Here is a 56,747-nt window from a genome sequence, read left to right on the forward strand (position 1 = left end):
GATTTTTCAGTTCGATGATGACGTCATCAATGACTCTTGGCCGGAGCAGGTCACGGTTCAGTGCTTCTGAGTTCGATCACATCCAGCGGTTCTAAACGTCCTTTGATCAGGACCGTTCCCCAAGATGTGCTGGTCACATGAGCTGGCAAGGCCTCGAGCAGGCACTGGGTTTCACCCGATACCAGGATCCTCACCATGCCTTCATGACGATCCTTCTCCAGGCCTTCCAGTCGAGACGCGCAGTTCACGGTGTCGCCAATCACGGCGTATTCCAATCGATTGCTGCTGCCGAGAGATCCAGTGAGAACGGGTCCGGAATGGATCCCGATCCGCATGCGCAACGCTGGCTGACCTTCTTTGGCCAGATCTTCATTCAGTTTTGAAATCTGTTCCTGAATTGCCAAAGCAGCTGTGACTGCATGGCATGCATCCATGGTTGGCCCCTTGGAGACAGGTGCGCCGAAGACGGCAAGCATGCCGTCACCGGTGAATTTGTTGACGATTCCGCCGCGACTTGTGACTGCATCGACGCCGATGCACATGCCACGGTTCAGCCATTGCATCAACTCAGAAGGGGTCAGCTGTTCGCTCACACTCGTGAAGCTGCAGGTGTCGCTGAACAGCACCGTGACCTGCTGCTCCCTACCCGTGAAACGCCCGTCTTTGATCAGATCTTCGCGTTGATCCCAGAGTTGTTGGGCAACAGCGGGAGAGCTGGTCTGGCCAAGCAGGCGCCGCATGTCTTGCTGGTGACGTTGGCTCTGCACCCCGCGCCTCAGGATGCCGCTACCGCTGATCAGCACAAGTCCGGAGAGGGGCATGGTCAGCCCGATCCAGATGCCGCTCAGCGTCAGCCCAAACACTGTTCCAATCAGGAGGATGACCGCGGCTGTGAGCAACATCAAGCTGCGGCGGATTCTCGCGGGCCGTTCGGCGATCAGCACACCCAGCAGCACCATCGCTAAAACAAGCAGCGATCGCTGCCAGCCCTGAATGGTGACGATTTCCGGTGTACGGCTCTGGAGTAGTCGCTGAAGAGCTTCCAGGCGCTGAGCATGCAGCTCGACCCCAGGAACTGCAAAAAACTCAGAGCTGCTGACGAAGCGGCTGTGGGGGATTTCAAACAGATCACGAAGGGAAGGAGCCACGCTGCCGACCAGCACCACTCGACCGTTGATCTTTTCCCGAGGCACCTCGCCATTCAGCAGAGTGGTTAAATCCAGAGAGGGATAGCGTCCTGGTGGATAAACAGGAAGCATGGCCTGATAGCCAGCTGCATCGACCCCCTGATAACCGCCGGATTGCTCTTTTAGCCAATGGTGCTCGTTGAGTTGTTCGAGCTGTCTGTCCAGGTCTCTGGTTTGGCTGGCTGTTTCCAGCAGTCGCAGTGGCAGTGATCGAAGAGCCTCCTCCTGACCGCCCACGTGAATGAGATCACGTCTCACAACCCGGTCAGCATCCATGACCAGGTCATTGAAGGCCTGTTGCCTGGCTGGTGCTCCAGGGATTGCTGTGATGCCATCGACTTCATTGCGAATCGAGATCAGGCGCGGATTGCGCTGAATCTCGTCCTGAAGACAGGGCTTGGCCTGATCGCGATACAGGTCAAGGCCGATGACGCTGGCTCCAAGGGCGTCGAGCTGTTTCAGAGCTCTGCAGAGAAGGGTGTCGTCGAGGGGCCAGCCGTAGAGCTTGATGTCGGCTTCGTTAATCCCTACCACAGTGATTGGCCAGTTCAGGTCTTTGGCTTGACCATCATTGGCTCGGTTGCGCAGGTTGATGGCCAGGTCATAGACGAGCAGGTTGGCAGTCTCGACCAAGGGCGAATGCTGAAGGCCAACCAACAGCCCAATAGCTAAGGCATAGGGAACGACCTGGCGAATCGGGCGTGGCCAGTTCATTGCTCCTGACTGGAAAGACTGAACAGTCTTTGCATGCGAGCGATCAATGCCCGACGTCTGGACTCAGCACGTTGCTGCTTGTTCGCTTGGAGTTGCTGCCGTCGTGCGGCCATGATCGAGCCCATGGTTTCAAGAATCTCCGGTTGTTCTTCGATCAGTGGCAGAAGGTGTTTTCGCTCGATCTCGATCAAGACGCATTCGCTCTTGCAAATCACACTCGCTGAACGTGCTTCACCTGTGCAGAGCGCCATCTCTCCGAAGGCATCACTTGCCTGAAGATCGGCGACGTGCCGACCTGGGTGTCTTGTGGAGCTATTGGCGTTCGCTTGAAACACTTCCAGTGTTCCGCGGACTACGAGAAACAGACTGTCTCCATGCTCTCCCTGCCTGACGACCGATTCACCAGGCGCAAAGGTCTCGCAGCCTGCTAGAGCCGCCAGCATTTCAAGCTGATGGTGATTGAGGTGACCAAAGATCTCAGTTGAGGACAGGAGGTTTTGCTTGTGCTCCGACGTAATGTCGTTGGATGGCAACTTGGCTGGGCTGGGCTTGGTGCGAACGTCTCGGATTGGGTAGGGAATCGACTGATCAATGCGGTGGAGTGCATACCAGATCTGCTCAAGCACAGAGCTTCTCAACTGGCGTAATTCCAGTGCGGTGGTTTGCCAGGTGAGCAGGCTGTAGGTGATAGAACTGTCGGCGAAGGATGACACCCACACCTTGGGAGTGGGGTGACGCAGCACCTTGCGGTTGTCGTGAAGAGTGTGTTGCAGCAGCTCAATGGCTTGGCGTGGAGGCAAGCTGTAATCCAATCCGAGCTCGATCATCTGACCCACGGGTTCTTCAGGCTTGAAACGGCGCAGACCTTCCACAGCAATACGGCTGTTCGGAACCACGGTGATTGAGCCGTCTAGTCCACGCACTCGGGTCGTCATCAAACGGAGGGAGGTGACAATTCCGGTTGTAGTGCCCAGATCAATCCAGTCACCCTCTTCAAACGGTGAGTCAACTTGTAGGGAGATTCCCGCGAATAGATTCTTGAGCGTCTCTTGAGCGGCAAGACCGATGACGGCGGTGACAACGGCTGAAGTTGCTGCCAGTCCGACGAGATTGACGCGGAAATCTCTGTGAATCACCACCATCACCACGGCTGTGATCACGGCAAGGGTGAGCAGGTCCCGCAGGATCTTGGCGGTGGGTTTCCACCAGCCCAATTCCGCTGGAATCTGCAGGATTCCCCAGGTCAGGATGCGGATCAGGCTCAGAGCCCACAGCAAGGTGATGGCTGCTGCAAGTGAGTTCTGCAGCACTGTCGCCCCGCCATCGCTGACGATTTCAGCCAGTTTGCTGAGCAGCGGGATGCCGATCGCTGCAATCAAAGGCAGTCGCAAGGGAGGCGGGCTGAGCTTCTGGCGTTGGCAAATCCGATGGATCGTCAGCAGTGCCACGATGACCAGAACGCTCAGAGTCAGAGTCATGGCGCTCAGTTCTGCAGGTAGGTGCTCTGGCGCAAACTGATCTCCAGATGGTCCATGAGTCGTCGTGCTTCGGCGATCTTGAGCTGGTTAGCTCGGATGGACCGCTCACTGGCGATACGCAGTCGTTCCAGCAGAGATTCCGGGTTGTGTTCCATCGCCATCAGCACCTCAGCGTTGGTGTCGCCACGAACCACGTGATCCACCTGGTATGCACCGCCTGGTGCCAGACGAATGTGCACCGCGTCGGTGGTGCCGAACAAGTTGTGCAGGTTGCCCATCACTTCCTGATAGGCCCCGCCCAGAAACATCCCGATCAGATAGGGCTCTTCCGAATGGAGGGAATGCAGCTCCAGCAGTTGCTTGCTGCGCCCATCGGCAATGAAGCGGTTGAGGCGCCCATCGGAATCGCAGGTGAGATCAGCAAAGTGGCCGAGCTCAGTCGGTTTTTCCCCCAGCCGGTGGATTGGCATCAGAGGGAAGAGCTGCTGAATCGCCCAGGTGTCGGGGGCAGAGCGAAAGATTGACAGGTTCGCGTAGTAAGTGAGAGCAAGGACAGCCGGTAAGGCCTGAAGTTCTTCGGGGAGCACAGCGTCTTCAGGGAGCCTTTCCACCAGAGCTTTGGCACAGGCCCAGGTGAGCTGCTCCGCCTGGCTGCGCTCGGTGAGGCTCAGATAGCCGAGTCTGAATGCGGCTAAGGCATCGTCTTTGAATTTGAGAGCATCATTCCAGGCTTCCTGCAGTCGAGACACATCTGCACTGCCGTCATTTGGGAGTGTCTTGATCCCTTCCAAAGTGTCGTGCAGGTTGCCCACTATCAGAGACTCTTGCTCGGAGCGCGACGGTGTGGAGTGCGGTACTCCGCCGGTTCCGAGAACGTTGAAGACCAGGACCGAGAAATGGCTGGCGATGGCCCGGCCGCTCTCGCTCACCAGAGTCGGGACGGCTACGCCGTGGGGTTCACAGCCTTCCTTGACTGTGGCCACCACGTCGTTGGCGTAGTTCTGAAGCGAGTAATTGGTCGAGGCGGCCGTTGCTGTGCGACTGCCGTCGTAATCAATACCCAGTCCTCCTCCCACATCCAGATATCCCATCGGAGCGCCGAGTTTGTGCAGCTCCACATAGATACGTGATGCCTCCTGCAGCGCGTCCTTCACGACACCGATGTCGTTGATTTGGCTGCCGACATGGAAGTGGAGTAATCGCAGCTCTGCAAGCAGACCTGCCTCGCGTAGAGCTTCGACAGTGGCGAGGATCTCAGGAACCGGTAACCCGAATTTGGCCTTATCACCAACCGAGCTACCCCAGCGGCCAGTGCTTCGGCTGGACAGCCGAGCGCGGATCCCGATCAGAGGTGCAGCCCCGAGTTCCCGGCTAGCGTCAATGATCCGTTGCACTTCATCGGCTTGCTCGATCACGACCACTGGCCGCCTGCCAAGGCGCCTGGCCAGGATCGCCGTTTCGATGTAGCGCTGATCCTTGTAGCCATTGCAGATCAGCAAGGCTTCGGGATCGTCAATCAGCGAGAGGGCAATAAGCAGTTCTGCCTTGCTGCCAGCTTCGAGACCGAAGTGCCAGCGCTTGCCGCAGGTCACCAGCTCCTCCACAACATGGCATTGCTGGTTGCATTTCACAGGGAACACGCCCTGGTAACGACCGCTGTAGTCGTATCGAGTGATCGCTCGCTCGAAGGCGGCATGCAGGCTTTCCAGCCGGTCTTCGAGGATGTCATCAAACCTGATCAGTAGTGGCAGGTTGAGATTGCGGCCTTGCAGGCCTTTCACCAGCTCCACCAAATCCAGGCTGCCGCCACGCTCTCCACGTGGTTGCACGCTCATATGGCCGCGCAGATTGATGGAGAAGTAAGGATGTCCCCAACGTTCGAGTCCATAGAGCTCGGAACTGTCCTGAATATTCCAGGAAGTGATCGCCGCTGATCGTCCCTCTGTCTCCTCACGTCCTGGTTGGTTGGCGTCGGAGAGCACCATGCGTGGGAAAGCGCAACGATTAATAGAGCAAATCTAAGGAGCCTGCCTCAGTGCAGCAGAAACCGGCAGGTGCCTGTCTTGCTTGCCAAGGGGGCAGCTGAGCGCAGAAGATGGCAGGCTTCTTGCTTTTGAATCTTCATGGCCACCGAACGCACGTTCATCGCCATTAAGCCCGATGGTGTCCAACGCGGACTGGTGGGTGAAATCCTCGGACGCTTCGAGAGCAAGGGTTTCAAGTTGGTTGGCTTGAAGCAGATCACCCCAAGCCGCGATCTGGCTGAGCAGCACTACGGAGTGCATAAGGAGCGTCCCTTCTTTGCCGGCCTGGTTGATTTCATCACTTCAGGTCCTGTGGTGGCCATGGTTTGGGAAGGCGATGGCGTGATCGCCAGTGCTCGCAAGCTCATTGGTGCGACAAAGCCTTTAGAAGCCGAGCCAGGCACCATCCGTGGGGACCTTGCCGTGAACATCGGCAGAAATGTGATTCACGGTTCTGATGCAGCTGAAACGGCTCAATTTGAAATCGGTCTGTGGTTCCAACCTTCCGAGCTCAATGAATGGTCCCCGTCCGACCAGAGTTGGCGTGTTGAGGCTTGATTGGTAAGCCATCGATTCGGATCACACAAGCCCTGGGGCAAAATCCTAGGGTTTTTTATTTCTAAGTTGCTGTGTGAATGTAATCCTTTCGATTTCCTGATTCAGGAAAAAAGCTGGATGATCGAATCCGCAAGAAAAAAACCGCCTTGCGTTAGCAAAGCGGTCCGTTGTTGAAAGCGACTTAGATATATTGTCAGATTAATCAAATGGAAGGTTGAAGATCTGTGCTGTTTAGCATTGGATTTGTTTGAGATCCGGGAATGGATGGATTGGTCGTAACCGGGTTGATCTGGTCATTGACTGGTTGAAGATTGCTGCTCATCAGGATTGGATTAGTCTCTAATCCTGCAATCGATGGGTTGATCTCAGCGTGATTGAACTCCTCGACCTTTGTGAATGTCTCAAGAGCAGGATTGGAATTCGGGTTCAGATTTTGTTGATCTTCTTGGCTAAGCAGGAAATCATTTTTGTTGATGATTCTTGAGCTCAGATTGTGTTGGCTGAAGTTGGCAGCCTGAACATCCTTGAAGATCACCAAGGCAATCTTATCGTTGTCTTGTTGGTTGAATCCATCGGAATCAAAGTACAGGGTGCTGTCATTTCCTTCTTGCGCGAAGCTTAAAAAGCCATCTTCAAAAATAGATTGTCGATTGAAGCCGATCCCATGGCCGATCAGGATGTCATCGCAGTCGATGCTGTCGCCGTTTTCACCGGTGATGAAGTCCACAAACATCAGCGGGTCGCTTGCATTCATCTGCGGATCCGATGCCTCGGAGGAGTTCAGACTGTTCAGCTTTGGCTCTTGATCCACGTTGGTGGTGTTGTCAGCCAGGGCTGGTTTGAACTGGTTGGTTTCTGCTTTGGGGCCCGTCTCAGCAACTGGGCTGTTGAGGTCCTGAACCGTCAGTTCCTCAATGGGACCCACCCGCTCTTTAGATTCTTTCGCTTGGAGCAGGCTTGTGAAGTAGTTGCGGGTTAGTCGCAGCTTGTCGGAGCCAGCACCGGAGATGTAGGTGATTCCAGTGCCGCCGTCGACGGTTAATTCATCATCTTGAGCACCAGTGTCCACAAGCAATTGCTTGGTCTCAAGGCCAGTGATTCTGACGTTGTCGAAGCCTTCGCCAGTTCGCACCGTGCTGTTGAGCGCATTGCCCTTGATCTCGACGCTGTCGTCACCAGGTCCAACATCCAGGGTGCTGTTGCGCATGGCCCAGGCCGTGGTGCTGTTGCCCAGCGCATTCGCATCAAGGCGCACGACATCGTTACCGGTTTCGGTTTCGAGCACTGAATGGTCGAGACCGATGGCTTCGGCGTAACCGCAGTGATTGGTGGCGCTGGCTTTGATGTGCACCTTGTCGTTATCGGCGCCGGTATTGATCTGAGAATCCAGGGCGCCATAGGCGGCGATGGTGTCAGTGGTGTTGCCGCGAGCGATGGCATTGATGCGCAGTTTGTCTCTGCCTTGGCCGGAGCTAAAAGAGCTGTTGTCCATGCCGTAGGCGGGATCAAAGGCGCCTGCGCGGGTCACAGCACGCAGATCAATGCTGTCGTGGCCAGCACCAGCATCCAGAGTGCTGTTGCGCATGGCCCAGGCATTGGTGCTGTTGCCGCAGGCACGGGCATGAATGCGCACGACATCGTCACCGGTTTCGGTTTCGAGCACTGAATGGTCGAGACCGATGGCTTCGGCGTAACCACGGCGATTGCTGGCGGAGGCTCGGATCTGCACCTTGTCGTTATCGGCGCCGGTATTGATCTGAGAATCCAGGGCGCCATAGGCGGCGATGGTGTCAGTGGTGTTGCCGCGAGCGATGGCATTGATGCGCAGTTTGTCTCTGCCTTGGCCGGAGCTAAAAGAGCTGTTGTCCATGCCGTAGGCGGGATCAAAGGCGCCTGCACGGGTCACAGCACGCAGATCAACTTTGTCGTGACCAGGCCCAACATCCAGGGTGCTGTTGCGCATGGCCCAGGCATTGGTGCTCATGCCGCGGGCATGGGCATGAATGCGCACGACATCGTCACCGGTTTCGGTTTCGAGCACTGAATTGTCGAGACCGATGGCTTCGGCGTAACCACGGCGATTGCTGGCGGAGGCTCGGATCTGCACCTTGTCGTTATCGGCGCCGGTATTGATCTGAGAATCCAGGGCGCCATAGGCGGCGATGGTGTCAGTGGTGTTGCCGCGAGCGATGGCATTGATGCGCAGTTTGTCTCTGCCTTGGCCGGAGCTAAAAGAGCTGTTGTCCATGCCGTAGGCGGGATCAAAGGCGCCTGCACGGGTCACAGCACGCAGATCAACTTTGTCGTGACCAGGCCCAACATCCAGGGTGCTGTTGCGCATGGCCCAGGCATTGGTGCTCATGCCGCGGGCATGGGCATGAATGCGCACGGAATCATTGCCTGCTGCGGTTGCAACGGTGGAATTGTTGAGTCCAGTCGCTTCGGCGTAGCCACCTCGATTGATGGCACCAGCGCGAATGTCAATGCGATCGTTGTTGTTTCCAGAGAGAATTGTCCGTCCGTCCACAGTGGTGACGGAAACGGAAGGTCGGGGGCCGCGGTTGCGTTGGAAGGCACGTGCGATGAAGTTCATGATTAAAGATTTGAGAGGAGCCTTTGCTCTCGAGCTGACTCACCTTCAGCGCAAAGTTCTTCCGATCCTGTGATGTGAATCAGGCCTGATTCACGGCCTGCTCAATGATTGTTGTGATCTGGATCACGGCCTGAAGGTCTGGCTCAGAAGTGCATGCAGCTCAAGGCTCTCAGCAGTTCTTCGTTCAACTTGGATGGTGTCCTCTTGAGGATTGCTCCGGTTAACAGGTCTGCGCTGACGGCGGCCAGCTATGGACCAGCCATCGGGCTCTCTCCAAGCAATGGCCCTTCCGCGCTGGAGTGGCGGGTCGAGGGCTGATGGCCTGTCGATTCACCTGAATCTGCATACCCTCGGGACAATCTCCCGAGGTTTTTTTGAACGCCGAATCGTTACTGCTACTTCAGGCTCTTGAAGGGGTTGTTGATCAGGCGTTTGCTGATGTGCAGCCTTGCACTTTTGCTCCAGGGGTCAGCCTGATACAGGAGGGTGAGACTCCGGATGGCCTGCTTCTGATCTCATCAGGTGTGGTCCAGGCCAGTTGGGAGGGACTGTCGGCGCTGGAGGGCCCGCTGCTCGGCCCTGGCAGCGTGCTCGGAGATATCTCCTTTCTGTTGGGTGGTGTAGCCCGGGCCAGTGTGAAGGCACGTGAGCCGGTTGAGGCTCTGCGTCTCTCGCAGTTCGCTCTCCATGCCCTGATGGAGTCGAACCCTGCGCAGGGGATGCGTGTCTTCAAGGCTTTGGCCGCCATCAATGCCCAGCGTTTGCTCTCGCAGACCCACTCTCATGGCCTTGACGGGGTGGCAGGACTTGGCGCCCCCTCTCTGATGCCGCCGGAGTTGGCGGCTGCGGTGCTCCGCTTCAAGCAGTGTGCCGCTGCGGTGGAAGCCGATTTTCGCCGTAGTGATCCCGATGCTGGACTGCGCAGGGATCTGGCCGCAGCATTTGACACCCTGGTTCGCCTGACTGGCAGTCTTTTTCCAGCGCTTTCGGGGGAGACCCCGGCACCTGACAGCCCAGCTCTTCAGGCTCTGCGCATCGAATTGCTTCCCTATCTGTTGCTGACCCGTTCGGCGGAGAGGATGTATCGCAAGCCCCGTGGTTATGCGGGCGATTTCCTCACGATTGCCTGGATGTATGCCGATGAGCCTGGCGGTGCTGGAGATTTAGGCACACTGCTTGATCGCTGTTTCCTGAATCAGCCTGCGGCCAGGGCAGTACGCAATCGCCGTGGCTTGTTGCGGGAGGAGCTGCAACGCGCTCTGACACTCACCGATCATCGGCCGTTACGGGTCACAAGTCTGGCGTGTGGTCCGGCCGCCGAGATCTTTGACATTCTTCTGCAGGATTCCGATCTCGCTGATCAGGTGCAGTTCACATTGGTCGATGTTGACCAGCAGGCCCTTGATTATGTGCGCGAGCGTTTGGTTCGTGAGGGACTTGAGACAGTGGTGCGGCTTGAACGGCGTAATCTTCTGCATCTCTGCATTGGACGCCAGAAGCTGGATCTTGAGCCTCAGCACCTGATCTATTCCATCGGTTTGATTGATTATTTCGATGATCGGATTGTTACCCGTCTGCAGGCATGGATTCACTCTTGTCTGGAACCCGGCGGGCGTTCGATTCTGGGAAACTTTCACATTGATAATCCCACGCGTGGGCTGATGGATCACCTCCTTGACTGGCGTCTGATTCATCGCGATCAGCCAGCCATGGTGAAGCTGGCGGAGTCGGCTGGCTTCCCAGTCGGTCTCACTCAGTGCAGGTTTGAGGAAGCCGGCGTCAATCTGTTTTCGATTGCGACCCGCGAGCACTGATGCTATTGATTTTTTAAAGTTTTTACGAAAGATGTTTTGCATGGCAAGCATTTTATTTGCATGCGTGCTTTGTTCCCGGTCTGAGCATTTATTGCTATAAGCCTAAATCGATGTTTTTTGATTTTGAGGCTGCATTCTTTTTGGCGAAAAAATTACAGCATTGATATGCTTGTCCAATACTCAATGAATGTTGGAAAGTTCATTGCTTAAAGCAGTAATTTTTGAATTTGTGTGGCTCTTCTTCTTGCCTTTGCGAGTTCATTGGTTGATTCCCACAAAGGCGTGGAGGTGCGTTGTTGAATGCCTCTGGTGAATAGGTGTAATCAGAGCATTTTGGCTGTTGATATGATGGCTGTAATGTTCAGGGCTTTCCGCACAGTATGGCTGAAAGATCAAATGAATGGGCGAGTAACTTGCGCAAGCAAAATTGGGACGATGAGCGACTCCAGCTCCTGTCCAAAGAAGGTCCCGATCATCAAACTTTTATGAAATGGCGTTCACCACGCTCTGGCATATCTAATCCTGAAAACCTTACGAATCAGTTTTGGGCTTATGCGATACGTTACGGAGGTAGTTCATGGCAATTGAACCAGGATTTGGGAGGACCAGATGAATTTGAAGCGGGTCCTTGCTTCTCTTTTCGGCGATATGGCCAAGCCAAGGTAATTCTCGATGACGGAAGACGGGTTCTTATTGGGGGTGCACATGAAGATTTTTATGACCCTGGCTTTTGGATCTATAACGATGTAGTTGTGATTGAAGGCGATCAAGTTACCATTTACGGATATCCAGTAAATATCTTTCCACCTACCGACTATGCATCAGCAACGTTAGTTGGAAATGAAATCTGGATTATCGGTCATTTGGGTTACCGGGAACATCGAAGCGAGGCTCCCACAAATGTATTTATCCTCAATACCGATGACTGGAGTATTCGTGTTGCTGAATGTGATGGCGACGACCCCGGTTCAATCTGGGGACACTGTGCTGAATTATCAAGTAATGGCAAGCAACTTCTCATTAGTTCTGGTGAATGCCATCGTAAATTAGTAGGCCTTCCAGACCAGTCTTTGATCAATCCTAGCTTGTATGTGTTGAATCTGGAAAATTTCAGTTGGTTTATGTTTTCAAGAGAGTCGAAATGCCGTCAATGGCAAGTTAGTGGTATTGGCGAAAGCGCGTTGAGTCGATCATTCGATCTAACTCCTGAAAGTGTTCCGAACGATAATATGCTTAAAAATCTCCTTGTCCCTGGCCAAAGAGACCTTGACTTTCGTATTGCCTGCGATCCTGGTGAGGATCATTTCCTGACACTTACGGTTCAGGGCTTGGGTCATCCTGTGAGGGTAAGTCTTCAGGGCGAGATAGAAAGTTTCGTGAAATTTTATGATTTGGATCAACTTCTCAAGGACTTGCTGGAATTGATGGAGCTCAATTACGGCATTGGTCCGCTTAAGTTGGAGCCAATGGAGAGAGAGAGAGAGTCATTGCTTGATAACATTTTGAATTTTGACAGCCATTGAGACGACTTGGCTATTATTGGCGCCCAACTTATGCGTAGTAGGCATGTTTATGCGGCTGATGTGTTTAGTATCTATTCTTTGGCTGCGTTTGTATTGTCATTATTCTGGTTTTGGAGTGATGTAATTGTAAGCTACATGTCTCAAGACAGTTGATCTTTTCCTCGTTAGTCGATACAGCTTTTCAGTTGGGTGATGTGAATCGATCCCATCGAAAGTTCGGTAGAAGTTTTGCAAGATCCTTCTTCGGTTGACTCTCGGCGACAAGATCGGCGATCAGTTCTGAAGTGGCACCAGCCATGAGAACGCCGTTGCGATGGTGGCCGCAGGCCAGCAGAAGCCCTGGAATCGGACTGTTGCCCAGCAGCGGACTTTCATCAGGTGTGCAGGGACGGAACCCCCACCAGCGTTCCATGGGAGGCCAGTTCTCAGCTTCGGGTAACAGGGCGGCAATTCCTTGCTTAAGGGTGGTTTGCCCTTGTGGAGTGAGTCCTTCTCTGAAGCTGGCATTGCGTTCGCTGGTGGCGCCGACCACCACCAGCCCATCCTCGCGCGGCACGAGATAAATCCCCGGGCCGAAGATCACACGCCGGAGGGCACCACGCGGACTCTGCAGCGACAGCATCTGACCTTTCACCGGGAACACCGGCAGCTGTGCCAACAACTGTCCGCTCCAGGCACCGCTGCAGAGCACAGCCCGTTCGCAGCGAAGGGTTGCTTCCCTTCCCTCCGAATCCCTCGTTCGCACTCCGCTCAGATGATCATTGGCCGTGAACAGTTCCAACACCTCAACTCCCTCCTGGAACTGCACACCGCGATCCACGCAGGCGCTCTCCAGAGCTCGCATGAGCTGACGTCTGTTGTCGATCTGGCCGTCCTGGGCGAACAACAATCCAGCGCTCCAGGCTGAGTTGATGCCTGGTAGTTCCTGCACCAGCTGTTCACGGTTCAGGGGCTCGCCGAATGGCGCTGTCGGGTAAGCGTCTCGTTCGTTCTCGCTGTGGAAGGGCACCACGATCCCTGTGGAACGAAGCCCGCATGGAAGACCACTGTCGGCCTCAATCTGGGCGACCCAGCTGGGTATGCGGCTCAGACTGAGTTGGCCGAGCTGCAGCAGTGCTCCTTCGAGGCCTTCGGCATGGGGCGCCAGCATCCCGGCAGCAACGAAACCTGCTGCTTCGCTGCGGCGTCTGCTCAGCACCGTCACTGGGATTCCACGGCGTGCCAGTTGATGGGCGACGGCCAGTCCCATCAGGCCTCCACCAAGGATGAGCACCGGTTCAGGGGCTGAGCTGTCTGAGGCGGTCATGACCGAATGTCTAACCTTTCCATAAGATCAAGCCTTCCTCGATCAGCTCAACGGATGTCGGCACCTGCAGCGACTGAACAGGCCTGGGAAGCTGTGATCGGACTAGAAACCCATGTGCAGCTGGGGACCGACAGCAAAATTTTTACGGCTGCTTCCACCACCTTCGGGGATGACCCCAACACGCATATCGATCCAGTGGTCTGCGGTTTGCCAGGAACCCTGCCGGTGCTGAACCAGAAGGTGCTCGAATATGCGGTGAAGGCCTCGATGGGCCTGAACCTGAATGTTGCCGAGCACTGCAAGTTCGATCGCAAGCAGTATTTCTATCCCGATCTGCCGAAGAATTACCAAATCACTCAATACGACGAGCCGATCGCGGAAGAGGGTTGGATTGAGGTGGAGGTGGCTGAAAAGGGCAAGGACACCTATCTCAAAAAGATCGGCATCGAGCGCCTTCACATGGAGGAAGATGCGGGCAAACTTGTGCACGCGGGCAGCGATCGTCTGGCTGGATCCACCCATTCGCTTGTCGATTACAACCGAGCTGGAGTGGCGCTCGCCGAAATCGTCAGTAAGCCCGATCTGCGCACGGGCCGGGAAGCGGCTGAATACGCGTCGGAGATTCGCCGGATTGTGCGTTACATCGGAGTTGGCGACGGCAACATGCAGGAAGGGTCGTTGCGCTGCGACGTGAACATCTCCGTCCGCCGTGGGCCGGATGCCCCTTTCGGCACCAAGGTGGAGATCAAGAACATGAACTCCTTCTCCGCAATTCAGAAGGCCTGCGAATACGAGATCAAGCGCCAGATCAAGGCTTATGAGAGCGGCGAACCGATCGTTCAGGAGACCCGCCTCTGGGATGAGGGCAAGCAGCTCACCAAGAGCATGCGCAGCAAAGAAGGGGCCAGCGATTACCGCTATTTCCCCGATCCTGATCTTGGCCCGGTCGAGGTGAGCGTTGAACAGCGTGAGGCTTGGAGAGCAGAGCTCCCCGAGTTGCCAGCCGCCAAGCGTCACCGCTACGCCGATGATCTGGGTCTGTCTCAGTACGACGCCCGCGTTCTCACCGATGAGCGTCCGATGGCGGATTACTTCGAGGCCGTTGTCGCTGCGGGAGCTGACCCCAAATTGGCCGCCAACTGGATCACGGGTGATATCGCTGCCCATGTAAACAGCAATCGTCTGAGTTACACAGAACTTCCTTTTCGTCCTGATCAGCTGGCGGAGATGGTGAAGCTGATCGACGGCGGCAAGATCAGCGGCAAGATCGCCAAGGAAATTCTCCCTGAACTGCTGGAAAAGGGCGGTTCACCCAAGGCGATCGTGGACGAACGCGGTCTGGGGATGATCAGCGACCCTGCGGCGATCACGGCAATTGTTGAGGAGCTCCTCATCGCTCATCCCGATGAAGTGGAGGCGTTCCGTGGTGGCAAGACCAAGCTTCAGGGCTTTTTTGTCGGCCAGCTGATGAAAAAGACCGGTGGCAAGGCTGATCCCAAGCTCGCCAACCAGATCCTCAGTCAGAAACTCAAGGGCTGAGCCTGGGTCGATAGACCTGGCAGCGATCCATTCCCTTGATCGCCTGTTCACCGAGATGGTCCGTGGCGATCTCAGTTCCAGCAAGCAGTGCGGTTTGCTCGTCCATCAGGATTGGCGTCCTGAGCTTTCTGGTCAGTGATTCCAGGCGGCTGGCCAGATTGACCGTGTCACCGATCACGGTGAAGTCCATGCGTTGTGGACTGCCGATCTGGCCAACCACCGCTTCCCCGCTGGCCAGACCGATTCCACAGCTGAGCGGATCAAGGCCTCTCTCGGTCCAATCCTGATTCAGCTGTTCAAGGGCTTCGCGCATGGCCCCGGCACACCGAACGGCCTGCCTGGCTTCCATCTCAGTCCCCCGACTAACGGGTGAGCCAAATACGGCCATGACGCAATCGCCGATGAACTTGTCGACCGTGCCTCCATGCAGGGTGATTACCTCCACCATCCGGCCCAGGTAGAGATTCAGTTGGTGGATCAGTTCTTCGCTGCGACCTTGCTGGGAACGTTCCCGTGTCAGAGCCGTGAAACCCTCAAGGTCACTGAACAGGACTGTCACGTTGAGGGTCTTGCCCCTGAGAATGCCTTCGGCGCTGTCGCGGTCCTTGAGGATTTCCTGGACGACGCTCGGGGATACATAGCGCTCAAAGGTCTGGCGGAGCCGTCGGCGCTCCTGCTCCTCACGCCAGAACGTGCTGACGGCGAGTGCCGCAGCCAGGCCAACAACCCCGGCGCTTGGTGCCAGTAAAGGCAGAACGGTCTGGCGTTGCACCAGCGTGCTGATGCTGATCAGCAGGAGTCCGATCAGGCCGAGTGAGCAGCTGGCCAGCCGCCAGCGCAGGGTCAGTCGCCGCGTGGCCAGATAGGCAATCAGCCAACTGCAGGCAGCGCTCAACAGAGCTTTCTGCCAGGGATGCTGAGGCCATTGCCGCAGGCCGCTGCCATCGAGGTCGTTGGCGGTTGCTGTTGCTAGGAGTTCGACTCCCGACAGGGTGCCAAAGGGAGTGGACTGGCCGCTCTGGTTGTCTTCCAGGGTTGGACCGATCAGCACCAGGCTGTCATGGAGCATGGGTCGCAGCGGGTGATTGTGCCAGCGCTCTGGGTCGAGAACCTCCCAGGCTGATAGTCGGGTGATGGTTCCCTCCGGGCCATACAGCCGCAGTGAACGATCCGCCTGATCCAGCGGTGGCTCGAGCCCGGCGATCTTCAGCAGAGCGGAGGGGAGGGATTGCTGCAGCTGGAAGCCGTAGGGCCGCAGCACTCGTCGTCCATAGGCTTCTGGATGTGGCCCGATGCTGCCGTCTTCGGCGTTGAGCATGTTGGTGAGGCCCAGATGGTGCAGGCCGCCAAGGGCATCCAGCAAGGTTGATGCGGGGGGTTCGAGGGAAAGACCACCAGCCCCCTGGCGATCAACCGGTTCCATCATCTCGGCGGCCAGAGCCACGGCGGAACCGTGTCGTTTCAGCGTTTGCGCGAAGCGGGCATCATCCTCAGGGCCATACATGCTTGGCCCCGCAAACAGCACATTGATCGCCACACCACGACTGCCAGCGGCGATGACCCGTTCAATCAACTGTCCGTAGGTCGCTCTTGGCCATGGCCAGCGGTCCAGCCCTTCACTCCAGGGGGCGGAGTCCGCATCCTCCAGAACCCAGCGTGCCTGCTGCAAAGAAGCATCATCCACGGCGATGACCACCACCCCTGCTGGAGGACTGCTGGGGCCTGCCCACAGTGTGATCTGATCACTGATGTCTTTTGACCAGCTGCGCCACAGAGTGGGTGGCCAGCCGCTGAGGCCACCGCAGAGCAGGCCGAATAGTGTGATCGCGATGCCTCTTCTGGCCGTGCCGGAGATGGTTGTCATCCGCTCTGGTGCATGGAGTTGGGATGATTAGGTCATCAGAAGAAACGAACCGGGCTGGGCACGCTCGGCAGGTTGGGTGTGATTCGGATCTGGCTTCCCGGCACGCTGGGGATGCGCAAACCAGGCACATTCAGATTCAGATAACGCCTGAGATTCGCTAATCCCGGCAATGGGGCTGTGTAGCCGATGAAAAGGGGACCATCAAGAATCCTCTGGTAGTCGCCGGCCGCCAGTTGCAGCAGTCCGATCACCACTCCCGCAGGGCTGAGTCGAAGGCGTTGGCCTGCTTCAACGGTGACGGCCTCCTGCTTCCCGCTGTTATCCGTGACTTCAACAGAGCCTTCCAGGACAGCCAGATCTGTACTGCCGTCATCACTAACTTTCAGAACGTAATTGGTGCCGCGAACGCTCAATCGACTTGAGGCTGTACAGCCGTCCTGACGGCCTGAGATCAGAATCTGGCCCTTGTTCAGAAGAAAACAACTGCTCCCGAGCTTCACCAGGGATTGGCGATTGATTCGACCGACAGCTCCACCGCTGAAGGCAATCTGGCCGCGGCTCAGCCCAGTGCTGATGACCTGCGGCGACTGGGCTGTTTCATCGACGCTGGCTTTTTGATCGTCGATGAAAAGTTGATCTCCATCCAGGATTTCTTGAATGGTGGCCTTTTCGGAGCTGGCAATAACCGGAGCAGTGCCAACCAGTGTGATGGTCAGGCAGGAACTGAATGCGACGATCTGGCGGAAGAAGCTCATCGGTTCGTGCGATCTGATCTGATCAATCGAATCCTGACATCGTCCGCCCTGGGTCACTCTGAGCCAGCTTCAATCCGTTGAATGGACTGCTGTTGGCACCTCAACGGATCGTGTTCGGCGTTCAAAACTCAAGGCATTCACTAAGACATTCAGCGTTGCCCGCTATTGATGACTGAAAGCCTTGCCTTGATCTGTCTTTCCCAGCAGATCGATGCTGAGCGGTTATCCAGCACCAGGTCGGCCTTTGCGCATTTCTGGCTCAACGGCCATTGGGCTTCCATTCTTGCTTTCGCTTCGGCCGTACTCAGACCGTCGCGCTGCTTCAGCCGCTCAAGCTGCTGTGTCGGCAGGCAGTGAACCAACCAGACCTCGGAGACGAGCTCGGTGAGATCCGCTTCAAACAGAAGTGGAATCATCAACACGATGGTTGAAGTTTCTGGATGCTTCGCCAGTTCAAGTTCGAAGCGCGCACGGACCACTGGATGGATGATCTGCTCGAGCCATCGTCTCTCTTCTTGGTTGTTGAAGACGATCCTGCCCAGCTCGCGGCGATTGATGTTGCGTTGATCTGCGCTCGGCTTGATGTCGCAATCAGGTGCAGCTTCAACCTGTCGTCCATAACGGCTCAGCACTGCCTCCGAGGCCTGAGTTCCAGGCTTAAGCGCTTCATGGGAGTAGAGATCTGCATCCAGAACCGCGATCCCAAGATCTTTCAGATAGCGGGCGACACTGCTTTTGCCGCTGGCAATCCCACCGGTGAGACCGATGCGGTGCTGCGCTCCTTGCCAGCGGGATGTTGCACTCACGCTTCGGTGCTCGATGAGTCTCTCCACTCTGTAACTCCCGCTTGGTTCACAGCGGCGCATGGCCGTTTTGAATAAGCCCTATGGATCGCTTGTTCAGTCCATCAATGGCGCAATCTTCCAGCTGGTCGCTGATTGAAGGCGGTAGTACTGCTCCCAGTGGCTTTCAGGCCGCAGGCATTACAGCTGGTCTCAAGGAATCCGGAAAGCCGGATCTGGCTCTGCTGCTGGCGCCGCCTGGTGCCGTCTGTGCCGGCACCTTCACAACCTCTGTGGTGCGTGCGGCCTGCGTGGATCTCTGTGTTGAGCGCCTGCAGACCACGGGTGGTCAGTCCAGAGCTGTCTTGATCAATTCCGGACAAGCCAATGCCTGCACCGGAGACCGTGGTCTGATCGACAGCCAGCGCGCCACTCAGGTGCTGGCAGACCGGCTGGGCCTACCGAGTGATCAGGTGCTGATCTGCTCCACCGGTGTGATCGGGGTGCCGATCCCCATGCAGGTGTTGCTGTCTGGTCTGGATCCGCTTGTGGAGGCTTTGGCCGTTGATGGCGGATCGGCAGCTGCAAGCGCAATCCTCACCACGGATCTGGTGGACAAGCAGATCGCTGTTGAGGCGCAGATTGCAGGCCGCACCGTGCGCATTGGCGGGATGGCCAAGGGTTCGGGAATGATTCACCCGGATATGGCCACCATGCTCGGCTATCTCACCTGTGATGCCGGAGTACCAGCAGAGGTTTGGCAGGCCATGGTTCGTCGCGCTGTTCAGCGCTCGTTCAATGCCATCACCGTGGACGGCGACACCAGCACCAACGACACGTTTCTGGCCTTTGCCGCGGGTGAACCCTTACCTGATGATCAGTTTGAACTGGTTGAGCAGGGGGTGACCCTGGTTGCTCAACACCTGGCGCGTGCGATCGCTCGTGATGGTGAGGGTGCGACCTGCCTGATTGAGGTGTTGGTGGAGGGTGCCGCTTCAGAAGCCGACGCCTTACGGATGGCCCGGACCGTGTGTGGATCGTCGCTGGTGAAAACGGCCGTGCATGGCCGTGATCCCAACTGGGGCAGGATTGTGGCGGCGGCTGGGCGCTCGGGAGTGGCCTTTGATGCGCAGTCGGTTTCGCTTTGGATGGGGGAGCATCAATTAATGGAGAACGGTCAGCCGCTTGGCTCTGATCGAATGGCTGTGTCGACCTATCTGCGAGAGCGGGCTTCCGGCCGTTACCTACACGATGACGTTGTGGTGATTCATTTGCTGATCGGTTCTGGCCCGGGCCAAGGTCGTGCCTGGGGGTGTGATCTTTCTGATCAATACGTGCGCATCAACGCCGATTACACAACTTGATCAATCAAGGGAGGTGATGCAGCGCCGTCGATCAGACGCGAAGATGGGCTGCACCGACTGTTCGGTGTTGTCCGTATTGCCATAGCGATGACCACGACCACCTCTGATCAGAAGCGGTCCCGGCGACCTCGTTACTGGGTTGGCCCTTTGGTGGCTGGCGCTTGCTTTGCCCTTGGTTATGGGATCACGCAGCGGGTGGTGCTGATGCGGCAGGCCTGGGAAAAGCCACAGCAGGCAACCTTCCGTCAGAACAGTTTTCCTGGAGAAAGCTTGGATGGTTTAAGACGACGCTATGGCGCTGACCAACCGTTGATGGGGGACGTGGCCGCGAAGGAGGTTCTTGATGCCGAGCAGCGCAAGGCCAATGAACAAGCCGAGGCCATCGCTAAGACGGCGAAGCAGGGTGAGCAAGCGCAGCAGGCAGCAGTGTCAGAGGCTTGGGCGGTTCAAGATGATCCAGTGTCTACGGCTGCACCAGTGGCAGCACCCGCTCTGGACTTCGGCGAGCAGGAGGGTTCCGAGGGCGCTCAGCCAGCTGCCGTCTTGACTCCCAACTCTGAGCCGGTTGTGCCAGAGCCGGGGGCTTCCGCAGACCCTGCTATCGAGCCTTCGGTTCCAGTTGCGCCGAAACCGACACCTGCCGCTGTTGCCACGCCTGAGCCTGCGCTCACTCCAACCCAGCCAGCCATTGATGAGTCGCTCATCTTCAAAGCACCACCTGCCACTCCACCAGCTGCTCCACCGGCTCCCTGAGTCGGGTCGCAACCCTGTCGGCGTATCTGCCACAGTTTCTGCATCGCTAGTCAGGCCATGACTCCTCCGGACGCCCTGTTGAGAGCGGCGATGAATCGTCTGATCGCCAGAGTGGGTGAAGGCGTGGCCGATGCAGCTGCTGGAGTGGCTGTCGCTGTTCAGGATGCGCCTGAGCGTATTCGGCAGGAATGGGATCTTTTTCAGGAAGAAGTGAAGGCGGAAGCCGAACGTTTGCAACAAGAGGAGCAGCCCCCCTCTGCTCCTGCGGCTGATCGCAGCGGCATAGAGCATGAGCCCCTGCAGCAGCGGATCGATCGGCTGCGGGCGAAGGTTGCGGATTTGAGCACGCGGCTGGAGGAACAGTCTTGAGCCGTTGGCTTGCACGACCTCTTCCTTGGCGCAGGGGTCTCAGAGCCCTGCGCATTTGGCGCACCGTTCTGGTGCTGTTGTTCCTGCTTTGGTGGGATAGCTGTCGCTGGACGTATCCGGGCGGGGTTTCGCCCGAGCGTCGTCAGACCCGTCAGCAGAACCGTGCCCGCTGGCTCACCAGGGAATTGCTCCAACTCGGGTCGGCGTTTATCAAGCTCGGTCAACTGCTGTCGGCGCGTCCTGATGTGCTGCCTGCGGGCTGGGTCGCTGAGCTGGCCGATCTGCAGGACAAAGTTCCTGCTTTCCCGTTTGATCAGGCCCAGGCCGTGTTGGAAGCAGAGCTGGGTGCTCGCTGTGCGGAGATCATTGACCTCGATGAGAACCCGCTTGCGGCTGCATCATTGGCTCAGGTGCATCGAGCAAGCCTGCGCAGTGGTCGTCAGGTGGTGCTCAAGATTCAACGCCCCGGCCTTGAGTCGCTGTTCCGGCTTGACCTGGAGGTAATGCAGCAGGTGGCATCTGTGCTGCAGCGTCATCCTCAATGGGGCCGCGGTCGTGACTGGGTGGCAATCGCTCAGGAATGCCGGCGTGTGTTATTGCGTGAGCTGGATTTTCGGCTGGAAGCCCAGCACGCTGCCCGTTTTCGTCAGCAGTTTCTGGATGATCCCCGCATTCGTGTACCCGGTGTGATCTGGGAACTGAGTACCCGTCAAGTGCTCTGCCTCGATTACTTGCCGGGCATCAAGATCAACAACCGTCCTGAATTGCTCGCAGCCGGCATTGATCCGGGTGAGGTCGCTGAGATCGGTGCCGCCAGCTACTTGCAGCAGCTGGTGCGTTTCGGCTTTTTCCATGCTGATCCTCATCCCGGAAATCTGGCGGTTGCCAGTGATGGAGCCCTGATTTACTACGACTTCGGAATGATGGGGCAGCTTTCTGAGCGGTTGAGACGACGTCTGGGTTCCATGGTTCGGGCAGCTGCGTCCCGCGATGCAACGGCTCTGGTGGAGGAGATGCAGGTGGCTGGTGTCATTGCCGCAGATGTGGATCTCGGGCCTGTGCGACGTCTAGTTCGTTTGATGCTGCGGGATGCACTCACCCCTCCTTTCAGTGCTTCGGTGATCGACAAATTGTCGGGAGATCTCTATGAGCTGGTTTATGGCCAACCGTTTCGGCTGCCGGTCGAGCTGATCTTCGTGATGCGAGCGTTGTCGACCTTTGAGGGCGTGGGACGCAGCCTCGATCCCGGCTTTAGCCTGGTGGGGATTGCCAAGCCTTATCTACTGCCACTCATGACTTCCAGTGGATCCGGTTCCAATGATTTGTTCAATGAACTTGGCCGTCAGGTGGGTGCCCTGAGTTCCCGGGCCGTGGGGATTCCCCGTCGTTTGGATGAAAGTCTTGAGCGCCTGGAACAGGGGGATCTGCAGTTGCAGATCCGCATGGGTGAATCGGATCGTCAGTTCCGCCGTATGGTCACCGCTCAGCATTCCGTCGGCCAGTCGGTGCTTCTGGGAGGCCTGGCTTTGGCGGCGGCTATTTTGGGCGCCAGCGTTCGCCCACTCTGGGCTCTGCTGCCTCTCGGTGCAGCTGTGCCGGTCGGGATGGGTTGGCTCAAACTGCAGGTGAAGTTACGCAAGGATGCCCGCATGGAATCCTTGTCGTCATCAAAAAGCTAAATCGCTTTAATGGCCGAGTCATTGTTGCCTTGGAGTGATGCTTCAACAGGTTCGTGTTTTGACGAATAAGGCTTCAGCTTTCCTCGCTGGTGATCATCCACTTTTGCTGAAGTTTCGGAGATCAGTGTGTTGATTCTTTGGGTGGATACTTCGCTTTGGATTGATTGATCTTTCGTCAAAACATTCGCTTTAACAGAATAACAATGCCATTGAGTCAGGGATGCCTTGTACTGGATGGCATTTTTGTTGAGCGCTGATTCTTGGATCAGGCTTGGCCTCGGGGGCCCTGGCCGACGGCACCGGCGTAAGTAGCCTGGCTGCCCAGTTCGTCCTCGATGCGCAGAAGCTGGTTGTACTTGGCAACGCGCTCACTGCGGCTTAGAGAGCCGGTTTTGATCTGACCAGCCCTGGTTGCGACAGAAAGATCGGCGATGGTGGTGTCCTCCGTTTCACCACTTCGGTGGCTGATCACGCTGGTGTACCCAGAACGACCAGCGAGATCGATGGCCTGAAGCGTCTCGGTAAGAGAGCCAATCTGGTTGACCTTGATCAGAATCGAGTTGGCCGTGCCGATGTTGATGCCTTGTTGCAGGCGCTTGGTGTTGGTCACGAACAGGTCGTCACCCACAAGTTGCACTTTGCCGCCGAGGCGCTCGGTCAGCAATTTCCATCCCTCCCAGTCGTCTTCGGCAAGGCCGTCCTCGATCGAAACGATTGGGAACTTCTCAACCAACTGTTCAAGTTGGCCGACCATTTGAGCGCTGTCGTAGCTGCCGCCATCAAAGGCATAGCGACCATTCTCGAAGAATTCAGTACTGGCCACATCCAGGGCCAGGGCGATCTGGTCACCAGGTTTGTAGCCGGCCTTTTCAATCGCTTCTACCAGAATCTCACCGGCTTCCACATTGCCCAGATCAGGGGCGAAGCCTCCTTCATCACCCACGGAGGTGCTCATGCCTTTGTCCTTAAGCAGTCCCTTCAGGATGTGGAACACCTCGGTGCCCATGCGCAGCGCCTCACGGAAGCTTGGTGCGCCATGGGGAACCAGCATGAATTCCTGGAAATCCAGGCTGTTGGCGGCGTGCGCGCCACCGTTGATCACGTTCATCAACGGCACCGGCAACAGGGTGGCCATCGGTCCGCCCAGATAGCGGTAGAGCGGAATGCCCAGACCATTGGCGGCTGCACGGGCATTGGCCATGCTCACCGCCAGGATTGCGTTGGCGCCGAGGCTGGACTTGTTGTCACTGCCGTCGAGTTCCAGCATCGCTGCGTCCACTGCTGCCTGATCCAGGGCGGAGAGTCCACAGAGGGCGGGGGCAATGCGTTCCTCGATGTGATTCACGGCCTGAATGACGCCCTTGCCCATGTAGCGATCGCCGCCATCGCGCAGCTCGTGGGCTTCGTGGGCACCGGTACTGGCGCCACTGGGCACGATGGCCCGACCACTGGCGCCACCCTCCAGCAAGACCTCGGCCTCTACCGTTGGATTGCCCCGGGAGTCGAGCACCTCACGGGCCACGATGGTGTCGATGACGAGGTCGAGAGAATCGAACACGTGAAGCGGATCAAAGACCTGGCGATCCTATGGGTCCCCCTGCATCGCTGATTCCCCATCTCTGCCAACAGGCCTCGATGCCTGCACGTCCACTTCCACTGATCTGGTGGATGCACCATGCTGGTATCAGCGATTGACCCGGATCATGCGCATGCTGCACACCATGCTTCGGGTTGGTGATCTTGAGAGATCTCTCGCTTTCTATACCGATGTCCTCGGCATGCAGCTGCTTCGTCGCAAGGACTATGCCTCCGGTCGCTTCACACTGGCCTTTCTTGGTTATGGCGACGAAAAGGACCACACCGTGCTTGAGCTCACTCACAACTGGGATACAGAGCACTACGACCTGGGTGATGGATATGGCCACATCGCCCTCGGGGTGCAGGACATCCAAGCCACGTGTTCGGGGATCGCTGAGCGAGGTGGAAGACTCGTGCGTGCTCCGGGACCGATGAAACATGGCAGCACGGTGATCGCTTTCCTGGAGGATCCCGATGGCTACAAGGTGGAGCTGATTGAGCTCTCCTCTCGATCGACTGCCGCTTGAGGGGATCCGCCCGCGATGACATCCGATTTCGGCGTAACTCCTCAACCTCCAGCCAGTCTCACGGTGGAGCCAGACCGTTTCAGCGACGACGCTTGGGAGCTTTTGCTCTCCGCCCAGGATGGAGCCCGTCGTTGGCGTCACGGCGACTTGGATGTGGAGCATCTGCTCCAGGCACTGTTCAGTGATCCACGCTTCAAGGCGGACGTGGGCGCATTGCCGCTGCCTCAGGACCAGTTGCTTGATCAGCTCGAGGGCTTTCTGGAGGAGCAGCCCATGGCCAGAGGTGATGAGCTGTTTGTGGGTGAAGACCTTGAGACCTTGCTCGAGGCGGCCGACAGGGTGCGTGGCCTCTGGGGATCCAGGTTGATCGAGGTTTCGCATCTGCTGATCGCCATCGGTCGGGACCCACGCATCGGTGCCGAACTGCTGTCCCGTTTTGGGTTGCCGGCCGATCGACTGGAGGCAGAGTTGAGGCGACCGACCGCATCGGCTGCTTCTGCTCCACCCAGTCCTCCTGCACCCGTTATTCGTTCAGCAGCACCCACCCCTGTTGTTCCAATCGCTCAGCCCTTGAACGAGCCTGTTCAGTCCGGGCTTGGGTCGTCGGAACCTGTCGTTGATCCGGTGCTTGATCTTGCCAATGAGCCTGACCCCAAGGCTCTGGATCGTTATGGCCGCGACCTTACTGCCGCCGCGGCTCAGGGGCTCCTAGATCCTGTGGTCGGCCGCGATGGCGAGATCCGTAGCTTGATCAAGGTGCTTTCGCGTCGGGGCAAAAACAATCCGGTTCTGATCGGAGCTCCTGGTGTGGGTAAGACGGCCATCGCCGAGCTGCTGGCCCAGCGCATCGTTGCCGGTGAAGTCCCGGAATCGCTTCAGGGATTGCGACTTGTGGCACTAGATGTGGGTGCCCTGATCGCTGGCGCCAAATTTCGGGGGCAGTTCGAGGAACGCTTGCGAGAGGTGCTTCAGGAGGTGAGTGATCCCGAGGCCGGAGTCGTGCTGTTCATCGATGAACTGCATACCGTGGTTAACAGCGACCGCTCCAGCGCCGACGCAGGCAGCCTGCTGAAGCCGGCTCTGGCCAGGGGAGATTTGCGTTGTATTGCCGCAACCACGCCAGAGGATTACCGCCGCACAGTTGAGAAGGATCCAGCTCTGAACCGTCGCTTCCAGCAGGTGCAGATCTCCGAGCCATCGATCGACCACAGCGTTGAGATCCTGCGGGGAGTGAAGGAGCGCTACGAGCTTCATCACGGTGTAACGATTACCGACGCCGCGGTAACGGCTGCAGCACGCCTTGCCGACCGCTATATCAGTGATCGATGTCTGCCTGATAAGGCCATCGATCTGATCGATGAAGCGGCGGCACAACTCAAGATGGATGTCACGTCCAAGCCCCAGGTGGTGGAGGACGCTGAAATGGATCTGCGACGTGTAGAACTGGCGGTGCTTGCGGCAGAGCAGGCTCCTGAATCGGAGCGCGTGCAGCTTCAGCGCCAGCGACTCGAGGCCTCTTCCCAGCTCACTCAACTGCGTGAGCGCTGGCAGGCAGAGCGGGAACAGCTGCAGGAACTGCGCCAACTGCTGCAGGAAGATGAGGATCTACGCCATGCCATAGCTGAAGCAGAGCGACAGGGTGATCTTGAAGAAGCTGCCCGGCTCCAGTACGACCAGCTGCATCGTCTTCAGCAGCGCCGCAGTGACCTGGAGGAGGCGCTCAACCAGGCGCAGCAAGACGGAACAGCACTGCTACGAGAGCAGGTGGAAGCCGCGGATATTGCCGATGTGGTAGCGCGATGGACAGGCATTCCCATCCAGCGTCTGTTGGCGGGTGAACGCCAGAAACTGCTAGAGCTTGACCAGCGCCTTGCGGAGCGGGTGATCGGTCAGTCCGATGCCGTGGGGGCTGTGGCTGCGGCGATTCGCAGGGCCCGAGCAGGCATGAAGGATCCGCGACGCCCTGTGGGGTCATTTCTGTTTCTGGGGCCGACAGGTGTCGGCAAAACCGAACTGGCCAAGGCTCTGGCAGGACAGCTGTTCGATGAGGAAGAGTCGATGGTGCGCCTCGACATGAGTGAGTTCATGGAGCGCAATGCGGTGGCTCGCTTACTCGGTGCCCCCCCTGGCTATGTCGGTTATGAGGAGGGAGGGCAGCTGACCGAAGCGGTACGTCGTCGTCCATATGCGTTACTTCTCCTGGATGAGGTGGAGAAGGCTCACCCCGATGTGTTCAATGTGCTCCTGCAGGTGCTGGATGACGGCCGCCTCAGCGATTCGCAGGGGCGCACGGTTGATTTCCGACACACTGTGGTTGTGATGACCAGCAATCTGGCCAGCCGCGCCATTCTCGAATCAGCACGTCAGGACAGGGAAGCGGGAACATCGGTTGATCAATCCTCCTTGGATGGTGCTGTGGACGAGGCTTTGGGGCGCCATTTTCGACCTGAATTCCTGAACCGCATCGATGAAGTGATCCGGTTTCAGCCTCTCGGACTTGATGATCTGCGCAGAATTGTGCGCCTGCAGCTGGCTGATTTAGCGGCGCTGCTGAGAGAACAGGGGCTGGAGCTGCGCGTTGAGGAAGGTGTGATTGAAGCGATCGTGAGCCTCGGTTATGAGCCGGAATATGGAGCAAGGCCATTGCGAAGGGTGCTGCGACGTCAACTGGAGAATCCCCTGGCGACTGAACTGCTGGAGGACCGTTTCAGCGGGGCTCAGGCGGTGCGTGTGCAGGCTGGATCGACACCAAACGATCCCTTCCTCTTTGAACCGGAATAACGACTCATGAAGGCGTCCGGTACGATGTTTCATTGCTGTCACGTGCCCCCAGAGCCGGCGTCAGCACCGGCCCAGACGCCTTTTTGATCCGTCATCAGTGACCAGCCCCACTTCCGAGGACACAACCGCAGCGACGACGCCCCCCTCATCAGGCCCTGAACAGCCTGAAAAAAAGGGTGGTTTTTTGCAGGCCACCTTTGAGGAGTTGAAGCTTGTGGTCTGGCCTAGCCGACAACAGCTGTTCAGCGAATCCATCGCGGTGATCCTGATGGTGAGCCTCTCGGCTGCGGCCATTGCCGCTCTGAGTCGCTTCTACGGCTGGGCTGCGTCCCAGGTGTTCCGTTGACTCCTGCTCCGGTCTGATCCGGTGCATTTCCCCAGTTCATCCTTCGTTCCTGCCCTGCCTCGTGTCTGATCTCGATCCAATCCAGTCGGACTCCAGTGAGGTGCTTGACCTTCCGGCACCGAACGACGGAGAAGAGGGCACTCTTGAAAGTCCCACAATCCGCACAGGTGTTGCCCGCTGGTATGCGGTGCAGGTGGCATCCAGTTGCGAGAAAAAGGTGAAGGCCACGCTGGAGCAGCGGGCTGTGACTCTCGGTGTGAGCAATCGCATTCTTGAGATTGAAATTCCCGAAACGCCTGCGGTGAAAATCAAGAAAGATGGCAGCCGCCAATCCACCGAGGAGAAGGTGTTTCCCGGATATGTGCTTGTGCGCATGGTGCTGGACGAAGACACGATGATGGCCGTGCGCAGCACCCCAAACGTCATCAACTTTGTTGGTGCGGAAGACCGCCGAGCCACCGGTAAAGCACGGGGTCACATCAAGCCACGTCCTTTGAGTCGTCAGGAAGTGGACCGCATCTTCAAGCGGGCTGCAGAGAAGAAAACGGTTGTGAAGGTTGATCTCACCGAGGGGGATCAGATTTTGGTCACTGCTGGTCCTTTCAAGGATTTCCAGGGTGAGGTCATCGAGGTGTCGGGTGAGCGCAGCAAGCTCAAGGCTCTCCTCTCCATTTTTGGTCGTGAGACACCGGTCGAACTCGAGTTTTCTCAGGTGAGCAAGCAGAACTGATATCAGCGGCGGCCGTCTCCCTGCGGAGGGCGGCCTGAGGGGTGGTTCTTCACCCCGCCGCACCTGCCCCGAGGGCCAGGTGATCCGCAGATGTTCAACTCCGTCCGCCGATGGCCAAGAAAGTCGTAGCTGTGATCAAGCTGGCCCTTCAGGCCGGCAAAGCCAACCCTGCACCGCCCGTGGGTCCTGCCCTTGGTCAGCATGGGGTCAACATCATGGCGTTCTGCAAGGAATACAACGCTCGCACCCAGGACAAAGCCGGGTTCGTGATTCCGGTGGAGATCTCGGTCTTCGAAGACCGCAGTTTCACCTTCATCACCAAGACGCCGCCAGCGTCCGTGCTGATCACCAAGGCTGCTGGAATTCCTAAAGGTTCCGGAGAGTCCGCCAAGGGAAGCGTTGGCTCCATCAAGCGATCCCAGCTTGAGGAGATCGCCAAGACCAAGCTGCCCGATCTCAATTGCACCAGCGTTGAGTCGGCTATGCGCATCATCGAAGGCACTGCTCGCAACATGGGCGTCGCCATCAGCGACTGACGCACTTGCGCCAGTCATTGCTCACTTCCAATTTCTTCAGGGGGAGACCTTGTGGTCGTCTGAACCCCATCTAAGCCATGCCAAAACTTTCCAAACGCCTGGCCAGCCTCGTTACCAAGGTGGAAGAGCGTGCTTACGAGCCGCTTGAAGCCATCCAGCTGGTCAAGGACAACGCCAACGCTAAGTTCGACGAGACCATGGAGGCGCATGTGCGTCTCGGGATCGATCCCAAATACACGGATCAGCAGCTGCGCACCACCGTGGCACTGCCTCACGGCACCGGTCAGACCGTGCGCATTGCGGTGGTCACCAGTGGTGAGAAGGTTGCAGCAGCCAAAGCAGCCGGCGCAGAGCTTGCTGGCGATGAGGATCTGGTCAACACCATCAGCAAAGGGGAGATGAACTTCGACCTGCTGATCGCCACCCCAGACATGATGCCCAAGGTGGCCAAGCTGGGCCGCGTGCTCGGCCCCCGTGGTCTGATGCCCAACCCCAAAGCCGGCACCGTCACCACTGATCTGGCTGCCGCCATCAAGGAGTTCAAGGCCGGCAAGCTCGAATTCCGTGCTGACCGCACCGGCATCGTGCACGTGCGTTTCGGCAAGGCCAGCTTTGACGCTGCCAACCTGCTCGATAACCTGAAAATGCTTCAGGAGACCATTGACCGCAACAAGCCCAGCGGAGCAAAAGGTCGTTACTGGAAGAGCCTGTATGTGACCTCCACCATGGGCCCTTCGGTGGAAGTGGATATCTCAGCCCTTCAGGACATCAACAAAGAGGGCTGATCCAACTCATTCCAACCTGAGGCCAGCCAGCCTCCGCTTCAGTGGAGGCTGTGTTGTAGGTTTGTCTGCTGGCGAAAGCCAGACAACGGGCACGCGCCCGGCCAAAGACAGCAGGTTGCTTCAAGCGGTTGTTATCAACCGTCAAAGATGCATTAAGTCCTGCCGAGGCAGACGCGACGATTTTGCTCCCTCATGGGATTGGATCGATACGCGGCCTCGTCTCCTTCGGGAGCACTGAACGGCCGTGTGTCCAGCTTGTTCCCCCGATCCGATCCAAATCCTATGGGCCGCACTCTGGAGAGCAAGCAACAGATCGTCGAAGAGCTCAAGCAGCTCCTCGGTGAGGCCGAAATGGCATTGGTCCTGGATTACCAGGGTCTTTCCATCAAGGAAATGTCTGATCTGAGGACTCGTCTTCGGGGCAGCAACGGCGTTTGCAAGGTGACCAAAAACACCTTGATGCGTCTTGCCATTGATGGTGATAGTGCCTGGTCCAACCTCGATCCCCTTCTGAGCGGTACCAACGCTTTCGTCCTTGTTAAGGGCGATGTCGGCGGTGCAGTGAAAGCCCTTCAGGCTTTTCAGAAGGACACCAAGAAGTCCGAAACCAAGGGCGGCCTTTTCGAAGGCAAGCTTCTCTCTCAGGACGAGATCAAGGCCATCGGTGACCTTCCCTCCAAGGAAGTGCTCATGGCTCAGATTGCCGGTTCCATCAATGCCCTTGCCACCAAGTTGGCTGTGGGTATCAACGAGGTTCCCTCCGGTCTTGCTCGGGCGCTCAAGCAGCACGCCGATTCCGGCGAAAGCTGAACGTCTTCGACCCGACTGTTTTTTTGATCTGTTGCTGAATCCCAACCATGTCTGCAAAAACCGACGAAATCCTCGAATCTCTGAAGTCTCTTTCGCTGCTTGAAGCCTCCGAGCTTGTTAAGCAGATCGAAGAGGCCTTCGGCGTCTCCGCTGCCGCATCCGCGGGTGTGGTGATGGCTGCCCCCGGCGCTGCCGCTGGTGGTGGTGGCGAGGCCGCTGAAGAAAAGACCGAGTTTGATGTTGTGCTGGAAAGCTTCGATGCTTCCGCCAAGATCAAGGTCCTCAAGGCTGTGCGAGAAGCCACAGGCCTTGGCCTGGGAGATGCCAAGGCCATGGTCGAAGCTGCTCCGAAAACCATCAAGGAAGGTGTCTCCAAGGATGATGCCGAGGCCCTCAAGAAGGCCATTGAAGAGGTGGGTGGAAAGGTCACTCTCAAGTGAGTTTGTTGGATCGGCGGCTTGCGCTTGCTGATCCCTCCCCTTCAAGACCACCGACCTTCGGGTCGGTTTTTTTATGTTTGGCCGATTCCGGACAACCTGGATTCATCATTCAAAAAAAAAGCTCTGCCAAGGGCAGAGCTCAGAAGTGAAACGCATTGCTGGAGTCTGTCCTTGTTTCGACCCAGAAGAGGCGCTTTCCACTCCTCACACTTTGTCAAATTAAAAAATTGCTCTCTGAATTGCGCGTTGTGCTGGGGCGCTCTCTCAACTGTCCTTCAGTTTGGCGGCGGTTCAGGGTCGGAAGGGAATGACCGTCAGACGGATCGGCCCCCGTTGCTGATTCAGACGACGTCCACCTGGCTGTGAAGGGGGTTTGGGCATGCTGGCGGTGAAGGTCAGACTTCGATCCACAGGTTTCCCCTTATTCGCTGCCATCAGCGTGTTCATTGACTGCTTATGGGCGAAATAGACGTGGCTCAGCGTGCGCCCTTTGTAGCTGCGGCGTTCGAGCGACCAGCCCGGCTCCAGCGTCAATTTCACAAAGGCATTTTTGTCCCGGCGCACTTTGCTGGCTCGCGCCACTGTGATTCCGTCACCTTGGACAGAGTCCGTCGCCTGTAACGCCAGACCATTTTTGCTCTGGTTCAGACGTAGGCGATAGCGCTTGTCGACATCCCTGCCTGACGTGCGGAGGGAGTAGCCGTTGCTGTCGAGGTAGCGGCTGCAGATTCCCGTGAAATCGAAGTTGTTCAGAGAGGGGTTCATCAGCCCGTCTTGCCGTTCTTCCCAGCAGAGCGGTCTGGCTTTGATCTGTTCCAGCACCAGCAGCTTCCAGCGATCTGGTCCCACCGCTTGAGCCAGGATCGCGAAACGTTCTTCTTGCAGAGGACTGCTGTCGAACAGGGCCCGGGCCCATCCGGGCAGGCTTCCAGCAATGGCCGCCAGACCCACCGCACCGGCACTCAGCGCAGCTCTGCGGAAGTAGGTTCGGCCCATGGCCCAGTCCTCCTGGGTGTTCAAGAACCGTGTTGTACCGAAGAAGGTGTGGGGTGACCAATGGCTGACGCTGATCAGAGAGGTCGAGTTGTGGCCGCTGCCACCGACGGAGCCTGCAGCGGCAATCCCGGGCCCGGCGGCTGGGGTGCCTTGATCCGTTTTGAGGACGGCAGTGTGGAGGAGTTCGGCGGTGCCGACCCTGCCACCACCAACAACCGCATGGAGCTGCAGGCAGCGCTGGCAATGCTTGAGAGGCTGGCGGAGCTGCCTCTTCATCCTGATCTCACCCTGCGGACTGACAGCAAATATCTGATTGATGGCCTTGGCTCCTGGATGGCTGGTTGGAAACGCAAGGGCTGGAAAACTGCAGCGGGCAAACCCGTGCTCAATCAGGATCTCTGGCAGGCCCTCGACGCTGCTCGGCTGTCGGATGTGCCCCTCAGCTACGTGAAAGGACATAGCGGTGACCCGGATAACGATCGGGTCGATCAGATCGCTGTGGCTTTCTCCAAGGGGACGGCGCCACGGCTGGATCAAGCCTGCCAATCTGCCTCCACCAGGGCCATGACAACAGCGAACGGGAGACAAGAACAGGGCGATGATGCGGCCCCGGAATCGCTACAACAGCTGCTTACCAGGCTTGAACTGGCTGACCGTCTGGCTGCTGGTGGATATGCCCTGTCGTTGGTGGAGCTGGCTCAGTTGGTGGAGCAACCGCTGACGCGTCTGGCCCAACGCCAGCAGGCATGGAGTTGGCGCGATTGGCTGGTGGAACCGGTGGAGGGCGACTGCTGGCGGCTGCGCCGCGCCGAGGCAGGATCGAGATAGATCGAGGAACCCAGATGACCCAGCCGTCATCGTCCGGGGTGATGTCCACCGCAGGTTTCTATCGGCGCTGGCTGGGACCTGTGCTGGCCAAAGACGAAGGCGTGGATGCTGAACAGCTCAGTCGTGCGGCTCTTCAGGCCCTTGGTCAGCTCAGTCTTCGCCGTCAGTGGCCAGGCCTCTCGAGTGTGCTTGATGGTGTGGCGTCTGAGCTAACACGCCGGGACCTGCGCTTGGAGCAGGTGTTGTTTGGATGCCGTTTCAGTAATCCGCTTGGCCTAGCGGCTGGTTTTGATAAAAATGGCGTCGCAGCTGGTGTCTGGGATCGTTTTGGTTTCGGGTTTGCTGAAGTCGGCACCGTCACTTGGCATGGCCAGCCTGGCAATCCGCGGCCGCGCCTGTTTCGCCTGGCCCACGAGCGAGCGGCACTGAATCGCATGGGTTTCAACAACAAAGGGGCGGAGGAGCTGCGTCGCACTCTCGAGCGGCAGGCCCTTCCGCCTCGCGGACAGCGGCCTGCCGTGCTGGGTATCAATCTGGGCAAATCGAAGGTGACGCCGTTGGAGCTCGCGGCCGACGACTACGCCTCTTCGCTGGAAATGCTGGCGCCACTGGCCGACTATGCGGTCATCAATGTCAGTTCGCCGAACACGCCCGGTCTTCGCGATCTGCAGGACGCCACTCAGTTGCGCCGGCTGGTGGAACGCCTGCGCCGGCTGCCTGGCTGTCCGCCACTGCTGGTGAAGATCGCACCGGATCTCGAGGATGATGCCATTGATGGCATTGCCCGTCTGGCCTATGAGGAGGGGCTTGCCGGTGTGATCGCGGTCAATACCAGTCTCGATCGTCTTGGGCTGGGTCAGAGGCTGCTCAGCCAGACTGGCCGCAGCCTTGACCAGGAAGCCGGGGGCCTCAGCGGTGATCCGTTGCGTCAGCGGGCTTTGGAGGTGCTGCGTCGGTTGCGAGCCACCGCCGGTCCTGCTCTGCCGCTGGTGGGGGTTGGTGGCATCAGTACGCCCGAGGCTGCCTGGGAGCGGATCGTCGCAGGCGCATCTCTGGTTCAGCTCTACACCGGTTGGATCTTTGAAGGTCCGGATCTGGTGCCCAGGGTGCTTGAAGGGCTGATCGAGCAGCTGGACCGTCACGGAATCCGTCACATCAGTGAAGCTGTGGGTAGCGGCGCTCCCTGGCAGTAGCCGATACCCTGCCAGCAGGGTCGTGGCACCCACTGGCTCGGAGGTGCATGGCGGTGCTGACTGAACTGCGTGATCGCTTTCCAGCACTAGATGGCTGGTTGATGCAAGCGCAAGGGCTGTTGGATCCCCGCAGGGTGCTGATGGCTCCCGAGGATGCAGCGCTCCATTTGGCCTGGTGGTCTCAGGATGGCTGGGAGTTATCGAATGTTGTTCTTCCGCCTGATTTGTGCAGCTCCGGTCAGCCGCTGAATTCCGATGTTCTTGGGGAAACGATTGCTGATCTGCTGCTTGAAAAGGGACTGAGTCCACCCCAGGTGGAGATTGAGCTGCTGTTGCCTATGGCCAGCTGTCAGTGGCGTTTGCTTGAGGGGCCTGCCGCGGTTGGGCTGACATGTGGTGCTGACCTGCGACTGCTGCAGCCTGAGCTGGGCTGGTCGTTGGCCTTACAGGACAGTTATCTGGATGTGATCCCTCAATCGCGAGAAGATTTCGCTCTAGTCGTGGGGACTGATCGTTTGTTGTTGCAGGCCTGGGTGAGCACCCTGGAGGAGGCGGATCTTTCCTTGCGAAGAGTTGAATGGCTGCTGTCGGCTGCCTGGCGTGGCCTTTGTGATGCCCAGGCTGGTGCTGATGAGCAACTGGTTTGGTTGGTGGAGCACGGGGGGCACTGGCGACTGTTGTTGTCGAGTCATGGTTGTCTGGAGATTGATCTCTGCCTGCAGGCTTCGCAGTATCCGTCGCTCAGAGAGGAGGTGGTGGAGCTTGTTGAAGCTTGGGATCCAGCTGGCTTGCCTGGTTGGTGGGTCACCGCTGGATCTCAGTGGCAGGGTCGCTGGGGAGCGGAACACGATTCGTGTCTAGGACCTCTACGTTCCGATGCCGAGATGTCACTGCTTGAGTTGGCACTGACGGCGTCCCGGAGAGATCGCGATGACTGAGCGGTCCACTCAGCGGAGATTGCCTGATCTCCTGCGGGAGCGTCGGCTCGAACTCGGGTTGCCCGAGCCAGCCGGGCCATGGCAACCCATGCGTCCGTTGCTGTTGCGCGGGGCACTGATCGGGGGAGCAGCGTTGCTTGTTTCCCTTGGTTCGATCGTTGTGATCGGGCGGCTCGAAAGTCAGCAGCAGCAGCAGTTGCAGGTGCTTTCGCCCTTCGAGCAGCGGGTGCAATTAGCGGAAGGTCGCCTGCGCGCTGCAAAGCAACGCGGAGCCACGGTTAGAAAGGACAATCTGAAAATTGCTGAGCAGTTGTTGGCTGTGCCGGCGGGCTCACCCCTGCTGGTGCAGTTGGGTCTTGTGACGCCAGCGGGCGTTCAGCTCGAGGATGTTTCGGCGCAGAACGACTTGATCAAAGTGTCTGGGAAGGTGGGGCTGGGTGGTCAACCAGGTCCGCTTGAGCGAGTGAACGCCCTCCAGCTCGCGTTGGAGCGCTTGCCGATCTCACAGACGAATGGCGTCAAGGTATTGAAGGTGACCAGGGATGACGGCGAAGCGCCTTCGGTGCGCTTCAGTCTCGACTGGTCGCTCGATGCCACGGCCAAACCCTCCCTCCAGCAGCTTCAGCAGTTCGGTGCTACGGGCCTGGTCCAGCGCTATCGCTTGCTGGAGCAAAAGGGGGTCGCACCTTGACCAATCTCAGTCCTGATCGTCCAGCCTGGCGGCATCGAGTGACCAGGGAACGCGTGTTGGTCGCCGTTCCAGCTGTGATTGGTCTGGCGTTGGCTTCTGGGGTGTTCGTCGCAGTGGGATGGCCGGGATTGGATCGGCTCGATCAACAGCGGCAGCGGATCGAGGAGCTGGAGAGCAAGCGAGACACTCTTCCTCTCCTGGAGGCTCAGGTCAAGCAGGGCGACAAAAGCATGAGTGAAGCGATACAGCAGCAGGCTCTGTTGGTGGATTTGGTGGCAGGCCGCGGTCAGATTCAAACGTTTTTAGCTCAGCTCAGCCGCATCTCCGTAGCCAGCGGGGTCGTGATCAATCTGTATGAACCGGTCCCTGCGAGTTCTCCGGACGCTTCGAATCGCAGCGGAACCAGCGATCAGAACAGCAAGGGCATGGATAGTGCCAATGAGACCAACGATCCGCTCAAGGAGCTTGGATACGAGAAAAGCTCCGTGTTACTGCAGGTGGATGGGCCTTATCAGGGATTGCTGAAGTTTCTGAGAGGCATGGAGCAGCTTGAGCTTCTTGTGCAGCCAAGTGATCTCGAGCTCACCGCTCTCGAGGCTCCTGACAAAGCTGAGGATCAGCCAGTGATCAGCGGTCCCCCTCTCACTCGATTGAAGTTGAGGCTGACCTTTTTTGATCAATCGCCGAAGACTGTCAAGGATCCTTCTGGACCCAGTGAGGAATCGGGGGAGCCTGAAAGTAATCCCCCGCCCCTTTCCCAAGCTCCTTCTTGAATTGAGGCATTCACTTTGAGATCAGGGCTGGCCCCGCTTGGTCCCGATCGATACCATCCGCTCATGTCAGTGGCGTTCAGGCCAGGGTATGACTTTCACCCCTTCTCGCCTGAGCGCACTTTTGCTTGTCGCTGGTCTCAGTCTTATCGATCTGGGCCTGTTGGAACCACCGATGGGATCAGGATCCCGCGCGGTACTGGCTCAGGGGGCGATGTCCTTGCGTGTCCGTAGTGGGCAAGGGGGCGTGGAGGTGGTGATTCAAGGGGTGGGACCGCAGCCGTTGCTGCAGCAACGGCTCAATGGCCGGGTTTGGCAGGGCAGTTTGCAGACAAAGGGGACCCCTGGAATTCTCAATGGCCGTCAACAGCTCGCTGATTCCGTCGCAGGCCTGCAGCGGGTGACGATCAGTGGATCTGGCAATTCTTATCGCTTGGAGGTGGTCCCCGAGCCAGGACAGAGCCTTCAGGAGCCGGTGGTCAGCGCTGATGGTCGCAACTTAATTCTCAGTTTTCCGGGGTTGATAGCGGCCCCGGTTCTCCAGACAGGTCTTCTGGATCTGAACACGCCAGGGTCGGTGCCCCAGGCGAGCTATGCACCCCCATTACGACCTCGGGCCGTGGCACCACCGTTAGGGGATATGGCGGTGGGAACCATGGTGTTGCAGAACCGCAGCTACGTGAATGTCAGTGGTCCCCCCGTGACACTCACACTGAACAATGCGCCTGCCAAGGATGCGCTGATGGCATTGGCTCGATTAGGGGGATATGGCTTTGTCTTCGTTGGAGATGATGCTGGTGTTAATCAAGGGACCGACAACGCCGGAGCTGATTCAGCGAACCCCAGTGGTCGTCCTGTGTCGATGGCATTTGTGGATGAATCCTATTCAAGAGCGCTGAACGGGATCTTGCTTGCTTCGGGCCTTCAAGGCAAGCTCGACGGACGGATGTTGCTGGTGGGAACATCAATTTCATCGAAGACATTTGGCCCTCAAGTGTCAAAAGTGATTCGATTGAATCAGGTCTCCGCAGTAGCAGGAGCTGAATATTTAGGGAACCTTGGGGCAACAGTTAATTTTACGAACACGATTTCCGTGACGACGGGTGAGCCGGCTTCGCAAGGCACTTCTGAAATCAGTAACACAACCTCTCAGGAGAAGTCTGAATTGAAAGCGACTGAGTCGTTTGGTGCTTCCGTTGGCCCTTTGCGCGGGCTTGTGATCACAACCGATTCGAGGTTGCAGACCTTGACACTTGTGGGTGATTCAAGCCTGATCCAAGTGGCTGAAAATTATCTGAAGCAAATTGATCTTCGCCAGAGGCAAGTGGCTCTTTCGGTGAGGCTTTTGGATGTTACTCTTGATAATGAGTCATCTATTTCTAATAGTTTTGCGTTTAGAAATGGGTATAATTTTATTGTTAGTGATCGCGGAGAGCTGATCGGGGCGTTTGGTTCTAATCTTCCTCCTAATTCTGATAATTTCAATGTAATTGCCGGTGAGGCTGATAGTGGCAAGCCGCAATATGCTGATGAAGAGAAAGCAGTGGTAGAACCCCTTGCGCCAGCGCGAGTAAACCCTGGCTTGTCGTTTCCGGATTCAGACCAAGCCAAATTCACCGATGGATTTTTGGACTTCTTGAGGGCTAAAATTGAGTCGAGTAGTGCAAAAACTCTTGCCTCTCCAACTTTACTTCTCTCTGAGTCTCCAAAGGAGTTGGAGGGAGGTTCGTCTTCCTCTGTTGCTGATCCAAACGTTGCTTTGTCTAGCGGCAAGATTGGGCGCGAGCGGGCCAACGAGTCGTTTGTGACGGTGGGTACCCAAGAGATTGTGGATTACCAAGTACAGGCTGGCCAAAATGGTGCTCCCAATACTTGTCAGCCAGAGTTTCAAACAGCAGGTCTGACTTTTGGGGCAAGAGTCTCGAAAATCGATGACAATGGTTTTGTTAGCTTTACGTTATCTCCTTCGATATCTGCAGTTACACGCTCGCTGAATGTGGACGGCTGTGGTCCAATCAGCATCCTCAGCATCCGCAGGTTGGATACTGGATTGTTGCGGGTGAGGGATGGGCAAACGTTGATATTGACGGGAGTTATTCAAGATGATGACTCTAGAGTTGTGAGTAAGTGGCCCATCCTTGGCGATATTCCTTTGATTGGCCAATTTTTTAGGCAAACTGCTGGGAATAGGGCCAAGAGAGAGTTGGTGATCCTCGTGACTCCTCGCATCGTTGATGATGAGCAAGGTGGCAATTATGGCTACGGATACCGGCCTGATCGTCCGTCTGCTCGACGCATGATGAATTGATTTTGGCTGGTTGTTTGTCTTTGTCCTTTGAGATTTAACTGGTTTTGAATTTAAAAACCTAGTCCCATGGGGATGAGTGCTTTTGCTGCGATTGGCGCCAGCATTCGTAAGCCTGTAATTGTGTTGTTCAGCAGCTGGATTCCTAGACCTTTGCCTTCATTTGGTGATTGCTCCTTCAAGCGTCGAGCTTGGATTGATTCCGCTGCTTTGCGAAGCTGCACCGCCCAGGTGGTTTGACCCTCTTTCTCAAAAATCAATGCGGCATAGCGGAAATCGGCCGCAGCAACATCATCTTTGGCTTGCTCGCTACGGCAGATGCCCCGGGCTACCCAGCTGAGGGGTTGCCCAGGTTGCCTCCTGATCGCATCACTGAACAGCTGCTCCGCCGCTGACCAACGGCCCGCCTGGAAAGCCTCTACGCCTGCGTTGTGCAGAGCTGCATGGCTGCGGATGCCAGCAGAGATGCCACTTGCCCCCTGCCAGTGAGCCTCATCCAGGGCGTTAGGGGTCAGCTGGGCACCGGTGAGGTCCGCGTCGCGCAGATCCGTTCCGTACAGCAGCGTTCCTGTGAGGTTGGCCCCTCGCAGCGAGGCGCCGCGCAGGCTGGTGAAGCTGAGATCAGCACCACTGAGGTCGGCACCATCTAGCTTTGCCTGGCCCAAATTGGCTCTCATCAGCTTGGCGTCGCTGAGGTCAGCATCACGAAGGTCAGCGTGGACTAAATCCGCATCTGCCAGTCGGCATCCGCTGCAGCTGCGCTCCTGTAAAACCTGAATCAGCGCATCATTGGCCTTGGCCTGCGTGCCGCCCATACTCAGCAGAGCGCTCAGCATCACCACTCCAGAGAGATGTTGGAGCCTGAGCAGGCTGCATTCGCAGTCGTTCATGGGTGGCGGCTCTGAACCATCTGGTTGTATCGGTCTCTGATGCCGACGTCGAGAGCGACTGGGCAGGATGGTGTTGCGTGTCGCCTGCGTTGATCTTGAGCAGCGGCCTTCCACCGCATGGAGGCAATCTTGTCCAGGAGGCCCTCCGCCTTGGCTTGAAGCCTTCGCAGCTTCTGGATGCCAGTGCTTCGCTGGTGCCCTTCCGTCCACCAAAGGTTCTGCAGCGTGCTCTGAAGCAATCGATCAGTGGCAGTGCTCTGCGCAACTATCCCGACCGCGAGCAGCAAGAACTCCGCCAGGTGATTGCGAGTTGGCATGGTCTAAAGGCCGAGGCCGTGCTGCCAGGTAATGGTGCAGCGGAACTATTCACCTGGGCGGCACGGGATGCGGCCGCATGTGGTGTGAGTGGACTACCGGAACCTGGCTTTGCCGACTATCGCCGAGCTTTGGCTTGCTGGGATGGTGCTGCTCGCAGCCTGCCTGTTGGCCAGAGCTGGTTGGCAACCTGGCCACAGCCATGGCCCTTTCCGCCCGCGCCGGATCAGGTGCTTTGGATTACCAATCCCCATAACCCCACTGGGCAACTCTGGAGTCGCGCGTCGCTTGAACCGCTGCTGCAGCACTACGCATTGGTGATCTGTGATGAAGCCTTCCTGCCTCTTGTGCCCGCAGGAGAAGCGCAGTCTCTGCTGCCTCTGGTGGAGACCCATCCCAATCTTGTGGTCATCCGCAGTCTCACCAAGTTGTTGGCGATTGCAGGTCTACGCCTGGGCTATGCCGTGGCCTCACTAGAACGCATAAAACGTTGGCAGCAATGGCGTGATCCCTGGCCGGTGAACGGTCTGGCGCTCGCTGCCGGTCGGGCTGTGATGGCTGATCAAGCCGGCATGGTTCGTTGGTTGCAGCGGGTGCATAGCTGGGTTGCACAGGAGGGGGCCTGGTTTCACTACCAGCTCTCCCATCTCCCTGGTGTATTGCCAATGCCGTCAAGCGCCAACTATTTGCTGCTCCGTGGCGTCGACTCCCTGCTGGATTTACGCGAGCGGGTGGCACAGCGGGGTGTGCTTCTGCGCGACTGCCGTTCTTTCACTGGACTAGGGGAAGATTGGCTGAGAATTGCGTTACAGGATCGCCGTGGTAACCGGCGGATCCTCAGAGCCCTGAAGCAGGAACTGCACTGACGCCTTCCATCACCGCACCAGTGTTTGCAACAGCGTTGCGAGTTGCTTGTCGGCGTCGCGCACCGCCAGCTGTTGCATGGCTTGTTTCATCGTCAGGAGGGAGGTCTCAGACGAACCATTGCCTTGAAGCCTGGGACCCAGCAGACGCCAGAGCATGTCGCGCAGGGCGGGATGGTTCGGGTCGTGCTGGTGCACGATCACAGCGGCGCCCAGGGCTGCGGCACAGGCTGCATTGGCGTCTTGATGCTGATCTGCTGCCTGCGGAAATGGCACTAGCACGGAGGGGGTCTCGCACACGGCCAGTTCGCTGAGGCTGCCTGCTCCTGCCCTGCTGATCGCTAGGTCAGCGTGTTGCAGTAGTCCGGCTATGTCGTCGCTGAAGGGTCGCTCCACCAGTGCGGCGTGCTCAATGCTGTTCACATCCGGATCGTTGCTGCCTGTTAGATGCACCACCCGGCAGCCGTGACTGAGCAGCTCCGGCAGCAGTACCCGCACCATCCGGTTGAGGCCAAGAGCCCCCTGGCTGCCACCCATCACCACGAGCAAGGGGCCCTCACCTTTCGGGACCCAGTTCGGCAAAAGCTGGGGTTGCAAAAAAGCATCCCTTACCGGAGTGCCCGTGACCACGGCCAGACATCCGGGGATGCGACTTGCGGCTGCATCAAGACCAACGGCCACGTGGGTGCAGAAGCGGCCCAGCAGCCTTGTGACCCGACCTGGAATGGCGTTGGATTCGTGTAGCACAACTGGAACACCGCACCACCGGGCAGCAAGGATTGCTGGTGCCGCGATGTAACCGCCTGTGGTGAAGACCGCATCGATCTGCTGCCTGCGGATCAGTCGGTGCACATCTTGGCTGGCCCCCAGCAGACGCAGCAACTGGATGAGTTTGCGCAGGCCTCGGCCCTGGAGCCCTCCGGCTTTCACAGTCACCAGGTTGTACTGCTCAGGGACCAGTGTCGTTTCCAGGCGATCGGGAACGCCAAGCCAGCGCACCCCCCAGTCGGGAGGAAGAGCTTCGGCAACCGATAGCGCTGGAAACAGATGGCCACCGGTGCCACTGGCGGCGATTAGAAGCCGGGGCATGGGAGCGGACCACGAAAACGCGGCCTAACTTAGTTCGACTGCTGAGGCTGATTCATGGTTCCGCTCCTGCGAGCCTCTTTGGCGACTGTGCTCTCGAGTGCCGCGTTGCTCAGCACGATGCCGGCACTGGCAGCTAGCGGAGATGCGGCTGATCTCAGTGCCCGTTTGCAGCTTGCCCTCAATGCAGAGGACCGTGTTCAGGCACTGTCCGCCTTGATGGCACCGGAGCAGGCCACGACCCTGATGGAGCGCTTTCGTCGCTTCAGCACGCGTTTTCCTGAAACCCGCTGGGCCGTTAGGCCAGGCCAGCCCCTTGCCGATGGTCGCTCCACCGTGAAGCTGGCTGTAAGCGGTACGCGTCAGCAGGATGGTCTCAGCTACTCCTTCAAAGCCAACCAGCGGGTTGCCTTCTCTACGGATGGAGGACTGATCACCGCTCAGGAGGTTCTCAGCGATCAATCGGTGCTCACCAGCGCCCGCAAGCCGTTGCCTATCTCGCTGCTCATCCCCGACAAAGTGCTCACTGGCAGCCGTTACGACGTGGATGTGGTGGTGGATCAACCGTTGGGTAAAGCCTTGCTGGCTGGCGGGCTCATCGCGATAACCCCTCAGCAAGTGATGGCGCAACAGAGCCCGGATGTTCAGCTGGAGCCATTAGGCGGTGGCGGGTTGTTCAAGTCGGTGCAGGCCCCTTTTCAGCCCGGGATTCAGACCTGGGCGGCCCTTTTGGTGCACCCCGATGGGGTGATCACGGTGAGTAAGCGGGTGCAGGTTGTTGATGATCAGACCAAGCTCAATCCTTGATCTACTGAGGTTGATAGGGGTTCGCGGGAAGACTTCGGCGTAGAGCAGACACATCGGCATTCCCGAGCCCAGCGTCCATTAGGGCCTGCTCCTGGTTGTGCACGGCCTCGGTGATCGGCAATTTCAGGCCCGTCTGTAACGCCGCATCGAGTGCAATTCCGAGGTCCTTGTGATGCAGTGCCAGTTTGAAACCGAGTGGATAATCATCATTGATCATGGCCTGAGACCGATGTTGCAGTGCCCAGGAGCCTGCAGCCCCCTGGCACAGCGCGTCCACAACCTGCTCCATCGGTAGCTGCAGGTGTTCTCCGAGGGCGATGGCTTCCGCAACTGCGGCATAACTACCAGCCACCAGCACCTGGTTAATTGCTTTGACCTGTTGTCCACTGCCCACGTCACCGAAATAGTGGATTGAGCGGCCGATCACCTCCAGCACTGGCCGCGCTTTCTCAACTGCTGCAGTGTCTCCACCGCAGAGCACGGTGAGGGTGCCGGCCTTCGCGCCTTCCGTGCCGCCGGTCACGGGAGCATCGATGTAAGCAATGTCTCGCTTAGCGAGACGTTGAGCCATGGCCCTGGAGGTGGAGGGACTGATGGTGGAGCAGTCGATCACCAAGCTGCCCTGCTGCAGCGCGGGTCCAGCGCCCTGTTCTCCCCAGAGAACAGCTTCTACGGCTGCATCGTCGCTTACGCAGAGAAGCAGTGCAGAACAGCGACTCACTGCTGCGGCCGGGCTTGCGGTGGGTAAGGCTCCCGCTAGGCCAGGGGCCGACTCCGCCAGGCGACTGCGGGTATGGACCTGCAGCGGGTAGCCAGCTGCTAAGAGATTTACCGCCATCGGCAACCCCAGAGCCCCGAGGCCAATACAGGCCAGTCGGGTCTTTGGCGTTAGATCACATCCGGTCATGGTTTGAGACCATCTGAGTCAGATCCTGACCCGCCACCCGCAGCAACCTGGGCCTGTTCACTGTTGATGGTCTTCATGGCGCTTACCAATCGCTGGCGACGGGCACTCTTGATTCCCTGCGTTGCACTCACAGCCGCTGCTCTGCAGCAGACCGGTGGAGTAGCGGAAGCGGCTCCAGGCCGCAGGATGCCGGAATCCAACCTCACGGAAAGTCAGAAGATGCAGCTGTTCCAGGCCCGCCGCAACTGGGGACTACGCAGCTACGACCAACGGCTTGCGCTGCTCAAGTCTGGCCAGAGCTGCCTTGAGCGTGCGCAAACTCCTGAAGCGGGCAAGACTTGTATGCAGCAACAGAAGCAGGCTCGCCGGCGTCTGATGGAGCAAGGACGACAGGTTGTGAATGCAGAGCGTCGCCGCTTGGGCCTCACACCTTTGCCTGATTTCCGGAGGCAAGGTCGAGGGAGGGGCTGAGGCTCCTCCCTTTGACCGAATCTCTACTCAGGCGGCGTCGAGGGCTGAAACGCCTGGCAGTACCTTGCCTTCCAGCAGTTCGAGGCTGGCGCCGCCACCGGTGGAGATGTGCGACATCTTCTCGGCCAGACCTGCCTTCTCCACAGCTGCAACAGAGTCGCCGCCGCCGATGATCGTGCAGCAGCCCTTGCCACTCAGCTCGGCCAGGGTGGTGGCGATGGCGTTGGTGCCGGCGGCAAACTTATCGAACTCGAACACGCCCATGGGGCCGTTCCAGATCACGGTCTTGCAGTCGGCCAGTGCGTCCTGGAACACCTTGATGGAGTCAGGACCAATGTCCAGACCCATCCAGCCGTCGGGAATCGAGTTGATGTCAGCGATCTGGCTGTTGGCGTCGGGGGCGAAGTTGTCGGCCAGCACCACATCGGTGGGCAGCAGCAGCTGCACGCCCTTGGCCTTGGCTTTGGCCTCCAGCTCCTTGGCGAGTTCGAGTTTGTCTTCTTCCACGAGGCTCTTGCCCACTGAGAGTCCGCGTGCCTTGTAGAAGGTGAAGATCATGCCGCCGCCGATCAGCACCTTGTCGCACTTGTCGATCAGGGCTTCGAGCACGCCGATCTTGGAGCTCACCTTGGAACCACCCACGATGGCAGCGAGGGGGCGCTTGGGATCGTCAACGGCACCCTGCAAGTACTGAAGCTCCTTCTCCATCAGGAAGCCAGCCACGGAGGGCTTGAGAAACTTGGTCACGCCTTCGGTGGAGGCATGAGCGCGGTGGGCGGCACCGAAGGCGTCGTTCACATACACCTCAGCCAGTCCAGCCAGCTTTTCGGCGAAACCGGCTTCATTCTTTTCCTCTTCCGCGAAGAAACGCACGTTCTCCAGCAGCACCACATCGCCATCCGCCATGGCACTGACCTTGGCTTCGGCGTCAGGTCCGATGCAGCTTTCGGTCTTGGAGACTGGTTTGCCGAGCAATTCGCTCAGACGGGCGGCAACGGGGGTGAGACGCATGGAGTCATTCACCTGACCCTTGGGCCGTCCGAAGTGGGCGGAAAGAATCACTTTGGCGCCTTTGTCGATTAGGTCTTTGACGGTGGGCAGCGCAGCACGGATGCGGGTGTCATCGGTGATGGCCCCGGCATCATTGAGGGGCACATTGAAATCGACCCGCACGAGAACACGTTTTCCGCTGAGGTCGGCGCCGGAGAGGCTGGCCAGGGAACGCTTCGCCATGAGGGTTGTGTGGTGCGGTAAGAAAACGGGGAGAGATTAACCCGAGTTCTGCAGGCCCAGCGCTAGGACTGGCTTAAAGGGCATTGGCCGGAGGTCGTGTGAATGTTCAAGACCGTCCTCTTCCCGATCGATCAGAGCGATGAGGCCCTGGAGACAGTGGACAAGGCTCTGGAGCTCGCGCGCCGTTATGGCTGTCGATTGGTGCTGCTATCGGTGCTGCAGTCAGAACGTTCTCAAAAGCATGACCATGAAGCGGTTGTAGGGAGGCTTGACCAGACCCGCGAACGCTTTGAACAGGCTGGTTTCAGCTGCCAGGAGATTGAGCGCAGTGGCCAAACGGCCTCTGTGATTGGTGATGTGGCTGATGAGTTGAATGTGGATGTGATCGTGATGGGAACCGGGGGTGTGAACTTGGAATCCGACAGCGGCTGCATGGTTGCACGGGTGCTTCAGCTGGTGTCCTGTCCTGTGTTGGTGGTGCCGTGAGTTCACCACCGATTCAGTGGTACCCCGGCCACATCGCCAAGGCGGAGCAACAACTCCGGCGCAATCTCGACAAGGTGGATCTGGTCATCGAGGTCCGTGACGCACGCATCCCTCTGGCCACCGGCCATCCCCACCTCAGCCGTTGGATCAAGGGCAAGCAACACCTGCTGGTGATCAACCGTCGCGACATGGTCACTGCTGAAGCCCGATCCTCCTGGGAGGCATGGTTCAAAGGCCATGGTCAGCGCACGGTGTGGTGTGACGCCAAGGTGGGCACCGGGGTCAAACAGGTGCAGCAGGCGGCCATTCGCGCCGGCGATCAGCTGAACGAACGGCGGCGTAACAGGGGCATGCGCCCCAGGCCTGTGCGGGCGCTCACTCTGGGTTTTCCCAACGTGGGCAAATCAGCGCTGATCAACAGGCTGGTGAAGCAGAAGGTGGTGGCGAGTGCCCGCCGGGCTGGTGTCACCCGCACCCTGCGCTGGGTGCGCCTTGGCCAGGACATCGACCTGTTGGATGCGCCCGGGGTGTTGCCACCCAGGCTTGATGACCAGCAGGCTGCCTTACATCTGGCCCTCTGTGATGACATCGGCCAGGCTGCCTATGACGGTGAACTCGTTGCCCAGGCGTTTTTGCGATTGCTGATGGGTCTGCAGCAGCAGCAGTCTTCCGGCGTGGTGCTTGCAGTGTTGGAAGGGCGGTATGGAACACCTTTGTTGGGTGAGACCGAAGACCCAGCTCTTTGGCTTCAGGCCGTGGCACGGCGCCACACCTCCGGTGACACGGCGAGGATGGCTCAGAGGTTGCTGGATGACTTTCGTAAGTCGGCGCTGGGCAGTATCGCTTTGGAGTTGCCGGCATGAGTCGTGCCTGGAGTCGTCCTCCGCTGCCGGAAGAAACCTTCACCGACAGGTTCGGCGAGGGCGAGGGGGAGTTGCTCTCGCTCACCTATCCCAAACCGCTGCCGATGCGGCTCGACCGTTGGCTGGTCAGTCAGCGCAGCGAGCAGAGTCGCGCCCGCATTCAGAAGTTCATTGATGCCGGTTATGTGCGTGTAAATGGCAAGACCGGAAAGGCCAAGACACCTCTGCGCCAGGGCGATGAGGTGCAGCTGTGGATGCCACCGCCGGAGCCGCTGCCCTATCTGAAGCCGCAGCCGATGGAGCTCAATGTGCTCTTTGAAGATGAACATCTGATCGTGATCAACAAACCGGCCGGTCTCACGGTGCATCCGGCACCTGGCAACAAGGACGGCACGCTGGTGAATGGTTTGCTGCATCACTGCCCTGATCTGCCGGGCATTAGCGGCAAGTTGCGGCCCGGCATCGTCCATCGCCTCGACAAGGACACCACCGGTTGCATCGTGATCGCCAAGAGCCAGGAGGCTTTGGTGCGGCTGCAGATCCAGATCCAGAAACGCATCGCTTCACGCGAGTATCTGGCGGTGGTGCATGGGGTGCCTGCAGGAGACAGCGGCACGATCGTGGGGGCGATCGGTCGCCACCCGGTGGACCGCAAGAAATATGCGGTGGTGAGTGGTGAGACTGGACGTCATGCCTGCACGCACTGGAACCTGGAGGAGCGGCTCGGCGATTATTCGCTGTTGCGCTTCAAGCTCGACACCGGCCGTACCCATCAGATCCGGGTGCATTGCGCGCATATGAACCATCCAGTGGTGGGTGACCCCATTTACAGCCGCTGCCGCAAATTGCCGATTGAACTGCCCGGCCAGGCGCTGCATGCCTTTCAGCTGGGCTTGGATCACCCCATCACACGGAAGCGAATGCTGTTTGAAGCACCGATCCCTCCAGTGATGGAGAAATTATTGGCGGTCCTAAGACGCCGTTCCTAGTGCTGTTGCCAGTGCATGATCAAAGGATCTGCTGGCTGGCGAAGTTCAACACCAGATCGTTGAAATCACCGTCTGCGGAAATGCCAGCTTGATCCTCAAACCCAATGCGATTGGCACCCAGCACTTTGAAGCGTTTGAGGTTGGTTCCCAGTTGATGCTATTGGCGTAGCCATGTTTGGCTCAGTTTGGTGTAAGTCCCGTCGTAATAACTGCGAGCTATTGCGTCATTGATTGCGCTTGAGCGGGGGTCGTCTAGAAAGTTTTTTGACATCCCGTAGGCGATAAATAATGTTGTCAGGGTTTTACTCGTTGGCTTGATATTGGGTGCAGATGGCATCTGTTGAAGAGCAGTTTGCATGCTCTGGTTATCTGCGAGGATCGCATCAGCGAGACCGCTTTCAAGTTGTTGAATACATTCAGGCATCAGCTCGCAGCTGATTTGTTTGATGCCTTTGGCTTTCAAAATAGATTCCTGAATTGAGTCCGGTAAAGAAGCGAAGGTTTTGCCTTTAAGGGTGGCGTTGTCGAGCGAAACTATCACTTCCTGATCGCTACTCTTCTGTGCATTGCTCGCTGTTTTTAGGATGTAGGAAGCGAAATAAGCTGTTAACAAGACCCTTGCAAATAATGAGACGATTGAAATAATTCTGGTTTTGGATTTTTGTGTGTGATCTGTAGAGAGTAAAAGTGTTTTCTGTAGGATTAGAATTAGTTGGTGTCGTTTCTTTTCGTGAATGAGATTGAGTCGATTGCGCTCTAGCAGCCAAACCGGTACTGCGAAGAAGCAGGCGATTAGGGCGACTCCCACAAAGATCAGGAGTACTTCCTTGGAAGTTGTCACCTGGAGCAGGCGAAGTGCTGTCGACTCTTCTTGTTTCAGCTCATAGATTTTGAATTCGCTCGTAGCTGTTGGAAAGGTGAATTTGAAGCGTTTGCTTCGATTTTCGTTAATTAAAATCCCGCCCATTGCCACGTCTGCACGCCCACTGCCAATTGCTTCCAGAAGCTCGCCAAAGGTATTCGCTCGTGTGATGCGGTATGGGATCTTCCGGTTTTCGGCGATCATCCGCCAGAGATCGATCTCAAATCCTGTGGGGATCTCGTTTTCGTTTAATGCATAAGGTGGATCGGGGTGCCAAATCACGTTGACTGGTTCTCGACCATTCGTGCTCTTTTCATTTGCGTGGACTTTGCAACTTAAATCCCCCATCGTGCACGCCACGAATGCACCCAGCCCAAATAACACAATGCTTCTGATCCGCTTGGGCATCACATCTAGACGCACGACTCACCAGTCAAAATGCAGGGAGCATCCCGGGTGGATTGCGATGACTTATCGGAATTTTATCCCAAAACTGCGATTGGATCGTTAGCAGATGAGCCTGAATCATCTCGTCGAGGTCGACGGGGTGATTCAGGCTTCTTGATTGGTCTGGGTGCACCCTGAGGAATTGCAGTCTTGGTTAAAGCAGAGTGATTGCGCTTCCTGAAGCCAGCAGCATGTCTTCTGTTAGCACTCCATCTCTTCCAAGATCCATATCCGAAAGGGCATTAAATCCCACCGTCAGCGACTGGCCAGCGCCAATGGATGAGCCCCAATCCGCTCCGGAGAGTTCGTAGCGATAGAGCTCCCCATCCAGCTGCTCAGTTGTTACGTCAACTCCCCAGGACTCGCCATAAAACCTGTGGTTGCTGTTGAAACTCAGCGACCAATTATCAAGTTGCTGTTCGCTCTGATTGTTCACTGTGAGGGAGGCTGTCAAGCCGCCCCACCAAAGATCGCCACTGACCTCAACATCAAGGGGTTGGCCTGTTAGCTGATCAGTCTCTTCAGGCTTTGAATCGGGGAGGATTGGTTCTGGAGGAGGAACGGGTTGTGGCTCCTGATTGATGGTTCCAGTGCTGGACAACGCTTCGAGATTCTGCGCCAGTGGATCACCCAGAGACACAATCCCCTGGTAATAGTTGATCACCGTCGAATCAGAAACATCCAGAGCCGGCCATTGCGGCCAGTCAAAGGTGTCATTCATGAAGGGTTGGTCCTGATCCCATCCCAGAACTGTGAGGTGATTGATGTCGTGAGCAATCGCGACATCTTCGATGTTTAAAAATCCATGGGTGCGGCCATGCATCCAGCCTCCGTAATGGGGCTCCATTTTCAAGGTGTTGATGAAGGTTTCCCGCAAACCGGATTGCTCGATGTAGTCGGCGAATCCCTCATGGCCAAACTCTCGGACCATTCCCATCACGTCGTCTTGGGATCCCTGTCGTGCCGTTCGTTGGATGTCAGCGAGGATCTGGGGGTCATAGGCCTGATCAGCAATCCAACCCACCTTCGCTCCCTGCATGGCATACCAAAGGCCGACCCCCTTGGTGTCATCGCCCCATGCCTGCGAATTGTTGGTCAGGCCGTTGGCAAAAGCCCATTCACCGACGGTCTCAATGCCAACAGCTTCAAGACCTGAGAAAGCACGCAGGCCGTTGTAGGCCTCCAAGGCTTCGGTGGTGATAGCTGTGCGGCCTCCGACCAGTTCGTTGTGCTCGGAATTGTGATTGGAGCCGTGGAAGCTTCCCCAGCTATTGATATCCGTGTAAGGCCCCTCCACGGCAGCGTGCTGATGCATGGTGTGATCGTGGCCGGCACCGGCATGCCCGTCCATGCCGGCAGCGTCAGAGCCGGAAGCTGCCATGGATGTTTCGCCCATGGATGTTTCGCCCATGGATGTTTCGCCCATGGATGTTTCGCTGTTAGAGATCTCAACGTTGGACATCTCACTATTGGATGTCTCACCAGTGGATGTCTCACCAGTTGATGCCTCACCCGTCGATGTCTCGTCCGTGCTCATGGTGGAGCCGGAATCTGCGTTGGAGTTGTCGCTGAAGGCAAGGCCTGTCTCTGAGAACAACATCCCCTCAGTGAGGTTGCCATCACGTCCAAGGTCAGTGCCCTGCGTTCCGTTGAAGCCAACATTGATGGTTTCACCCGCTGGGATGCGACTCCCCCAACCCGTTCCTGAGAGGGTGTAGCGCGTCAGTCCGTTGTCCAATCGTTCGCTTTCGAGGGCGACTCCCCAGGCATTGGGGTCTAGTTGATGGGGACTGGTGAAGCTGATGGTCCAGCTTTCAAGAGCCTGATCGCTCTTATTGGTGATGGCCAGTGCGGCAGTGAAGCCGCCCCACCAGATGTCCCCGCCGATGGAGACCTGCAGTGACTCAGATGGCGTCATGGCATGAATGAGAGGTACAGATTCAGTGCAGCGACGAGATGTGATTCAGATCTGTCTCGTGAAAGTCGGGATGTGTCCGAATCATTTCGTGTTGAGGGAAGGAAGGTCGCCGCCTTGTTTTTCCATTCACGGCTGAAACCGTTTGAACGCCAATCCTGCAAATGGGGGGTTTTCTGGAGCGCGGGTCAGGGAATCAGCCCGAGCCTTAATGCTGCGGAAACCGCACTAGCTCTGTTGCTGACGTCTAGGCGTGTGAGGATCTCACTAAGGTGATCGCGAGCAGTGTTGACGGAGATGTTGAGCTGATCAGCGATTTGACGATTGCTCAGCCCCTCGGCAACCAAGGCGAGAATTTCAAGTTGGCGTTCTGAAAGCACCTTGGTCCTCTCCCGACCAAGAATTATTTCCCCCTCAAGGAGACTTGGATCCTCAAAGTGTTTGCCTTGTTTCATGGAAGTCAGGGCATTAATCAATGCTCCGGAGCGTTGCTCCAAACTCCGTTCATTCAGGACTGCATCCACGTTCAGTCCGCGGGCAATGCGCAAGCTGCTTTTGCCTGGACGGTTGATCAGGAGCAGGGTGCGATGGCTGCTAGGGAAGCGTTTGCTTTCACGCAGCAAGTCCAGTCCGCTTCCGTCACTGAGTTGCTCGGACACGAGGAGCCAGTGAGGGGACTTGACGTTCTTCAGATAAATCATCGCTTCAGCTTTGGAGTCATAAAAGCGTCTGATTCTTTTGCTTTGCATCCCTGAAAGTCGCAGCATTTGCTTCACTGCAAACAGATGTGGGTAGAGGCAGATGAGTAAATCTTGATCGTGGATCAGTGAACGAATCCTGCGTGCTTTTTCAAGATCGCTCGCTTCACTTCGGCTTCTGGTCATGACCTCAACTTGGCAAGCGAGGACAGGCTTCGACCAGTGTTCGCGTGATCTCAGCCTGCGGTTGATTCAGCAACCGGTCACCGGGTCCCTCCTCCACGACATGTCCTTTGTTGAGCACGATCAGTCGATGGCAGAAGCCACAGGCCACTGAAAGGTCATGGGTGATGAAGATCATGGTGAGTCCAAGCTCCTGCTGCAGCTGCCGAAGCAGGGACAGAACTTCTGCCTGGATTTCGGCATCGAGCATGCTCACGCTTTCATCACAGATCAGCACCTTCGGTTTCAGCGCCAGAGCGCGGGCGATGGCCACCCGTTGCTGCTGGCCCCCGGAAAGTTGGCGGGGAAGCCGATTCTGGTAACGATCGGCTGGTCCAAGGCCCACGCGTTCAAGCAGCTGGCGGCCTTGTTCTCGAGCTGCCGCTGGTGACGCCAGATTGTGGATCCGCAGTGGATCGACGATGGCATCCAGCACCGGCATGGCTGGATTCAGACAGGCCAGTGGGTCCTGGAACACCATCTGAATGGTTCGCCGTGCCCGGCGCGCCTCACGTCCCCGCAGCCTGAGCAGATCCTGACCGAGTAACTGCACCCTGCCACCACGAATCGGCGTTAGTCCCATCAGGGCACGGCAAAGGGTGCTTTTGCCGCAGCCAGATCCTCCCACCACTCCAAGGGTTTCGCCGGCTCGCAATTGGAAGCTGATGCCGTCTACCGCTTTCAGCCAGGTTGGATTCCAGGGCGGACCGCCCAGGTTGTGCCAGCAGCGCAGTTCCTGCACAGCCAGCACCGTTTCGGCCTCGGGTGCTTCAGGGGTGCTTCCCCCTTCTCGTGCTCGGGCAGCGGCAAGTAGCCGTTGTCCCACCCTTGAGCTGGGATAGGTCAGAACCACGTCGCTGCGGTTGATCTCCACGACCTGTCCACCGTCCAGCACAGCCATGCGTTCGCACCAGCGATTGGCCATGGCCAGATCGTGGGTGATCAGCAACAGAGCACTGCCCAGTTCCTTGCACAGCGCTCTCAGGGCAGCCATCACCTGACCAGCCACCGCTACATCGAGGCTGGTGGTGGGTTCGTCCGCGATCACCAGGGGAGGACTCAGGGCGATGGCCAGTGCAATGGCAAGGCGCTGACGCATGCCGCCGCTGAACTCATGGGGGTAGGCGCGGAAGCGAGCAGCGCCGATGCCCACCTGCTCCAGCAGCTCCTTGGCCCGCTTAAGACGTTCTGTCTCGTGCATAGTCGGCCTATGGGCACGCAGGGTATCGATCAGATGACCGCCCACCGTCATCAGTGGATTTAGGCGTGTCATCGGATCCTGAAATACCAGTCCCACCGATTCGCCGCGCAATCTCCTCAGATCGGTCAAGTTGAGGCTGCGGGGATCGTGACCGTTCAGGCTTAGTTCTCCTTCGCAACTGCTGCCTGGGGGCAGCAGTTGCAGCGCTGCCCTGGCCACCGTGCTCTTGCCGCAGCCGGAGGGACCCACCAGGGCCAGGCGTTCGCCGGGATGCAGGCGCAGGTCAAGCCCATCGAGGGTCCAGGCCTGGCTTCCCGGGTAACGGAGCCGGAATTGTTCGAGCTCCAGCACAGTCCCTTGCGCGGTTGTCATGGCAATCGAGGCGCAGGTGCTCATGGCTACATACCATGGAATCACCTGTCGGTTCGGATGCTCAACGCCACCTCCGAGACGGTCGCAGTTCGGATCCGGAATGGATCCGCTGCACCGGCTTGCGGTCTGGTGGCTCTGAGGGACAGGCCCATCCGTTCGGCTGATGATTACGGCATCGATCTCCCCGCCTGGTTGCGTGAGTGCATCGACCACGTGCCGCCAGGGATCGGTCACAGCTGTCCCACCGATTCAGAGGCTCTGCTCGCAGCGGCCTTTGATTTTGCTTTTCAGCTGCACGAGGGCCAGTTTCGAGCCAGCGGAGACCCTTACATCGTCCATCCGGTGGCGGTGGCTGATCTGTTGAGGGATATCGGTGCCAGCGCCAGCGTGATCGCTGCGGGCTTCCTTCACGACGTGGTGGAGGACACCGATGTCACTCCAGAGCAGCTCGAGAGTCATTTCGGACCGGAAGTCCGCGAGCTCGTGGAGGGGGTCACCAAGCTTGGCGGGCTGCACTTCACCAATCGCACTGAGGCTCAAGCCGAAAACCTGCGCAAGATGTTCCTGGCGATGGCCAGTGACATCCGAGTTGTGCTGGTGAAGCTTGCGGACCGGTTGCACAACATGCGCACGCTGGGGGCGCTGCGGGAGGAAAAGCGCCAGCGCATCGCCCGGGAAACCCGGGAGATTTATGCACCTTTGGCCAATCGTCTTGGCATCGGTCGCTTCAAATGGGAGTTGGAGGATCTGTCCTTCAAATTGCTTGAGCCGGATGCCTTCAGGGAGATTCAGCAGGAAGTTGCGACCAAGCGCAGCGAGCGGGAGGAACGTCTAGGGGTCACTGTTCAGTTGCTCAGTGATCGCCTGGCGGCTGTCGGGCTTGAGAACTGTGAGGTGAGCGGCCGGCCCAAGCACCTCTTCGGCATCTGGACCAAGATGCAGCGGCAGCAAAAAGCCTTCCACGAGATCTACGACGTGGCGGCCTTGAGGATCCTCACCCCCAGCGTTGAGGCCTGCTATAGGGCTCTTGCGGTGGTTCACGACACCTTCCGTCCTATTCCCGGGCGCTTCAAGGACTACATCGGTCTGCCCAAGCCCAATGGCTATCAGTCGTTGCATACGGCTGTGATCGGTCGTCACCGTCCGATCGAAGTGCAGATCCGAACGCTGGATATGCATCGGGTGGCGGAGTTCGGAATTGCCGCGCACTGGAAATACAAAGAAGGTGGTTCACCAGCTGCCGGTGGAGACACTGAACGCTTCAACTGGTTGCGGCAACTTGTTGACTGGCAGCAGGAAGGGGGAGCTGATGACCACAACGACTACCTCGCTTCGATCAAGGAAGATCTCTTCGATGAAGAGGTATTCGTATTCACACCTAAAGGCGACGTTCTGGGTTTGCGCAAGGGTTCTACGGCTGTGGATTTTGCTTATCGCATCCACTCGGAAGTGGGTAATCACTGCCATGGCGTGCGCATCAATGATCGACTTTCTCCCCTGTCGACGCCGCTCCAGAACGGTGATTTTGTGAATGTACTCACGAGCAAGACGGCACATCCCAGTCTTGATTGGCTCAATTTTGTGGCGACGCCTACGGCGCGTAATCGCATCCGCCAGTGGTACAAACGCAGCCATCGGAATGAAACGGTTGAGCGGGGAAAGGACCTGCTCGAACGGGAGCTGGGACGCAGCGGTTTTGATGCTCTGCTCAGCAGTGATGCGATGACGCGCGTAGCCGAGCGTTGCAACCTGCTCAGTACTGAGGATCTGCTTGCGGCCCTCGGTTTCGGAGCCGTCACCCTGCATCAGGTGCTCAACCGTCTCAGAGAGGAGATCCGTCTGCAGGCCGCCATCGAGGAGCCACCGCTCAGTAACGAAGACGTTGCTCGCCAGCTTGTGCAGCAGGCGGAAACCGGCCCCCCCCCGCTCCAGTCCTGATCAGCAGGACCCCATCCTTGGTGTGGAGGGTCTCGACTACCGCCTCGGTGGTTGTTGCAGCCCTCTTCCCGGCGAGGCGATTCTGGGTACGGTTGCCCTCGGCAACCATGGCATCACCGTGCATCGCCAGGACTGCTCTAATGTTGTGGCGATTCCCAGTGAACGGCGATTGCCTGTGCGCTGGAATCCCGCTTTGGTGACAAGAAGCCAACGCTTCCCTGCGCAGCTGCGCATTGAGGTGATCGACCGTGTCGGGATTCTCAAGGACATCCTGATGCGCCTCTCTGATGGACGCATCAACGTCAGTGATGCCCGCGTGAAAACCAGCCATGGAAAGCCCGCGCGCATTGATCTGCGTCTGGAGTTGGCCAGTGCCGAGCAACTGCAGCGCACCATGCACCAGATCCGCTCAATGGCAGATGTAATTGATATCGCCCGCAGCAGCGGTACTTAACTTTGCTGGCGACTGCCCTCAGCGTTTGCGTTGTTGTTGTAGGAGCCAATTCAGGCTCAGCCACCAACCCAGTGCCGCGCTGACGGCTCCCGTAATGCTGGAGCCCAGCAGCAAACGGCTGATCACGCTCCATCCCAACTGACTAAAGCCGTCGGGGTTCACGGCATCGAAGCCAGGCCATTCGCGGCCGGGGCCGAGCAGCAGAGCCCCGATCCGGTAGTTGAACCAGTAGAGCGGCAGATAGGTGAAGGGATTGCTGATCCAGGTGCCTGCAGCCGCCAATAAATGGTTTCCACGCACCACACTGGCCAGTGCGATTCCCACCAGTGTCTGCAAACCGAAGATCGGAAAGCAGCCGCAGAAGATCCCGGCTGCAAGCCCACGGGCCCGCTGTCCCGGAGTGCCTTCCTGTTGCCAGATCCATTGCAGACTTTGCTGCAGGCGTCGATGTGCCTTTGTCAGCATCCGGCCCATGGGAGTGTCGGCGGTTCTCGCATGCCATTGAGGATGTGATCGTAGGGAGTGGGCTAGGGGCTGTTGCAGCATCGCGATGCAGGAGATCAACCTGGAGAGGCAAACGATTGCTGCAGTGGCCACGGCAGTGGCTCCCGGCCAGGGCGGCATCGCCGTGATTCGACTGTCGGGCCCTGATGCACAAGGGGCCGTGGGCGAGATCACTTGCTTCCCAGGTGCGCAGCTGTGGGAGAGCCATCGGGTGCTTTACGGCCATGTGCTGGCAGCCGACGGAGTGGAGCGACTCGATGAGGTGTTGGTGCTGGTGATGCAGGCGCCACGGAGTTTTACCGCTGAAGACGTGGTGGAAATCCATTGCCATGGCGGTGTGATGGCTGTGCAGCGGGTCATGGCCCGTGTGCTGGAACAGCCAGGGATTCGCCGAGCATTGCCCGGTGAATTCAGTCAGAGAGCCGTCCTGAACGGGCGCCTCGATCTCACGCGTGCTGAGGCGATCGGCGATCTGGTGGGCGCACGCAGCCAGCGTGCTGCGCAGCTGGCGATGGCAGGGGTGGATGGCGGTATTCAGCGTCGAATCCAGATGTTGCGCGAATGTTTGCTGGATCAGCTCAGTGAGTTGGAGGCCAGGGTTGATTTTGAGGATGACCTGCCTGCACTTGATGCTCAGGCGCTGCTGATAGCTCTGCAGTCGGTTCGCG

Annotated in this window: 49 protein-coding genes and 1 pseudogene (2 of these 50 cut by a window edge); 31 read left to right on the forward strand and 19 right to left on the reverse strand. The window is 57.8% G+C overall.

The annotated features are described in order from the left end of the window. Nucleotides 1-70, forward strand: the final stretch of a protein-coding gene (locus tag DXY31_RS10985) for a hypothetical protein (RefSeq protein WP_114993821.1). Its footprint begins 584 nt before the window's first position; the window shows 70 of its 654 coding nt (coding positions 585-654); its start codon lies off the left edge, out of view; it ends in the stop codon at nucleotides 68-70. On the opposite strand, the gene DXY31_RS10990 is transcribed toward DXY31_RS10985, so the two are convergent. The 3 genes from DXY31_RS10990 to speA are packed head-to-tail and all read right to left on the reverse strand — an operon-like array spanning nucleotide 51 to nucleotide 5,364. After that, nucleotides 51-1,901, reverse strand: coding sequence for a CHASE2 domain-containing protein (locus DXY31_RS10990; protein WP_114993822.1), 1,851 nt, complete (start codon nucleotides 1,899-1,901; stop codon nucleotides 51-53). The two genes, DXY31_RS10985 and DXY31_RS10990, sit on opposite strands and share 20 nt — an antisense overlap. Then, nucleotides 1,898-3,379 (reverse strand): mechanosensitive ion channel family protein, encoded by a 1,482-nt coding sequence (locus DXY31_RS10995; RefSeq protein ID WP_114993823.1) that lies wholly within the window; start codon nucleotides 3,377-3,379, stop codon nucleotides 1,898-1,900. The genes DXY31_RS10990 and DXY31_RS10995 overlap by 4 nt, the downstream gene beginning before the upstream one ends. Nucleotides 3,380-3,384: 5 nt before the next feature. Next, nucleotides 3,385-5,364 (reverse strand): biosynthetic arginine decarboxylase, encoded by a 1,980-nt coding sequence (speA, locus tag DXY31_RS11000; RefSeq protein WP_244279714.1) that lies wholly within the window; start codon nucleotides 5,362-5,364, stop codon nucleotides 3,385-3,387. Nucleotides 5,365-5,502: 138 nt separating this feature from the next. On the opposite strand from speA, the gene ndk reads away from it, so the two are divergent. Next, complete coding sequence (gene ndk, locus DXY31_RS11005; protein ID WP_114993824.1) at nucleotides 5,503-5,961, forward strand: nucleoside-diphosphate kinase; 459 nt, start codon at nucleotides 5,503-5,505, stop codon at nucleotides 5,959-5,961. Nucleotides 5,962-6,163: 202 nt separating this feature from the next. Here the strand turns inward: ndk and DXY31_RS11010 are convergent, their stop codons facing one another. Beyond that, the gene (locus DXY31_RS11010) at nucleotides 6,164-8,554 is read right to left on the reverse strand and encodes a hypothetical protein (RefSeq protein WP_114993825.1); all 2,391 of its coding nucleotides are present in this window, start codon (nucleotides 8,552-8,554) and stop codon (nucleotides 6,164-6,166) included. Nucleotides 8,555-8,928: 374 nt separating this feature from the next. Here DXY31_RS11010 and DXY31_RS11015 point away from each other — a divergent pair, with 374 nt between their 5' ends. Together DXY31_RS11015 and DXY31_RS11020 are read left to right on the forward strand one after the other, a co-directional pair. Continuing rightward, the gene (locus tag DXY31_RS11015; protein WP_114993826.1) at nucleotides 8,929-10,368 is read left to right on the forward strand and encodes a cyclic nucleotide-binding domain-containing protein; all 1,440 of its coding nucleotides are present in this window, start codon (nucleotides 8,929-8,931) and stop codon (nucleotides 10,366-10,368) included. Between the two features lie 380 nt (nucleotides 10,369-10,748). Further along, nucleotides 10,749-11,891, forward strand: a complete 1,143-nt coding sequence (locus DXY31_RS11020) for a hypothetical protein (protein WP_114993827.1) — start codon at nucleotides 10,749-10,751, stop codon at nucleotides 11,889-11,891. A gap of 181 nt (nucleotides 11,892-12,072) precedes the next feature. On the opposite strand, the gene thiO is transcribed toward DXY31_RS11020, so the two are convergent. Beyond that, the gene (gene thiO, locus DXY31_RS11025; RefSeq protein WP_114993828.1) at nucleotides 12,073-13,197 is read right to left on the reverse strand and encodes a glycine oxidase ThiO; all 1,125 of its coding nucleotides are present in this window, start codon (nucleotides 13,195-13,197) and stop codon (nucleotides 12,073-12,075) included. A gap of 54 nt (nucleotides 13,198-13,251) precedes the next feature. On the opposite strand from thiO, the gene gatB reads away from it, so the two are divergent. Then, nucleotides 13,252-14,736, forward strand: coding sequence for an Asp-tRNA(Asn)/Glu-tRNA(Gln) amidotransferase subunit GatB (gatB, locus tag DXY31_RS11030; protein WP_114993829.1), 1,485 nt, complete (start codon nucleotides 13,252-13,254; stop codon nucleotides 14,734-14,736). Here gatB and DXY31_RS11035 read toward each other — a convergent pair. From DXY31_RS11035 to coaE, 3 genes are all read right to left on the reverse strand, one after another. Further along, a complete protein-coding gene (locus DXY31_RS11035; RefSeq protein ID WP_114993830.1) occupies nucleotides 14,726-16,600 on the reverse strand; it encodes an adenylate/guanylate cyclase domain-containing protein in 1,875 nt (624 codons plus the stop codon). The two genes, gatB and DXY31_RS11035, sit on opposite strands and share 11 nt — an antisense overlap. Nucleotides 16,601-16,635: 35 nt before the next feature. Next, nucleotides 16,636-17,355 carry a FecR domain-containing protein gene (locus DXY31_RS11040; RefSeq protein WP_114993922.1) on the reverse strand — a complete coding sequence of 240 codons (720 nt, stop codon included), beginning with the start codon at nucleotides 17,353-17,355 and terminating at the stop codon, nucleotides 16,636-16,638. Nucleotides 17,356-17,504: 149 nt separating this feature from the next. Continuing rightward, nucleotides 17,505-18,161, reverse strand: coding sequence for a dephospho-CoA kinase (coaE, locus tag DXY31_RS11045; RefSeq protein ID WP_114993923.1), 657 nt, complete (start codon nucleotides 18,159-18,161; stop codon nucleotides 17,505-17,507). 80 nt (nucleotides 18,162-18,241) lie between these two features. On the opposite strand from coaE, the gene argJ reads away from it, so the two are divergent. From argJ to DXY31_RS11065, 4 genes are all read left to right on the forward strand, one after another. After that, nucleotides 18,242-19,501, forward strand: a complete 1,260-nt coding sequence (argJ, locus tag DXY31_RS11050; protein WP_371639362.1) for a bifunctional glutamate N-acetyltransferase/amino-acid acetyltransferase ArgJ — start codon at nucleotides 18,242-18,244, stop codon at nucleotides 19,499-19,501. An 87-nt stretch (nucleotides 19,502-19,588) separates the two neighbouring features. After that, nucleotides 19,589-20,254 (forward strand): hypothetical protein, encoded by a 666-nt coding sequence (locus DXY31_RS11055; protein ID WP_179949440.1) that lies wholly within the window; start codon nucleotides 19,589-19,591, stop codon nucleotides 20,252-20,254. 57 nt (nucleotides 20,255-20,311) lie between these two features. Continuing rightward, nucleotides 20,312-20,623 carry a hypothetical protein gene (locus tag DXY31_RS11060; protein WP_114993831.1) on the forward strand — a complete coding sequence of 104 codons (312 nt, stop codon included), beginning with the start codon at nucleotides 20,312-20,314 and terminating at the stop codon, nucleotides 20,621-20,623. Next, on the forward strand, nucleotides 20,620-22,302 hold the full coding sequence (locus tag DXY31_RS11065; RefSeq protein WP_114993832.1) for an AarF/ABC1/UbiB kinase family protein: 1,683 nt from the start codon (nucleotides 20,620-20,622) through the stop codon (nucleotides 22,300-22,302). The genes DXY31_RS11060 and DXY31_RS11065 overlap by 4 nt, the downstream gene beginning before the upstream one ends. 265 nt (nucleotides 22,303-22,567) lie before the next feature. On the opposite strand, the gene eno is transcribed toward DXY31_RS11065, so the two are convergent. Beyond that, a complete protein-coding gene (gene eno, locus DXY31_RS11075; RefSeq protein ID WP_114993834.1) occupies nucleotides 22,568-23,860 on the reverse strand; it encodes a phosphopyruvate hydratase in 1,293 nt (430 codons plus the stop codon). Between the two features lie 145 nt (nucleotides 23,861-24,005). Between eno and gloA the strand changes: the two genes are divergently transcribed. The 8 genes from gloA to rplL all read left to right on the forward strand — a co-directional run bounded on the left by gloA (nucleotide 24,006) and on the right by rplL (nucleotide 30,835). Next, on the forward strand, nucleotides 24,006-24,407 hold the full coding sequence (gene gloA / locus DXY31_RS11080; RefSeq protein WP_114993925.1) for a lactoylglutathione lyase: 402 nt from the start codon (nucleotides 24,006-24,008) through the stop codon (nucleotides 24,405-24,407). Between the two features lie 15 nt (nucleotides 24,408-24,422). Beyond that, on the forward strand, nucleotides 24,423-27,188 hold the full coding sequence (locus DXY31_RS11085; RefSeq protein ID WP_114993835.1) for an ATP-dependent Clp protease ATP-binding subunit: 2,766 nt from the start codon (nucleotides 24,423-24,425) through the stop codon (nucleotides 27,186-27,188). Nucleotides 27,189-27,285: 97 nt separating this feature from the next. Further along, the gene (gene secE, locus DXY31_RS11090; protein ID WP_066909273.1) at nucleotides 27,286-27,534 is read left to right on the forward strand and encodes a preprotein translocase subunit SecE; all 249 of its coding nucleotides are present in this window, start codon (nucleotides 27,286-27,288) and stop codon (nucleotides 27,532-27,534) included. A gap of 61 nt (nucleotides 27,535-27,595) precedes the next feature. Further along, nucleotides 27,596-28,264: a transcription termination/antitermination protein NusG gene (gene nusG, locus DXY31_RS11095; RefSeq protein WP_114993836.1), complete on the forward strand. Its 669-nt coding sequence runs from the start codon at nucleotides 27,596-27,598 to the stop codon at nucleotides 28,262-28,264. A gap of 110 nt (nucleotides 28,265-28,374) precedes the next feature. Further along, the gene (gene rplK / locus DXY31_RS11100; RefSeq protein WP_066909267.1) at nucleotides 28,375-28,800 is read left to right on the forward strand and encodes a 50S ribosomal protein L11; all 426 of its coding nucleotides are present in this window, start codon (nucleotides 28,375-28,377) and stop codon (nucleotides 28,798-28,800) included. A gap of 77 nt (nucleotides 28,801-28,877) precedes the next feature. Then, complete coding sequence (gene rplA, locus DXY31_RS11105; RefSeq protein WP_067096078.1) at nucleotides 28,878-29,585, forward strand: 50S ribosomal protein L1; 708 nt, start codon at nucleotides 28,878-28,880, stop codon at nucleotides 29,583-29,585. Nucleotides 29,586-29,867: 282 nt separating this feature from the next. Beyond that, on the forward strand, nucleotides 29,868-30,395 hold the full coding sequence (rplJ, locus tag DXY31_RS11110; protein ID WP_114993837.1) for a 50S ribosomal protein L10: 528 nt from the start codon (nucleotides 29,868-29,870) through the stop codon (nucleotides 30,393-30,395). A 47-nt stretch (nucleotides 30,396-30,442) separates the two neighbouring features. Next, complete coding sequence (gene rplL, locus DXY31_RS11115; protein WP_066909258.1) at nucleotides 30,443-30,835, forward strand: 50S ribosomal protein L7/L12; 393 nt, start codon at nucleotides 30,443-30,445, stop codon at nucleotides 30,833-30,835. Between the two features lie 291 nt (nucleotides 30,836-31,126). On the opposite strand, the gene DXY31_RS11120 is transcribed toward rplL, so the two are convergent. Continuing rightward, a complete protein-coding gene (locus DXY31_RS11120; protein ID WP_114993838.1) occupies nucleotides 31,127-31,831 on the reverse strand; it encodes a DUF3747 domain-containing protein in 705 nt (234 codons plus the stop codon). A 60-nt stretch (nucleotides 31,832-31,891) separates the two neighbouring features. On the opposite strand from DXY31_RS11120, the gene DXY31_RS11125 reads away from it, so the two are divergent. From DXY31_RS11125 to DXY31_RS11150, 6 genes are all read left to right on the forward strand, one after another. Beyond that, nucleotides 31,892-32,659: a ribonuclease H gene (locus DXY31_RS11125; RefSeq protein WP_114993839.1), complete on the forward strand. Its 768-nt coding sequence runs from the start codon at nucleotides 31,892-31,894 to the stop codon at nucleotides 32,657-32,659. 14 nt (nucleotides 32,660-32,673) lie between these two features. Beyond that, a complete protein-coding gene (locus DXY31_RS11130) occupies nucleotides 32,674-33,852 on the forward strand; it encodes a quinone-dependent dihydroorotate dehydrogenase (RefSeq protein ID WP_114993840.1) in 1,179 nt (392 codons plus the stop codon). A 47-nt stretch (nucleotides 33,853-33,899) separates the two neighbouring features. After that, on the forward strand, nucleotides 33,900-34,790 hold the full coding sequence (locus tag DXY31_RS11135) for a hypothetical protein (RefSeq protein ID WP_244279716.1): 891 nt from the start codon (nucleotides 33,900-33,902) through the stop codon (nucleotides 34,788-34,790). Then, nucleotides 34,783-35,481, forward strand: coding sequence for a pilus assembly protein (locus DXY31_RS11140; RefSeq protein WP_114993841.1), 699 nt, complete (start codon nucleotides 34,783-34,785; stop codon nucleotides 35,479-35,481). Before DXY31_RS11135 ends, DXY31_RS11140 begins: the two co-directional genes overlap by 8 nt. Next, complete coding sequence (locus DXY31_RS11145; RefSeq protein WP_206749814.1) at nucleotides 35,478-36,254, forward strand: hypothetical protein; 777 nt, start codon at nucleotides 35,478-35,480, stop codon at nucleotides 36,252-36,254. Before DXY31_RS11140 ends, DXY31_RS11145 begins: the two co-directional genes overlap by 4 nt. Nucleotides 36,255-36,507: 253 nt before the next feature. Continuing rightward, the gene (locus DXY31_RS11150) at nucleotides 36,508-38,559 is read left to right on the forward strand and encodes a type II secretion system protein GspD (RefSeq protein WP_371639367.1); all 2,052 of its coding nucleotides are present in this window, start codon (nucleotides 36,508-36,510) and stop codon (nucleotides 38,557-38,559) included. Between the two features lie 50 nt (nucleotides 38,560-38,609). On the opposite strand, the gene DXY31_RS11155 is transcribed toward DXY31_RS11150, so the two are convergent. Then, a complete protein-coding gene (locus tag DXY31_RS11155) occupies nucleotides 38,610-39,446 on the reverse strand; it encodes a pentapeptide repeat-containing protein (protein WP_114993843.1) in 837 nt (278 codons plus the stop codon). 95 nt (nucleotides 39,447-39,541) lie between these two features. Between DXY31_RS11155 and DXY31_RS11160 the strand changes: the two genes are divergently transcribed. Further along, nucleotides 39,542-40,627 (forward strand): histidinol-phosphate transaminase, encoded by a 1,086-nt coding sequence (locus tag DXY31_RS11160; RefSeq protein WP_114993927.1) that lies wholly within the window; start codon nucleotides 39,542-39,544, stop codon nucleotides 40,625-40,627. 9 nt (nucleotides 40,628-40,636) lie between these two features. Here the strand turns inward: DXY31_RS11160 and DXY31_RS11165 are convergent, their stop codons facing one another. Next, on the reverse strand, nucleotides 40,637-41,713 hold the full coding sequence (locus DXY31_RS11165; protein WP_114993844.1) for a glycosyltransferase: 1,077 nt from the start codon (nucleotides 41,711-41,713) through the stop codon (nucleotides 40,637-40,639). A gap of 54 nt (nucleotides 41,714-41,767) precedes the next feature. On the opposite strand from DXY31_RS11165, the gene DXY31_RS11170 reads away from it, so the two are divergent. Then, nucleotides 41,768-42,517 carry a hypothetical protein gene (locus DXY31_RS11170; protein WP_114993845.1) on the forward strand — a complete coding sequence of 250 codons (750 nt, stop codon included), beginning with the start codon at nucleotides 41,768-41,770 and terminating at the stop codon, nucleotides 42,515-42,517. Nucleotide 42,518: 1 nt separating this feature from the next. Here the strand turns inward: DXY31_RS11170 and DXY31_RS11175 are convergent, their stop codons facing one another. Beyond that, the gene (locus DXY31_RS11175; protein ID WP_114993846.1) at nucleotides 42,519-43,424 is read right to left on the reverse strand and encodes an NAD(P)-dependent oxidoreductase; all 906 of its coding nucleotides are present in this window, start codon (nucleotides 43,422-43,424) and stop codon (nucleotides 42,519-42,521) included. 75 nt (nucleotides 43,425-43,499) lie between these two features. Here DXY31_RS11175 and DXY31_RS11180 point away from each other — a divergent pair, with 75 nt between their 5' ends. Then, nucleotides 43,500-43,895, forward strand: coding sequence for a hypothetical protein (locus DXY31_RS11180; protein WP_244279719.1), 396 nt, complete (start codon nucleotides 43,500-43,502; stop codon nucleotides 43,893-43,895). A gap of 27 nt (nucleotides 43,896-43,922) precedes the next feature. Here DXY31_RS11180 and pgk read toward each other — a convergent pair whose 3' ends face one another. Next, on the reverse strand, nucleotides 43,923-45,128 hold the full coding sequence (gene pgk, locus DXY31_RS11185; protein ID WP_114993848.1) for a phosphoglycerate kinase: 1,206 nt from the start codon (nucleotides 45,126-45,128) through the stop codon (nucleotides 43,923-43,925). A gap of 102 nt (nucleotides 45,129-45,230) precedes the next feature. Between pgk and DXY31_RS11190 the strand changes: the two genes are divergently transcribed. Genes DXY31_RS11190 through DXY31_RS11200 form a run of 3 tightly spaced genes read left to right on the forward strand, consistent with a single transcriptional unit; the run spans nucleotide 45,231 to nucleotide 47,466 of the window. After that, complete coding sequence (locus tag DXY31_RS11190; protein WP_114993849.1) at nucleotides 45,231-45,614, forward strand: universal stress protein; 384 nt, start codon at nucleotides 45,231-45,233, stop codon at nucleotides 45,612-45,614. Next, nucleotides 45,611-46,477 (forward strand): ribosome biogenesis GTPase YlqF, encoded by an 867-nt coding sequence (gene ylqF / locus DXY31_RS11195; protein ID WP_114993850.1) that lies wholly within the window; start codon nucleotides 45,611-45,613, stop codon nucleotides 46,475-46,477. Before DXY31_RS11190 ends, ylqF begins: the two co-directional genes overlap by 4 nt. After that, entirely contained in the window at nucleotides 46,474-47,466 is a 993-nt protein-coding gene (locus DXY31_RS11200) for an RluA family pseudouridine synthase (protein WP_114993851.1), read from the forward strand. Before ylqF ends, DXY31_RS11200 begins: the two co-directional genes overlap by 4 nt. A gap of 157 nt (nucleotides 47,467-47,623) precedes the next feature. Here the strand turns inward: DXY31_RS11200 and DXY31_RS11205 are convergent, their stop codons facing one another. From DXY31_RS11205 to DXY31_RS11220, 4 genes are all read right to left on the reverse strand, one after another. Further along, complete coding sequence (locus DXY31_RS11205) at nucleotides 47,624-48,736, reverse strand: ABC transporter substrate-binding protein (protein WP_114993852.1); 1,113 nt, start codon at nucleotides 48,734-48,736, stop codon at nucleotides 47,624-47,626. A 193-nt stretch (nucleotides 48,737-48,929) separates the two neighbouring features. Continuing rightward, nucleotides 48,930-50,693, reverse strand: a complete 1,764-nt coding sequence (locus tag DXY31_RS11210) for a cellulose binding domain-containing protein (protein ID WP_114993853.1) — start codon at nucleotides 50,691-50,693, stop codon at nucleotides 48,930-48,932. Nucleotides 50,694-50,878: 185 nt separating this feature from the next. Beyond that, a complete protein-coding gene (locus tag DXY31_RS11215) occupies nucleotides 50,879-51,574 on the reverse strand; it encodes a response regulator transcription factor (protein WP_114993854.1) in 696 nt (231 codons plus the stop codon). Between the two features lie 4 nt (nucleotides 51,575-51,578). Then, a complete protein-coding gene (locus DXY31_RS11220; RefSeq protein ID WP_114993928.1) occupies nucleotides 51,579-53,183 on the reverse strand; it encodes an ABC transporter ATP-binding protein in 1,605 nt (534 codons plus the stop codon). Nucleotides 53,184-53,240: 57 nt separating this feature from the next. On the opposite strand from DXY31_RS11220, the pseudogene DXY31_RS11225 reads away from it, so the two are divergent. Further along, nucleotides 53,241-55,575, forward strand: a pseudogene (locus tag DXY31_RS11225) (bifunctional (p)ppGpp synthetase/guanosine-3',5'-bis(diphosphate) 3'-pyrophosphohydrolase). 18 nt (nucleotides 55,576-55,593) lie between these two features. On the opposite strand, the gene DXY31_RS11230 reads toward DXY31_RS11225, so the two are convergent. Next, the gene (locus DXY31_RS11230; RefSeq protein WP_114993855.1) at nucleotides 55,594-56,049 is read right to left on the reverse strand and encodes a DUF2062 domain-containing protein; all 456 of its coding nucleotides are present in this window, start codon (nucleotides 56,047-56,049) and stop codon (nucleotides 55,594-55,596) included. Nucleotides 56,050-56,125: 76 nt separating this feature from the next. Here DXY31_RS11230 and mnmE point away from each other — a divergent pair, with 76 nt between their 5' ends. Then, a protein-coding gene (gene mnmE / locus DXY31_RS11235; RefSeq protein WP_114993856.1) for a tRNA uridine-5-carboxymethylaminomethyl(34) synthesis GTPase MnmE crosses the window boundary here: on the forward strand, nucleotides 56,126-56,747 show its beginning. The gene runs 740 nt beyond the window's last position; the window shows 622 of its 1,362 coding nt (coding positions 1-622); the start codon lies at nucleotides 56,126-56,128; the stop codon falls past the right edge of the window.

This window comes from Synechococcus sp. UW179A (assembly GCF_900473965.1).
In the GTDB taxonomy this organism is placed as follows: domain Bacteria; phylum Cyanobacteriota; class Cyanobacteriia; order PCC-6307; family Cyanobiaceae; genus Synechococcus_C.

What these genes read in the sequence shown, in the direction of transcription:
- DXY31_RS10995 (WP_114993823.1), bottom strand. Translation starts at nt 3,379, where the DNA reads ATGACTCTGACTCTGAGCGTTCTGGTCATCGTGGCACTGCTGACGATC.
- rplA (WP_067096078.1), top strand. Translation starts at nt 28,878, where the DNA reads ATGCCAAAACTTTCCAAACGCCTGGCCAGCCTCGTTACCAAGGTGGAA.
- DXY31_RS11040 (WP_114993922.1), bottom strand. Translation starts at nt 17,355, where the DNA reads ATGAGCTTCTTCCGCCAGATCGTCGCATTCAGTTCCTGCCTGACCATC.
- DXY31_RS11175 (WP_114993846.1), bottom strand. Translation starts at nt 43,424, where the DNA reads ATGACCGGATGTGATCTAACGCCAAAGACCCGACTGGCCTGTATTGGC.
- pgk (WP_114993848.1), bottom strand. Translation starts at nt 45,128, where the DNA reads ATGGCGAAGCGTTCCCTGGCCAGCCTCTCCGGCGCCGACCTCAGCGGA.
- DXY31_RS11120 (WP_114993838.1), bottom strand. Translation starts at nt 31,831, where the DNA reads ATGGGCCGAACCTACTTCCGCAGAGCTGCGCTGAGTGCCGGTGCGGTG.
- DXY31_RS11035 (WP_114993830.1), bottom strand. Translation starts at nt 16,600, where the DNA reads ATGACAACCATCTCCGGCACGGCCAGAAGAGGCATCGCGATCACACTA.
- DXY31_RS11180 (WP_244279719.1), top strand. Translation starts at nt 43,500, where the DNA reads ATGGCGCTTACCAATCGCTGGCGACGGGCACTCTTGATTCCCTGCGTT.
- DXY31_RS11205 (WP_114993852.1), bottom strand. Translation starts at nt 48,736, where the DNA reads ATGCCCAAGCGGATCAGAAGCATTGTGTTATTTGGGCTGGGTGCATTC.
- DXY31_RS11190 (WP_114993849.1), top strand. Translation starts at nt 45,231, where the DNA reads ATGTTCAAGACCGTCCTCTTCCCGATCGATCAGAGCGATGAGGCCCTG.
- DXY31_RS11140 (WP_114993841.1), top strand. Translation starts at nt 34,783, where the DNA reads ATGACTGAGCGGTCCACTCAGCGGAGATTGCCTGATCTCCTGCGGGAG.
- argJ (WP_371639362.1), top strand. Translation starts at nt 18,242, where the DNA reads ATGGATCGCTTGTTCAGTCCATCAATGGCGCAATCTTCCAGCTGGTCG.
- DXY31_RS11220 (WP_114993928.1), bottom strand. Translation starts at nt 53,183, where the DNA reads ATGACAACCGCGCAAGGGACTGTGCTGGAGCTCGAACAATTCCGGCTC.
- DXY31_RS11020 (WP_114993827.1), top strand. Translation starts at nt 10,749, where the DNA reads ATGGCTGAAAGATCAAATGAATGGGCGAGTAACTTGCGCAAGCAAAAT.
- gloA (WP_114993925.1), top strand. Translation starts at nt 24,006, where the DNA reads ATGCGCATGCTGCACACCATGCTTCGGGTTGGTGATCTTGAGAGATCT.
- DXY31_RS11055 (WP_179949440.1), top strand. Translation starts at nt 19,589, where the DNA reads ATGACCACGACCACCTCTGATCAGAAGCGGTCCCGGCGACCTCGTTAC.
- DXY31_RS11010 (WP_114993825.1), bottom strand. Translation starts at nt 8,554, where the DNA reads ATGAACTTCATCGCACGTGCCTTCCAACGCAACCGCGGCCCCCGACCT.
- DXY31_RS11170 (WP_114993845.1), top strand. Translation starts at nt 41,768, where the DNA reads ATGGTTCCGCTCCTGCGAGCCTCTTTGGCGACTGTGCTCTCGAGTGCC.
- thiO (WP_114993828.1), bottom strand. Translation starts at nt 13,197, where the DNA reads ATGACCGCCTCAGACAGCTCAGCCCCTGAACCGGTGCTCATCCTTGGT.
- ndk (WP_114993824.1), top strand. Translation starts at nt 5,503, where the DNA reads ATGGCCACCGAACGCACGTTCATCGCCATTAAGCCCGATGGTGTCCAA.
- gatB (WP_114993829.1), top strand. Translation starts at nt 13,252, where the DNA reads ATGTCGGCACCTGCAGCGACTGAACAGGCCTGGGAAGCTGTGATCGGA.
- DXY31_RS11085 (WP_114993835.1), top strand. Translation starts at nt 24,423, where the DNA reads ATGACATCCGATTTCGGCGTAACTCCTCAACCTCCAGCCAGTCTCACG.
- rplL (WP_066909258.1), top strand. Translation starts at nt 30,443, where the DNA reads ATGTCTGCAAAAACCGACGAAATCCTCGAATCTCTGAAGTCTCTTTCG.
- speA (WP_244279714.1), bottom strand. Translation starts at nt 5,364, where the DNA reads ATGGTGCTCTCCGACGCCAACCAACCAGGACGTGAGGAGACAGAGGGA.
- DXY31_RS11125 (WP_114993839.1), top strand. Translation starts at nt 31,892, where the DNA reads ATGGCTGACGCTGATCAGAGAGGTCGAGTTGTGGCCGCTGCCACCGAC.
- DXY31_RS11215 (WP_114993854.1), bottom strand. Translation starts at nt 51,574, where the DNA reads ATGACCAGAAGCCGAAGTGAAGCGAGCGATCTTGAAAAAGCACGCAGG.
- DXY31_RS11165 (WP_114993844.1), bottom strand. Translation starts at nt 41,713, where the DNA reads ATGCCCCGGCTTCTAATCGCCGCCAGTGGCACCGGTGGCCATCTGTTT.
- DXY31_RS11130 (WP_114993840.1), top strand. Translation starts at nt 32,674, where the DNA reads ATGACCCAGCCGTCATCGTCCGGGGTGATGTCCACCGCAGGTTTCTAT.
- DXY31_RS11155 (WP_114993843.1), bottom strand. Translation starts at nt 39,446, where the DNA reads ATGAACGACTGCGAATGCAGCCTGCTCAGGCTCCAACATCTCTCTGGA.
- DXY31_RS11135 (WP_244279716.1), top strand. Translation starts at nt 33,900, where the DNA reads ATGGCGGTGCTGACTGAACTGCGTGATCGCTTTCCAGCACTAGATGGC.
- rplJ (WP_114993837.1), top strand. Translation starts at nt 29,868, where the DNA reads ATGGGCCGCACTCTGGAGAGCAAGCAACAGATCGTCGAAGAGCTCAAG.
- DXY31_RS11200 (WP_114993851.1), top strand. Translation starts at nt 46,474, where the DNA reads ATGAGTCGTGCCTGGAGTCGTCCTCCGCTGCCGGAAGAAACCTTCACC.
- DXY31_RS11210 (WP_114993853.1), bottom strand. Translation starts at nt 50,693, where the DNA reads ATGACGCCATCTGAGTCACTGCAGGTCTCCATCGGCGGGGACATCTGG.
- rplK (WP_066909267.1), top strand. Translation starts at nt 28,375, where the DNA reads ATGGCCAAGAAAGTCGTAGCTGTGATCAAGCTGGCCCTTCAGGCCGGC.
- DXY31_RS10990 (WP_114993822.1), bottom strand. Translation starts at nt 1,901, where the DNA reads ATGAACTGGCCACGCCCGATTCGCCAGGTCGTTCCCTATGCCTTAGCT.
- DXY31_RS11230 (WP_114993855.1), bottom strand. Translation starts at nt 56,049, where the DNA reads ATGGGCCGGATGCTGACAAAGGCACATCGACGCCTGCAGCAAAGTCTG.
- DXY31_RS11060 (WP_114993831.1), top strand. Translation starts at nt 20,312, where the DNA reads ATGACTCCTCCGGACGCCCTGTTGAGAGCGGCGATGAATCGTCTGATC.